Annotated in this window: 43 protein-coding genes and 5 pseudogenes (1 of these 48 running past the window's edge); 29 read left to right on the plus strand and 19 right to left on the minus strand. The window is 60.0% G+C overall.

Annotated elements, in window-relative coordinates; translation table 11 throughout:
- Positions 1–58: 58 nt before the first annotated feature.
- From ACV229_RS36815 to ACV229_RS36835, 5 genes and pseudogenes are all read left to right on the plus strand, one after another.
- Positions 59–1,015, plus strand: a complete 957-nt coding sequence (locus ACV229_RS36815) for a 2-hydroxyacid dehydrogenase (RefSeq protein WP_448087975.1) — start codon at positions 59–61, stop codon at positions 1,013–1,015.
- Positions 1,016–1,139: 124 nt separating this feature from the next.
- Positions 1,140–2,508, plus strand: a pseudogene (locus ACV229_RS36820) (aldehyde dehydrogenase family protein).
- 593 nt (positions 2,509–3,101) lie between these two features.
- Positions 3,102–4,622 carry an amino acid ABC transporter permease/ATP-binding protein gene (locus tag ACV229_RS36825; RefSeq protein WP_448087976.1) on the plus strand — a complete coding sequence of 507 codons (1,521 nt, stop codon included), beginning with the start codon at positions 3,102–3,104 and terminating at the stop codon, positions 4,620–4,622.
- 48 nt (positions 4,623–4,670) lie between these two features.
- Entirely contained in the window at positions 4,671–5,537 is an 867-nt protein-coding gene (locus ACV229_RS36830) for an urea carboxylase-associated family protein (RefSeq protein WP_448087977.1), read from the plus strand.
- Positions 5,538–5,742: 205 nt separating this feature from the next.
- Positions 5,743–6,579, plus strand: coding sequence for a transporter substrate-binding domain-containing protein (locus ACV229_RS36835; RefSeq protein WP_448087978.1), 837 nt, complete (start codon positions 5,743–5,745; stop codon positions 6,577–6,579).
- 373 nt (positions 6,580–6,952) lie between these two features.
- On the opposite strand, the pseudogene ACV229_RS36840 reads toward ACV229_RS36835, so the two are convergent.
- The 4 genes and pseudogenes from ACV229_RS36840 to ACV229_RS36855 all read right to left on the minus strand — a co-directional run.
- Positions 6,953–7,054: pseudogene (locus tag ACV229_RS36840) on the minus strand (IS5/IS1182 family transposase); the annotation flags it as partial.
- A 5-nt stretch (positions 7,055–7,059) separates the two neighbouring features.
- Positions 7,060–8,136 (minus strand): porin, encoded by a 1,077-nt coding sequence (locus tag ACV229_RS36845; protein ID WP_448087979.1) that lies wholly within the window; start codon positions 8,134–8,136, stop codon positions 7,060–7,062.
- A 113-nt stretch (positions 8,137–8,249) separates the two neighbouring features.
- Positions 8,250–9,221, minus strand: coding sequence for a sulfonate ABC transporter substrate-binding protein (locus tag ACV229_RS36850; protein ID WP_448088015.1), 972 nt, complete (start codon positions 9,219–9,221; stop codon positions 8,250–8,252).
- 62 nt (positions 9,222–9,283) lie between these two features.
- Positions 9,284–10,606 carry an LLM class flavin-dependent oxidoreductase gene (locus ACV229_RS36855; protein ID WP_448087980.1) on the minus strand — a complete coding sequence of 441 codons (1,323 nt, stop codon included), beginning with the start codon at positions 10,604–10,606 and terminating at the stop codon, positions 9,284–9,286.
- A 143-nt stretch (positions 10,607–10,749) separates the two neighbouring features.
- Here ACV229_RS36855 and ACV229_RS36860 point away from each other — a divergent pair, with 143 nt between their 5' ends.
- Positions 10,750–11,802: a LacI family DNA-binding transcriptional regulator gene (locus tag ACV229_RS36860; protein ID WP_448087981.1), complete on the plus strand. Its 1,053-nt coding sequence runs from the start codon at positions 10,750–10,752 to the stop codon at positions 11,800–11,802.
- Positions 11,803–11,846: 44 nt separating this feature from the next.
- On the opposite strand, the pseudogene ACV229_RS36865 reads toward ACV229_RS36860, so the two are convergent.
- Positions 11,847–12,032 (minus strand): annotated as a pseudogene (locus ACV229_RS36865) (peptidase dimerization domain-containing protein); the annotation flags it as partial.
- Between the two features lie 23 nt (positions 12,033–12,055).
- Positions 12,056–12,289 (minus strand): hypothetical protein, encoded by a 234-nt coding sequence (locus ACV229_RS36870; protein WP_448087982.1) that lies wholly within the window; start codon positions 12,287–12,289, stop codon positions 12,056–12,058.
- A 325-nt stretch (positions 12,290–12,614) separates the two neighbouring features.
- On the opposite strand from ACV229_RS36870, the gene ACV229_RS36875 reads away from it, so the two are divergent.
- Positions 12,615–13,217: a hypothetical protein gene (locus ACV229_RS36875; protein ID WP_448087983.1), complete on the plus strand. Its 603-nt coding sequence runs from the start codon at positions 12,615–12,617 to the stop codon at positions 13,215–13,217.
- A 68-nt stretch (positions 13,218–13,285) separates the two neighbouring features.
- Here ACV229_RS36875 and ACV229_RS36880 read toward each other — a convergent pair whose 3' ends face one another.
- The 7 genes from ACV229_RS36880 to ACV229_RS36910 form a co-directional block, all read right to left on the minus strand.
- Positions 13,286–14,476 (minus strand): porin, encoded by a 1,191-nt coding sequence (locus tag ACV229_RS36880; protein WP_448087984.1) that lies wholly within the window; start codon positions 14,474–14,476, stop codon positions 13,286–13,288.
- A 228-nt stretch (positions 14,477–14,704) separates the two neighbouring features.
- Positions 14,705–16,132: an MFS transporter gene (locus tag ACV229_RS36885; RefSeq protein WP_448087985.1), complete on the minus strand. Its 1,428-nt coding sequence runs from the start codon at positions 16,130–16,132 to the stop codon at positions 14,705–14,707.
- Between the two features lie 239 nt (positions 16,133–16,371).
- Positions 16,372–17,295, minus strand: coding sequence for a LysR substrate-binding domain-containing protein (locus ACV229_RS36890; RefSeq protein ID WP_448087986.1), 924 nt, complete (start codon positions 17,293–17,295; stop codon positions 16,372–16,374).
- Positions 17,296–17,446: 151 nt separating this feature from the next.
- Positions 17,447–18,721 (minus strand): hypothetical protein, encoded by a 1,275-nt coding sequence (locus ACV229_RS36895; RefSeq protein WP_448087987.1) that lies wholly within the window; start codon positions 18,719–18,721, stop codon positions 17,447–17,449.
- Positions 18,714–20,852 carry a hydantoinase/oxoprolinase family protein gene (locus ACV229_RS36900; protein ID WP_448087988.1) on the minus strand — a complete coding sequence of 713 codons (2,139 nt, stop codon included), beginning with the start codon at positions 20,850–20,852 and terminating at the stop codon, positions 18,714–18,716. The genes ACV229_RS36895 and ACV229_RS36900 overlap by 8 nt, the downstream gene beginning before the upstream one ends.
- Positions 20,849–22,450, minus strand: coding sequence for a hydantoinase B/oxoprolinase family protein (locus tag ACV229_RS36905; protein ID WP_448087989.1), 1,602 nt, complete (start codon positions 22,448–22,450; stop codon positions 20,849–20,851). Before ACV229_RS36905 ends, ACV229_RS36900 begins: the two co-directional genes overlap by 4 nt.
- Before the next feature lie 272 nt (positions 22,451–22,722).
- Positions 22,723–24,366: an MFS transporter gene (locus ACV229_RS36910; RefSeq protein WP_448087990.1), complete on the minus strand. Its 1,644-nt coding sequence runs from the start codon at positions 24,364–24,366 to the stop codon at positions 22,723–22,725.
- Here ACV229_RS36910 and ACV229_RS36915 point away from each other — a divergent pair.
- Positions 24,280–24,811 (plus strand): annotated as a pseudogene (locus ACV229_RS36915) (response regulator); the annotation flags it as partial. The gene ACV229_RS36910 and the pseudogene ACV229_RS36915 overlap by 87 nt on opposite strands.
- 28 nt (positions 24,812–24,839) lie before the next feature.
- Here ACV229_RS36915 and ACV229_RS36920 read toward each other — a convergent pair.
- Both ACV229_RS36920 and ACV229_RS36925 read right to left on the minus strand, forming a co-directional pair.
- On the minus strand, positions 24,840–26,567 hold the full coding sequence (locus ACV229_RS36920) for a methyl-accepting chemotaxis protein (protein WP_448087991.1): 1,728 nt from the start codon (positions 26,565–26,567) through the stop codon (positions 24,840–24,842).
- Between the two features lie 298 nt (positions 26,568–26,865).
- Positions 26,866–27,234: pseudogene (locus ACV229_RS36925) on the minus strand (IS3-like element ISAcsp5 family transposase); the annotation flags it as partial.
- Positions 27,235–27,819: 585 nt separating this feature from the next.
- On the opposite strand from ACV229_RS36925, the gene ACV229_RS36930 reads away from it, so the two are divergent.
- The 8 genes from ACV229_RS36930 (at position 27,820) to ACV229_RS36965 (ending at position 37,036) form a co-directional block, all read left to right on the plus strand.
- Complete coding sequence (locus ACV229_RS36930; RefSeq protein ID WP_448087992.1) at positions 27,820–29,472, plus strand: methyl-accepting chemotaxis protein; 1,653 nt, start codon at positions 27,820–27,822, stop codon at positions 29,470–29,472.
- Positions 29,472–29,783, plus strand: a complete 312-nt coding sequence (locus ACV229_RS36935; protein WP_448087993.1) for a hypothetical protein — start codon at positions 29,472–29,474, stop codon at positions 29,781–29,783. Before ACV229_RS36930 ends, ACV229_RS36935 begins: the two co-directional genes overlap by 1 nt.
- A gap of 196 nt (positions 29,784–29,979) precedes the next feature.
- Positions 29,980–33,051, plus strand: coding sequence for an EAL domain-containing protein (locus ACV229_RS36940; protein WP_448087994.1), 3,072 nt, complete (start codon positions 29,980–29,982; stop codon positions 33,049–33,051).
- 102 nt (positions 33,052–33,153) lie between these two features.
- Positions 33,154–33,582 (plus strand): cation:dicarboxylate symporter family transporter, encoded by a 429-nt coding sequence (locus ACV229_RS36945; RefSeq protein ID WP_448088016.1) that lies wholly within the window; start codon positions 33,154–33,156, stop codon positions 33,580–33,582.
- Between the two features lie 668 nt (positions 33,583–34,250).
- On the plus strand, positions 34,251–35,900 hold the full coding sequence (locus tag ACV229_RS36950) for a methyl-accepting chemotaxis protein (RefSeq protein ID WP_448087995.1): 1,650 nt from the start codon (positions 34,251–34,253) through the stop codon (positions 35,898–35,900).
- Positions 35,900–36,211, plus strand: a complete 312-nt coding sequence (locus tag ACV229_RS36955) for a hypothetical protein (protein ID WP_448087996.1) — start codon at positions 35,900–35,902, stop codon at positions 36,209–36,211. The genes ACV229_RS36950 and ACV229_RS36955 overlap by 1 nt, the downstream gene beginning before the upstream one ends.
- A 108-nt stretch (positions 36,212–36,319) precedes the next feature.
- A complete protein-coding gene (locus ACV229_RS36960; RefSeq protein WP_448087997.1) occupies positions 36,320–36,520 on the plus strand; it encodes a hypothetical protein in 201 nt (66 codons plus the stop codon).
- Positions 36,521–36,847: 327 nt separating this feature from the next.
- On the plus strand, positions 36,848–37,036 hold the full coding sequence (locus tag ACV229_RS36965; protein WP_448087998.1) for a 4-oxalocrotonate tautomerase: 189 nt from the start codon (positions 36,848–36,850) through the stop codon (positions 37,034–37,036).
- A gap of 23 nt (positions 37,037–37,059) precedes the next feature.
- Here ACV229_RS36965 and ACV229_RS36970 read toward each other — a convergent pair whose 3' ends face one another.
- The 3 genes from ACV229_RS36970 to ACV229_RS36980 all read right to left on the minus strand — a co-directional run bounded on the left by ACV229_RS36970 (position 37,060) and on the right by ACV229_RS36980 (position 40,147).
- Positions 37,060–37,734 carry a GntR family transcriptional regulator gene (locus ACV229_RS36970; protein ID WP_448087999.1) on the minus strand — a complete coding sequence of 225 codons (675 nt, stop codon included), beginning with the start codon at positions 37,732–37,734 and terminating at the stop codon, positions 37,060–37,062.
- A 247-nt stretch (positions 37,735–37,981) separates the two neighbouring features.
- On the minus strand, positions 37,982–39,295 hold the full coding sequence (locus ACV229_RS36975; RefSeq protein WP_448088000.1) for an NAD(P)/FAD-dependent oxidoreductase: 1,314 nt from the start codon (positions 39,293–39,295) through the stop codon (positions 37,982–37,984).
- A gap of 3 nt (positions 39,296–39,298) precedes the next feature.
- Positions 39,299–40,147 (minus strand): VOC family protein, encoded by an 849-nt coding sequence (locus ACV229_RS36980; RefSeq protein ID WP_448088001.1) that lies wholly within the window; start codon positions 40,145–40,147, stop codon positions 39,299–39,301.
- 333 nt (positions 40,148–40,480) lie between these two features.
- On the opposite strand from ACV229_RS36980, the gene ACV229_RS36985 reads away from it, so the two are divergent.
- The 5 genes from ACV229_RS36985 (at position 40,481) to ACV229_RS37005 (ending at position 45,928) form a co-directional block, all read left to right on the plus strand.
- Positions 40,481–41,629, plus strand: a complete 1,149-nt coding sequence (locus ACV229_RS36985) for an NAD(P)/FAD-dependent oxidoreductase (protein WP_448088002.1) — start codon at positions 40,481–40,483, stop codon at positions 41,627–41,629.
- 592 nt (positions 41,630–42,221) lie between these two features.
- Positions 42,222–42,977 carry a glutamine ABC transporter substrate-binding protein GlnH gene (gene glnH, locus ACV229_RS36990; protein WP_448088003.1) on the plus strand — a complete coding sequence of 252 codons (756 nt, stop codon included), beginning with the start codon at positions 42,222–42,224 and terminating at the stop codon, positions 42,975–42,977.
- Positions 42,978–43,043: 66 nt separating this feature from the next.
- The gene (gene glnP, locus ACV229_RS36995; RefSeq protein ID WP_448088004.1) at positions 43,044–43,700 is read left to right on the plus strand and encodes a glutamine ABC transporter permease GlnP; all 657 of its coding nucleotides are present in this window, start codon (positions 43,044–43,046) and stop codon (positions 43,698–43,700) included.
- Complete coding sequence (gene glnQ, locus ACV229_RS37000) at positions 43,697–44,425, plus strand: glutamine ABC transporter ATP-binding protein GlnQ (RefSeq protein ID WP_448088005.1); 729 nt, start codon at positions 43,697–43,699, stop codon at positions 44,423–44,425. Before glnP ends, glnQ begins: the two co-directional genes overlap by 4 nt.
- Before the next feature lie 102 nt (positions 44,426–44,527).
- On the plus strand, positions 44,528–45,928 hold the full coding sequence (locus tag ACV229_RS37005) for an amidase (RefSeq protein ID WP_448088006.1): 1,401 nt from the start codon (positions 44,528–44,530) through the stop codon (positions 45,926–45,928).
- Positions 45,929–45,969: 41 nt separating this feature from the next.
- On the opposite strand, the gene ACV229_RS37010 is transcribed toward ACV229_RS37005, so the two are convergent.
- The gene (locus tag ACV229_RS37010) at positions 45,970–46,950 is read right to left on the minus strand and encodes a LysR substrate-binding domain-containing protein (RefSeq protein ID WP_448088007.1); all 981 of its coding nucleotides are present in this window, start codon (positions 46,948–46,950) and stop codon (positions 45,970–45,972) included.
- Between the two features lie 151 nt (positions 46,951–47,101).
- On the opposite strand from ACV229_RS37010, the gene ACV229_RS37015 reads away from it, so the two are divergent.
- The 8 genes from ACV229_RS37015 to ACV229_RS37050 all read left to right on the plus strand — a co-directional run.
- A complete protein-coding gene (locus tag ACV229_RS37015; RefSeq protein WP_448088008.1) occupies positions 47,102–48,250 on the plus strand; it encodes a porin in 1,149 nt (382 codons plus the stop codon).
- 36 nt (positions 48,251–48,286) lie between these two features.
- Positions 48,287–49,495 (plus strand): M20 aminoacylase family protein, encoded by a 1,209-nt coding sequence (locus tag ACV229_RS37020; RefSeq protein WP_448088009.1) that lies wholly within the window; start codon positions 48,287–48,289, stop codon positions 49,493–49,495.
- A gap of 2 nt (positions 49,496–49,497) precedes the next feature.
- Positions 49,498–50,814 (plus strand): MFS transporter, encoded by a 1,317-nt coding sequence (locus ACV229_RS37025; protein ID WP_448088017.1) that lies wholly within the window; start codon positions 49,498–49,500, stop codon positions 50,812–50,814.
- A 292-nt stretch (positions 50,815–51,106) separates the two neighbouring features.
- A complete protein-coding gene (locus ACV229_RS37030; protein WP_448088010.1) occupies positions 51,107–52,636 on the plus strand; it encodes an NADH-quinone oxidoreductase subunit M in 1,530 nt (509 codons plus the stop codon).
- A gap of 221 nt (positions 52,637–52,857) precedes the next feature.
- Positions 52,858–53,820 carry an alpha/beta hydrolase gene (locus tag ACV229_RS37035; protein WP_448088011.1) on the plus strand — a complete coding sequence of 321 codons (963 nt, stop codon included), beginning with the start codon at positions 52,858–52,860 and terminating at the stop codon, positions 53,818–53,820.
- A 62-nt stretch (positions 53,821–53,882) separates the two neighbouring features.
- Positions 53,883–55,346, plus strand: coding sequence for a benzaldehyde dehydrogenase (locus ACV229_RS37040; RefSeq protein ID WP_448088012.1), 1,464 nt, complete (start codon positions 53,883–53,885; stop codon positions 55,344–55,346).
- Between the two features lie 13 nt (positions 55,347–55,359).
- Positions 55,360–56,487 carry an NAD(P)-dependent alcohol dehydrogenase gene (locus ACV229_RS37045; RefSeq protein ID WP_448088013.1) on the plus strand — a complete coding sequence of 376 codons (1,128 nt, stop codon included), beginning with the start codon at positions 55,360–55,362 and terminating at the stop codon, positions 56,485–56,487.
- A 126-nt stretch (positions 56,488–56,613) separates the two neighbouring features.
- Positions 56,614–57,671 carry the 5' portion of a helix-turn-helix domain-containing protein gene (locus ACV229_RS37050; protein ID WP_448088014.1) on the plus strand. Its footprint extends 34 nt past the window's final position, so the window shows 1,058 of its 1,092 coding nt (coding positions 1–1,058); it begins with the start codon at positions 56,614–56,616; the stop codon falls past the right edge of the window.

Consider the following 57,671-nt stretch of genomic DNA (forward strand, 5'->3'; position numbering starts at 1 on the left):
GCCTGCGTGCCGATCAGATTGCTGCCGGAGACGGTCAACGTTGACGCGATCGAATAGCATGGAAAAGCCACTTCTTCTTGTGCTCGTGTTTCTCTCCGAAGAACACCGTGTGCTGGTTGCCGAGCACTTCGATATGATCTATGCGCCCAACGCGGGGCTGGGTACAGACCGTAGCAACGGCGAAGCCCAGATCCGGGAACGCGGCGCCGATATCCGCGTAGTGCTGACCAATGGCACGAACGGCTTGCTGGCGGAAGAGATCGACCGTTTGCCGAAACTCGAAATCATCTGTACAGTCGGCGTCGGCTTCGAGAACGTCGCATTAGAGCGAGCGCGGGAACGAGGTATCCGCGTCGCGAATGCTGCGGGAACGAATGACGATTGCGTGGCGGATCATGCAATGACCATCCTGCTCGCTGCCGTCAGACGACTGATATTCCTGAATGACGGTGTGCGGCGTGGGGTCTGGCGTGACGACATCCCGCGCCCGCCTCAGGTGTCTGGGCGTCGGATGGGTATCGTCGGTCTGGGAGCGATCGGCCGCAAGATTGCGCAACGGGCGGTCGGCTTCAACTTGGAGATTGGCTATTACAGCCGGACTCGCCGTGACGAGCTTGGTTTTCGCTATTTCGACGACATTCGCAGCCTTGCCGGTTGGTGTGATTTCTTGATGATCGCGGCACCCGGTGGCAAGGAAACGTATCACCTGGTCAACGCGGAAGTGCTGGACGCACTGGGGCCTCAAGGGGTGCTCGTCAATATCGCGCGAGGCACGCTGGTCGACACTAACGCGGTGGCGCAAGCATTGCGCACCGGGAAGATTTCTGCTGCCGCTCTCGATGTCTATGAGGGAGAGCCGACGCCTCCGGCTGCGCTGCTCGATTTTGGCAATGCAATCCTCACACCTCACATCGGTGGCCTTTCCCCGGAAGCGATCGACGCGTCCGTTCGACGGTTCATAGCCAATGCCGAGCGACACTTCGCTGGCGAACCGTTGATATCTCCCGTTCTCTGAACTGGCTATCCGGCCGGCACGCTCCGGCTGCCCCACCGAGCCCAGCTGAAGCGCGGGGAGTCATTTGGCTCCCCGCGCTTCGCCTTGTTCGGCCGTGCTGTCGAGACACGTTTTCATTCTTGATATGAAAAATCTCTCGCTCACTTCCCACATCGCCCCATTCCACGTGCGGATTATCCCTCGATTCATTGCAGCGACGAGCGATGCACGTGGCGCTCAACGACTCGCTTCTCAGGGGCAGCCCAAAGGACATGCTGGGGTATGTCACGCCGGCCGAGCACTTAGTGCATTGCTATACCCCACATTCTGCTCTCGCGCAGAAGGCAAGACGAAATCTGACGCAGCGGCGGAAGTTCGACGGGCAGGCAACATCTTCAAGTTCTTCGTGGGTGAATGCCTGTGCTTGTCCGGAGAGGTGATTCCATGGGGCCGCACGGGAGCCAACCTCGACATCACCCAGGAGCTGGTCGGCGTCGTCACGCTGATCACACCCTGGTATTTCCCGCGCGCGATTCCGGCGTGGAAGATTGCGACCGCATTAGCACGCGGGAATTGCGTGCTGTTCAAACCGGCCGATCTCGCGCCGGGCAGTGCGTGGGCACTCACCGAGATTCTGCATCGCGCTAAGGTGCCGACCGGTGTATTCAACCTCGCCATGGGTCGCGAGAGCGCGATCGGCGACGCACTGGTCATTGATCCACGCGTGTCAGCCGTGAGCTTTACCGGTTCGGGGGACGTGGGACACCGGATTGCAGTGCGCGGCGTATGGTAAGAAGGTTCAGCTTGAGATGGGCGGTAAGAACCCACCGGTTGTTCTTGACGATACGGCTCTCGATCAGGCGGTTGAGCTCGTCACGCAAAGCGCGTTCTTTTCGACCGGTCAACGATGCACCGCGTCGAGCTGACTGATTGTGACGGATCGTATTCAGACCGGTTCGTCGCTATGCTACGTGAACGCGTCAACTCACTGCGCGTCGGCGATGCGCTATTTCCGGATACAGACATTGGTCCGGCTGTCAGCGATGCGCAGTACGCACAAGACCTTGACTTCATTGGGCTCGCGCACTGGGAAGGCGCCATTCTCGAGGCAGGCGGCGGTCCGATCGAATGCCACAGTGGCCGTGGCAAGCACGCGTACTTCATCCAGCCGACACTGTTTAGCGGAGCCACGGCGGAGATGCGCACTCATCGTAAAGATCTTCGGCCGGGTTGCCACCGTGGAGCATGTCGCCGACTATGAAGCCGCGCTCGAAGCAGCGAAGCGGACGCAGTTCAGGCTCGCCGCCGGTATCGCGACCACGAGCGTCAAATATGCGTCGCATTTCCGGTGTCAGGCTCAGGCGGCGATGGCCATGGTGAATCTGCCGACGGCGAGCCTCGACTATCACGTGCCGTTCGGCGGGCGCAAGGCAAGCAGCTACGGCGCGCGAGAGCACGGGCGCCACGCGCACGAGTTCTACACAACTGCGGAGACCGCATACGTATTGCCATGACGCATCGTGATTTCATGAGGTTGCGCATGAAATCGCGATATCGGAGATATGAGCACACAGCGACGGCTAAGCACACAAACAGATCGCCTGATAGGAGGCAACACCATGAGTCATGGCGTCGCCGCAGACCGGCGCGGCAGTGCCCGCCATGTCCGCCATACAGAAGCTGTCTGGCTTTTGATTGATGGCGTCATCAATTCGGTTGTCCGAATTTTCGCGGCCACCTCTGTTCGAGCGTGGTGGACACATGATTCGGGCAGCTTGAGGACGTCCGAGTGATGAAGATCGTTCCCAGCCACGTTACGAATCAGAAAATAAATCGATCGCCACGATAAGAAAATTTATATTTTACGCTGATCCTTATACGCTATCGTGTTCTCAATTGGAGTGACGAAAAATATGATGAAACGTCAGAGATGCTGAGCTGCGTGACTTGAAGGGCTCGTTGTGGTCGGGCTGAAGAAATGCTTAACCTGAAAATGGGCGAAACAAACAAGTCGTTAGTATGTAAATATATTGATTTTCTTATGAAAATACTGGAAAGGTAAACGGCTGCCTGAATTGCCGGTGGGTCAGTGGGGGTTCTTTGGAATATGAATTTCGATTGGAAATACACCCTTGAGTTGCTGGTAAATGTCGATTTTTGGCGCGCCTGCTGGACCGTCGTGGAGCTTAGCGTTAGTGCTTGGACGCTGAGTGTGATCCTTGGGTTTCTGCTGGCGCTCGGGAAGCAGTCAAGAAATATGATGATGAATGTGTCATCATCAGCCTACATTTGGTTATTCAGAAGTCTTCCATTGTTGGTTTTGCTTGTATTCATTTACAACCTTCCTCAGGCGTGGCCGGCGTCGGGTTTGGTTTTGTCATCGCCATTTTGGGCGGGATTAATTGCATTGGTGCTTAATGAGGCGGCATATATCGCCGAAATTCATCGTGGTGGTTTGCTTGCGGTGGCCCGTGGTCAGTTGGAAGCAGGGAAGGCTCTAGGTATCCGGTACGCGGGTGTGCAGCGACTGATTGTAATCCCTCAGGCATTGAGAGTAGCACTGCCGACTCTCGCAAACGAATTTGTTACGATCGTTAAGCTCACGTCATTGGTTTCAGTTATCTCGCTATCGGAGATTCTATTGGTCGGGCAGCGACTCTATACACAGAATTTCCTTGTTTTGGAAACCATGCTTGCCGTCGCATTCTATTACGTCTTTGTTGTGACTTTAGCGGGTTTTCCCCTTCGCTGGCTAGAGCGGCGCCTCGACGTTACGCGTCGTAAAACAATTTCTGTTGAGCACCCTGTGGACATGAAAACAATGTCCGTAGTGTCTTCCGCTGAGCCTGTAAGGGGTGAGTTCGCAGTCGAAGCCATGGCGTTGAAAAAAAGCTATGGAACGCTCGAAGTGCTAAAAGGAGTGGACATTAAAGTCAAGTGGGGAGAGATTGTTGCAATCATAGGTCCATCTGGGTCCGGGAAGACAACTCTAATCCGGACGTTGAATGGACTGGAGAGTTTGACCCACGGTGCAGTCAAGATTGGCGGTGAGTTATTGCAGCGCGGTTTAGAAGATTTTGGGCCGCGAATCTCCGATCGGCAGTATTTCGAGCGAGTGGTCCATGTCGGTATGGTTTTTCAGAATTTCAACCTCTTTCCGCACCGGACGGTTTTAGACAATGTGATGCTGGCGCCTCTCTATCACGGTCGAGGCGATATTCAAGCCAATCGCTCGGCGTCGCTAGCATTGCTCGACAAAGTTGGTTTGATGGAACACGCCGGAAAGTATCCTCATCAGCTCTCCGGGGGGCAACAGCAGCGCGTCGCTATTGCTAGAGCACTAGCACTGCGGCCAACCGTGATGTTGTTTGATGAGCCGACGTCAGCATTGGATCCAGAACTGGTCGCAGACGTCTTGGACGTAATCGCTACTCTCGCTAATGAGGGAATGACAATGATCATTGTAACTCATGAAATGGAGTTCGCATTTCGAATTTCAGACCGCCTGATATTCATGGAGGACGGACGCATTGTGGCCAATGACGCGCCAGCAGCGCTACGCGAAGCCCGACATCCTAGGATTGAACGCTTCCTCGGAAACCTTTACTTTGCCCCTCAAGCTCTTTAACGTTCACTTTTCTATGTAATTCTCGATCAATCAGAATAGGAGATAAACGTGAGTATTCGACTAAGTGGCCAGTCAATCGAGCCTGTCGACTCTAATAAAAAAAAGTCGGTACCAAAGCAAACAGTGTATGAAAATGGCCAGATTCAGCGGGCAGACATGAGCTTCTACAATCACGTCCGCTCAAACGCAAAGAAGGAGCGGGAGCTGATCGTACCTGCCCGAGACGGTTTGGCGTGGGATGTTCCGGCAGGCCATCTCTTTCGGATTGTTTGTGTTGAGGGTTCACAGGTTGGAGATTTGAATCTCTGGAACGCCGATAATCTTGAAGAGAAGTTTTATAGCGGGAAAACGCGGGCGATTCATGCAACGCATGTGACAACCGGTGATCGCTTGTGGTCGTCCATGCCGTTCTTGCGGCCTATGGCTACCGTTACTCATGATACTTTAAATTGGTACGGTTATGACGAAGATGGCTGCGCACCTCATGATGTGATCGGAACGCGCTGCGATCCATATATCCATAAATTGCTGGATGGAATTGAATTTCACAAAAGTTGCCATTCAAACTTAGTCCGCGGCCTGGCGAAATACAAGGAATTTGAGGTGGTTGAGGCGGAAAAGTATATTCATGATGTGCTGAATGTGTTCATGTGCTCTGGCTTTGATAAAGTCACGCATGAGTATATTAATAAGGCAAGTCCGGTTCGCGCAGGAGATTTCATCGAATTTTTTGCAGAAATAAACCTGTTGGCTTGCCTATCTGCATGTCCGGCGGGAGACTGTGGCCTTCGAGACGAGCGCGTGCCGCGTCCGACGTACCCATTGAAGATTGAGATCTTCAAGCCCGATTCTGAATCGCTCGCCGATTGGACATCGCCGAAAGTTTCGGATTACAGTAGATCACACGGGATGTAATAAATTGCGACGAGGAAAATTCAGGTGTCGCCTGCAACAGGTTGGTTTGAGTCGGGTGATTGCTGGGAGTGATCGATGATTTTAAAGCGGGTTTGAAGTGGAGTGTGGCGTGATTAAATGGAGGATCTCATGGAAATCGAGGTTTGAAATTTAACTAACAAGACCCTGTGTCCGTATTTTTTGATTTAATGCTAGGAGGTATGACGTGAGGCGAAAATCATTTCTTTGTCTTGTTGGCCTGACTATCGCATCACTGCTCATCGTTTCGGCTGGAGCCGCAACACTCAACAAGGGCAAGCTAAAGATCGGATCGGATTTGACGGAAGCCCCGTACGACTATATGGAGGCCAACGTCGCTGCGGGTTTCGATCCGGAGTTGATGCGCGTTCTAGCCGTGGAAATGAAACTCGAACCTGAGTTTGTAGATACTCGCTTCGCGGACTTGATTACTGGTGTCAATGCACAGCGTTTCGATGTAATCGCCTCAGCGCTCTATGTCACTCCAGAGCGGGCCAAACAATTGGATTTCATTCCATACTTTACCACAGGTGCTGTAATGTTGGTGCGTAGCGATAGTGATTGGAAGCCGACTAAGCCCGAGCAGCTATGTGGGAAGCGGGTCGCGTCTGATAAAGGTGCTTCGTGGATTCCGCGTTTAGCGCAAGTATCGAAAGAGATTTGTGCACCGTCGGGGAGAAGTCCAATTGATGTACGAGAATTTCCCACCTCTCCGGAGGCATCACAAGCGGTATTGGCCCGGTCTGCGGAAGTTCAGATTGAGGACGCGGCTATCTCGAAATTTACCGCAGAGAGATCGAAAGGCCGGCTAGTGCTCACGTCGAGCGAGCCGCTGTATCCAGTGGTTGTCGGTTTGGGAATTCGCAAGGGTAATACGGAGTTGGTGAAGGCCATGGAGCAAGCGTTCGCTACAATCAAAGGTGACGGGCGTTATGCTAAGTTGCTTGCGACGTATAATCTGACCGAGCCGACTGCCGCACAAGTTTCGGCAGCTCTTGGTAATGGTAAAACTGCGCCAAAATAGGCTCGCCCAATCCGCGAAAATTTGGCGATTCGGCTCAGGGATAAGATATCGAGAGGTGTCGGTAGCGAGGTCGGCCTGCTCCTGGCACCCCGAGCCTGTTCATTCAATAATTGGACGCGCAGGACGCGCTTCAACAGCGAAGCTTCGTGATGGGGGAAATGGGGGCGCTTTCCGAGACTGCAAAGAATCTCGGCGTTCCCCCTGCGGCAATTAGTGCTAGCATTCGGGCTCTGGACGATGAAAGCAAATTCGCGCTGGTCAAGCAGACCGGCGGTCCGTCAGGCTCCAATTGGATGATCCGACTCTCGTCGTATGTGTGTGAAATCGTTGGACGAGTTCACGCAGGATATCTGTACGCCAGGAGTTAGACCCGCTAACACGAGCCATCGACGAAGCGAGAGCAGATGGTGGCGGGAGCGAGCTTGACCAGCGCAAAGTGAATGTTGAGCCGCCGTTCAAAGCGAATGTGTAGTTCCGCCTTTAGAACGACGTGCGCACCCCCATCGTCAGCGCCCATGGATCGAATCCCGGTGCGACGGTCGCCGCCGCGCTGTTGAGCAGAGCAAACCCTTGCGTCGAATGGCTGTTGTTGAGGATGGTCGTCGCGAAGCCATACAACTGCGTGCGCTTCGACAGGTAGTACACGTAACCCGCGTCGCAGGCTACGGCGCGCGCATTGCCGTTCTCGATGCGACGCGCGATGCCGGCGTTGACGTCGCCTTGGCCGATCCGCACGCGCGCGTTTAGCAGCATCGCCGATGCAAACCATCCCGTGCCGTCGGTGCGCTTCGAATAGACATAGTTTCCGCCCACCACCACGTTGCCGATCTCGGCCGCCGACGTGATGACGTGCGTGATCTGCGACGAAGCATCGGGCGCCGTCGCGTTCGCATAGTACTGGTAGCGATTGAAGCCATACCCGAACAGCACGCCGTGTTTCGCATATTGGACGTTCGCGCCGACGTTGCGCGCGTTCAGCGTCTGCCCCGCGGGATCCTGAGCACCGAACGAATAGCCGACCTCGCTCGACCATCCGCCGAGCGTGTCCGGTGTGCGATAGCGAACTGCATTCCGGTAGAACCCGCCCGTGCCGCTCGCGCCGAGCGTCGTCGTGTGCTCGAGCGACATGATCGCGGCTGGATTCGCAAGCCCGTACGTGCCGACGTCGGACGCGAGAAACACCCAGTAGATTGGCAGGTACAGATAGCCTGCATCGACGCTGCCGAACGGGCCCGACACGCCGACCGACGCGCCGCGATTGAATTCCGTCGCGCCACCGCCCATCCCGGTATACGTGTTGAAGCCGGTCTCGAGCCGAAAGTTCGCGCGGTATCCGCCGCCGAGATCCTCCTTGCCGAGGAAGCCGAAGCGCGACGCCTGCAGGTTGCCGCTCGCCGCGGACGCGGTTGCGCCTGTCGTGCTGTTGAAGTGCCCGACCTGCAGCGCCGAATCGACGATCCCGTAGATCTGCAGCGACGACTGCGCGTGCGACGCGTGGCCGGCGCAGGCGATGACAACGGCGCCGGCTGCGCGCAGGCCCGATCTCATTCGGGGCATGAAGCGCGGGCGCCAGCGCGGCGCGCTGCGGCGGCGGTGACGCAAACCAACGGCGGCGGGACGGAAAGACGGACGATTCATGACGGCGACTCGGCGATATGGACGATAAGGCGTTAGCGGACAAAAGAAACCGGATGGACGATGTCGGCGACGCGAATCGCGCGCGGGATTACGCCGGCGCGGTGGAACGCATCGGCGACGCGCTGCTGCGCATCGAGCACGGCGGCGCCGAGCGGTAGCAGCCCGAACGCCGAGCGCGCGAGATAGCGCTCGACGATCGGCTGCGGCACGCCGATCTCGCGCGCAATCAACTGCGCGGCTTCGCCGCGATGGCTCGCTGTCCTTGCATCGCCGCGGGCCACTTCGGAGAGCACGTCGGACAGCACGTCGGGATGCGATGTCGCGAAATCCGGCGAGCCGAGAAAGAAGCTGTACGGTTGCACGATGCCGGAACCGTAATCGGCGATCGTGCGCACGCCGAGCGTCTGCTGCACCACCGCGAGATACGGATCCCAGATGACCCATGCGTCGACCTTGCCGCCTTCGAACGCGGCGCGCGCATCCGCGGGAGACAGAAACGCCGGCTTGATGTCGGAATAATTCAGGCCTGCCTTCTCCAGCGCCGCGACGATCAGGTAGTTCGAGCTCGACCCGCGCGCGAACGCGACCGTGCGCCCTTTCAGGTCGGCGACCGTCTTCACCGGCGAAGCGTCCGGCACGATGATCGCCTCGCTGTGCGGCCCGGCCGGCTCGGCGGCCAGATAGACGATCCGGCTTCCGGCCGCCTGCGCGAAGACCGGCGGCGGCGACCCTGTGTAGCCGAGATCGATCGAGCCGGCGTTCATCGCCTCGAGCAGCGGCGGCCCGGCCGGAAACTCGATCCACGCGACATCGAAGCCGCGCGCGGCGAGCGGCTTGTCGAGCGTGCGCTGCGCCTTCAGCAGCGTGAGCGGTGTGCCTTTCTGATAGCCGATGCGCAGCGTGTGGCCGGCGCTCGTGCGCGCCGTGCCGGCAAAGGGCGCGGCAAGCGCGGCGACGGCGGCGGCGCGGGCGGCGGAGAGAAACGAACGGCGCGTGACGGGCATGGTCGGATTTCCTTGTCTAAATGGATCGGCAAAACTGGTTCGGCGAAGCGAACGGCGCGCCTTCACGCGCGAACCGGGCGGCGCAGCCCGAGGTGCTCGCGCAGCGTGCGGCCCGTGTACGCGGTGCGAAACAGCCCGCGCCGCCGCAGTTCGGGCACGACGAGCGAACAGAACGCATCGAGCCCGCCCGGCAGCTCGGCCGGCATCACGTTGAAGCCGTCGGCGGCATCGTGCTCGAACCACGTCTGCATCGCATCCGCGACCGTGGCCGCGCTGCCGACAACCGTGTGATGGCCGCGGCCGGCCGCGATCTTCAGGTACAGCTCGCGAATCGTCAGCTTTCCGTCGTCGGCGAGTGCGTTGAGGAGCGCCTGGCGGCTGCGCTGGCCGCTGTCCGTGAGCGGCAGCTCGGGCAGCGGTCCGTCAAGCGGACAGCCCGACAGGTCAAAGTTGCCGAGCATCCGCGCGAGCAGCGCGACGCCCGCCGCCGGATCGACCAGCGCCTGCAGCGCGTCGAAGCGCTCGCGCGCCTCGCTGTCGGTACGCGCAACGACTACCGACAGCCCCGGCATGATCTTGAGATCGTCCGGCGCGCGGCCGGCCGAGACGGCACGCGCCTTCATGTCGCGATAGAACGCCTGTGCGGTGTCGACACGCGCGTGCGCGGTGAACACGACGTCGGCCGTCTGCGCGGCGAGCGCGCGGCCGGCGTCCGACGAGCCCGCCTGAACGACGACCGGCCAGCCCTGCACCGGGCGCGGCACGTTGAGCGGCCCCGCCACGGAGAAGTGCCGGCCGCGATGATCGAGCACGCGCAGCGTCGACGCGTCGTAGTAAACGCCGCTCGCCTTGTCGCGGACGAAGCTGTCGTCGGCCCAGCTGTCCCACAGGCCCGTGACGACGCGATGGAACTCGCGGGCGCGCGCATAGCGCTCCGCATGTCCGACGTGTTCCGCGCGCCCGAAGTTGTGCGCTTCGGCCGCGTTGTCCGACGTCACGAGATTCCAGCCGGCCCGGCCGCCGCTGATGTGGTCGAGCGACGCGAACTTGCGTGCAATGTGATACGGCTCGTTGTAGGTCGTGGTCGCCGTCGCGACGAGGCCGATGCGCTCCGTGACGGCCGCCAGCGCCGGCAGCAGCGTCAGCGGATCGAGCCGGTCGGACCGCGCGGCGAGCGCCGCGCCGGCGCCCATGTTCGCGGCAACGCTGTCCGCGACGAAGATTGCGTCGAAGCACGCGCGCTCGGCCACGCGCGCGAGCGCCGTGTAGGCGCGGAAATCCGTGCCGGCGTCGGCCTGCACGTCCGGATGCCGCCATGCGGCGACATGGTGCCCGGTCTCCATCAGAAAGGCCCCGAGATGCATGAGGCGGGAAGCTGTCGTCATCCGATATCCTGTCGCGAACCCAGCACGCGCCCCGCAGGCCGCACAGCGATTCGGGCTGGCTGCCATCGGCGGTTAGCGCTACCATTGGCGATCAGTTTCACGTGGCGATATCGCCGCGTCAAATAACGAAATCAGCGGAACATATGTCCGATTCGACTAACCGCGATGCGCGCCAGCGGCGCACGTCCGGGCGTCTCACGTTGCGCGACGTGGCCGAGCACGTCGGCGTGTCGCAGATCAGCGTGTCGCGCTACTTCCAGGATCCGGAGCGGGTGTCCGGGCCGCTGCGCGAGCGGATCGCGCGTGCCGTCGCCGAACTCGGCTACGTGCCGAATCTCGTCGCGGGCGGGCTCGCGTCGGCGCGCAGCCGCGCTATCGGCATGGTGATTCCGAACATTTCCGGGCCGATCTTCGCGAACACGATCCAGAGCTTCAGCGACGCGGTGACCGCGCACGGCTACCAGTTGCTGCTGGCGTCGAGCTATTTCTCCATGGATCTCGAGGAGCACGCGGTGCGCGGTCTGCTCGGCTGGTCGCCCGCGGCGCTCGTGCTGACGTCGCATTTCCATTCGGCCGGCACCGAGGCGCTGATCGCGCAAACGCGGGTGCCCGTGATCGAGACGTGGGACTTCCAGCCGCGGCGCAAGCCGCTGCAGATCGGGTTCGCGCATTGGGAAGCCGGGCGAATCGCGGCGCGTCATCTGATCGAGCGCGGCTACCGGCGCATCGCGTTCGTGCAGAACAGCGTCGCGGGCGACGCGAGCGCGCTCGAGCGGCGCGACGGCTACGCCGACGTGATGCGCGAGCACGGCCGCCGGCCGATCGTGTTTGCACCAGCCGATGCGCAGCCGGCGCACGCGGGGCGAGAAGCGTTGCTCGCGCTCGTGTCTGCGCGCCATCTGGCCGATGCGATTGTCTTCGCGAACGACAATCTCGCGTTCGGCGCGCTGCTCGCGGCGCCGCGAGCAGGCATTCGCGTGCCGGAGCAGTGTGCGATCGTCGGGTTCGGCGACTATCCGATGGCGGAGATGCTGATGCCGAGCCTGACCACCGTGCGGCCGCCCGCGCGCGAGATGGGCGTCGCGGCGGCGGAGCGGATCTTCGAGCTGCTGGGTGACGATCCACCGGCGTTCGCGACGCTGCGCAAGCGGCAGAAGCCGTTGTCATGTGAGTTGATCGAACGCGAGAGCAGCTAGGCTGAAGGAGTCGAATTGCAGGTGCACGCGGACAACCGATCCGGCCGATCGAGCCGCAACCTGACGAGATCCGGCACGACGTTTGTGTTGATGCCACCCTCGATGAGCCCGATCACGAGCGTCGGATGCACGATACCGGGTGTCGTGGAGCGAATCCTGGCCAACTCGGCGCGATACTCGTACAACGCATTCAGCACGGCAGTCGCAGCTTCGAGCGCGTCGCGGCCGGATCGGCTACGCACTCGGCCAGGAATTAGCGAAGGGAGAAAGGCGGCTTCGGGCATCGCCGACCGTCAATGTGGGTTTTCGCGTATTCAACCGCAAACTGGCGGGCGGCTTTCTCCGATGCGAAATAGCCAAGGATGCGGAATGCTTCCTGCTTGCCGCCCTTGCGCGTAACCAGTGCGGTTGCTGCGTAGCCCGGTATCAAAAGCGAGACCAGAGGCATGATGGTCGACTTTTTGTATTCCACAGGATCGGCGTGCATGGCAGTCTCTCCGTTGTTGCCAGCCCAGCAGGCCGGCATATATCGACGACACTACGTTGCGATGATAGACCGGTGGCCGACCGACGCCAACCGGTTCATGCTCGCCGTCTCGCCAACATATCGCTGACGAATCGCTGACCGGTGCAGAAGCTCGTCGACGCCCGTCGCTGCCCGTGATTGCCTATCCGTAAGGTGAGCCCGTGGCCCGGCTCTCGGTGCTCGATGCCAAGGCGAAGGGGCGTGTGACCGAACAGGACTGGCTTCGTGACCACCCAGTCGCGCGGAAGAACTGCGTGAGTCGAGTCGCGGCAATCCCGCGACTTCGATGGTCGCACATTGGCGCGGCGCGACCGAAGCGCGACTGGATCTGTTACTGGATTTTGTAGGTGTGGTCGTGCTGGAAGCCGGCACCTGCTGTGCCTGGTACTTCGCGATACTGAGGCCGGTCCGGCCCGGTCGCGCAACAGTCGTATACGACCCGACTGTGACCGTGCTGCAGCAGGAAGCGGTCGTGGCGATACCGGAAGCGACACCGGCTGGTCGCGTTGAGCAGACCGACAGTCACGCGGCGACCGTCGCCGCGAAGGAGTCGGTCGCGAACGACTCGAGTCCCGATCCTACCATGTCAGAAGACGATCGGTTGATTGCGAAGATCCACGAGGCAGTCGTGGCCGGTTGCCTGACGATGTCGATTTCGACGCCGCGGCAGCCGCGATGTTCAAGGGCATCACAGCACAGTAGGCAAACCCGCATGGCGCACCGGAAACGTCAATGTCGGGCTCGTGAATTTGTCACCGGCCTGCGAGATTCCAACGCGAAGGCTGGCCCGGTCGACATGCTTAACTATCGCGCGCAGAAGTTGCACACACATGCCTTACTATCCGGTGTCTGCGGGTACTGCCGCCGAGTCTCAAGCGACTTCGTGTAATCATCGCGGACACCATTTGGCGCACTAGCTTCCAACTGGTGTCCGCGCCTTGGTGTAGCGTCGGAAGATCAGAACTTGTGCCGAATGCCAGTGGCTACCGTAACCTGAGTGTTTGTTGAAGATACGCCGCCGGCTGTTTGAATCGATGCAACGGCGGCATACTTTCTGCCGACCAGCGTAGACCCATCCCCGACCGCTTTCTGATAGCTCGCGCTCATGTAGATTTCAGTTCGCGTCGACAGGGAATAGTCAAAGCCGAGCGTCACCTGATGCCACTTCGGGCGAAGTTCGTGGGAGCTCACACCGGGCAGTCCCGTCACGCGGCCATCGGTGAAGGTGTAGTCGGCCATAAGGTAGAGGGGCGCTGAAATTTGATAGCGCAGATTCGCGTCATAGTTATTCAGCTTGCGAGCTGCACCGTCGTTGTAGTTCAACTGAACGTGGCTGAAGCCGAGGCCGACCGTCGCCGGACCAGCAACATAGTTGGTGCCGACGGCCGCGATCTGCTGGCGCGCGACACCTCCATCGATACCATAAAAGAACGACGAGCTGTAATCGTCACCGGTCGTTGCAGTAGCGCCCCCGGATGCGCCGCTCGTGTTGGTAGTTGAATTTGGATGATCGAGTTGTTCGAAGCCGCCACCAAACGAGAATGGGCCATGTGTATAGTTCGCGGCGACCGACCACATGCGGTTGTTGGCAAAGCCTTGACCGTTCGGCCCAGACGCTTGATTGCTGAAGCCGTACATCGTATCGACTGCGAATCCACCGATCTGCGCCGATCGGAACTTCACAGAGTTGTTGAATCGCTGAGAGCGATCGAGATTGTCGTTGTCACCGATGTGTGTCGAGGCAGTCCAGAATCCGGATGCGAAGTAATTCCCGATGAGGTCACCAAGCGGATCGTACTGACGGCCGAATGTCACCGTGCCTACTCCGGTCTTGTCGATGCCAACGAACGCTTGACGGCCGAATAGCCTTCCGCCTTGCTGAGACGTGCCGTTCGCGGAGTTAAAGCCGCTTTCCAGCGTGAAGATGGCATTCAGCCCGCCACCAAGATCTTCCTTGCCAAGGATGCCCCACCGGCTGCCACCGAGCTTCCCGTTGCTCTCCTGCCAGGCGCTGCCGCCTTTGATGTTATTTGTATAAGAAATTCCGGTGTCGATAAGGCCGTAAAGCGTGACGGTGCTTTGAGCATGCGCGCAAGTTGTCATCAGAGTCAATGCACAGGTGGAGCTAGCTAAGGCGAGTAGTCTCATTGCTTTGGTCCGGAATAGACGATTGAATATGATGTCGGTGTTTTGAAGGAAAGCGAATGTGGGAAAAGCGAAACCGCTAACACCCAATCTGACTTCATTAAATATGCATACCTAACTAAGCGGTGAAAAAATTAAGACATTTGATTGTCTTGCCCATCTTTGATGCGAGCTTGTTTCGCGGGGCAGTCGGAGAGACGATACCCCGCGAAGAAGAGGAGCTAGGAGAGGTTAGTTTGAAATCTCTTCGAGGCTGCGCTTTCGAGTTTCCACGCCGAGGAAAAGCAGGCCTGCGGCGAACGTGACCAGTACGAAGTCTGCAGCCACCATGATCCCGGCGACTTTGTACAGCCCATAGATCGCGGGGATCGCCGCCTGCACGCCAATCTGAATTGCTCGCGAGACGGAACTGACAAAGCCGACACCACGGGAGCGAAGCTTGGTCGGAAAGATCTCCGAGAGATACAGCCCCTGGCCAACGGTCATCAGGATTTGGGACATCACCATGAACACGAAGCCGGTCGTCAAAAGCATAATCACTGGCTGGTCGTTCGACGTAATATAGACCGTTGAGAGCGCTACGGAGAGAGCTGAAGACCCGATCAACAGCGCCTTGCGGCCGATCTTGTCAACGACGAAAATCAGAGCGATGCTGCTTACCGGCTGGCCAAACGCAACGATCGCATTCCATTTCAGCGCTTGTTGCATCGTGTAGCCCTGGGAAACGAAGAACGTCGGCATCCACATGACGATGCCATACAGGCATACCTGCATCGTCACCATGACGAGCAACCCGACAATGAAGGTTCGCAGATACTTGGGCTTGAAAAGGTCCCACGCTCTCGCCTGCTCGATGGGCTTGCTTTCGGCTTCACGCGCCTCGCAGATCGTTGCTGGCGGAATCAGGGGAGGGACCTTGCCCTTGTAGGCGACCGCTTCAATCTGATCCATCACCGCACGAGCCTCATCGAAGCGGCCCCTGCTCTCCAACCAACGAGGCGACTCGGGCATGTACCGGCGAAAGTACCAGACGATTGCTGCGCCGATAGCCGCGATCATAAACATCCAGCGCCAGCCAAGAGTCGGGATCACCGCCGCTCCGATGATGCTAGCGAAGAACCCCCCGCCGTGCGTCACGAATGACAGGATGGCAAAGAGTCGTCCCCGCTTGCTCGGCGGAACAAATTCAGCCAACGTGCTGTAACCGAGCACGATCTCGGATCCAATGCCGATGCCCATGATGAATCGGAGTGCGATGAGCACGTCCATGTTGGGTGCGAAGAAAGCCGCGAAGCCACCGCCACCGAAGAGAAGAAGATTCAGTTGGTAGCCTTTCTTACGCCCCACGTGATCGCCGAGTATGCCCGCAAGCAAGCCGCCCACCAGCAACCCTGCAAACGTCACACTGAGAAACAGGCTGGTGATGTGGATGTTCGTCCATCCTTCTTTCTGCAGCGCCGCAAGCACACTGCTGGCGAGAAAGTTCTCGTAGGACTCGACAAGTAGACCGGCGCCAATAATGGCCATGACGCGGTAATGGAAAAAACCCACTTCCAGCCGGTCGAGACGCCACGCCGATTCATTTTGGATTGCTGGGTATGAGGGAGTCGAATACTCGCCGGCAGCTGCCGGTATCTGTTGCGCGTTTGTCGATGTCATTGCCTATCCGTGAATGTCTGTGAGGACGCTCAGCACACGTATTTGTCAGAGTCGGATAGACTTTGAAGGGACCAAAAATGCGGCGCCAATGCTATTTTTGGGGTCGCCTATTCGGCAACGGCATAGCGCTGGTACGCAGTTTTTACGTCGAAAACGAGAGTGAGCCGCCAGTTGTTTAGACAAATGCGGATACCGCGGAAAACGCGCGGCTCTACGCCAGTGACGGCTTTTGTTCCGCCTTAGAGGCTGTCTATGGCGGGCAACTCGTGTGGCACATCCCGCATCGCGAGAGCTAGTTCGTGGAGGAAGCGCTCCGCGAGTTCGGACGCAGGCGCATAACGAGAGAAGATGGCATACGTGGAGATGCCGATCTTGGGCTCGAACGGGCGAATACAGAGTTGTCCCGCGAAGGCAGCGGCCATGTACGGATTGACAACGCTCACGCCTAGACCTGCCTTCACCATCGCGCAGATCGTTGATGAGTAAATCGTTTCTACGATAGTCCGCAGGGTTAGTGATCGCGACTGCATGACATCGCGAAGCTTCATCGTCAGCTCGTCATGAGAAGGAAGACTGATGAATGAATGTTCCGCCAATGTCTCGGGCTGTACCGTCTCAAGCTTGGCAAACTCGTGATCGAGGGCACAAACACACACGGCATCCGTTCCGGCGACCTGATGGATAGAAAACTCCTCTCCATCGAAACGGGTGTTGGTGACAGCGATATCGTAACGTCCGAGCCTTAGGCCCTCGGCGATCTCCCGGCTACCGAGCGTCGCTACCGTGTAGGTGACGTTTGGGAATATGGCGGCGAACCGCTTCATTGCCGAAGGCAGAATGCTTTGGCCGAGCGAAGGTGTAGATGCGATGCGGAAGATGCCTGTGCCGGATTCGCGGAGCGAAGCGATCGACTTCTCGATCTGCTCAAACCCCTGGAAGTACCGCTCGACCGTATCAAAAAGGTGTCTTCCTTCGCGGGTGAGCTGGAGCCTGCCCCTGTCGTTGACGAAGAGTTTCAGGCCAGACGCGCTTTGAGCCTGGGTGATCAGGCGGCTGATGGACGGCTGCGTGGTGTTCAGCATCCGTGCAGCGGCTACCGTGGTTCCCGAGACGACCACAGCATAAAACGCTTCAATCTGGTGGAAGGTCAGAGGACGAGGCATGGCAGTGCTCCTGCAAGGCAGCTGTTTTAGTATACCCTGCAGGAATATGCCGACAAAAAAATAGCGTCTTCTGACATACCTCCTTGAGGCGGGAAGGACGATAATCGGTGGGGCCGCTCGTGGGAAATACCGGGAGCGGCCCCATCTTGGCTTATCGACCTGTCAGACGGGACACGTCGATAAGGTACATCGCGCGATCATGCTCGTGGATCGAGTCGACGCAGGCTTGCAATCCGTTCGGACTCCAGCGAGGGTGAAGATCGCAGCGGTTTTCCTTGCTGAGCTTCGGGTCAGCATAGAAGTCACCGAGGTCGTACTTCGTTTCGCTGTCGATGTCGAACAGGAACAACGTGCGCTCATGCGTTTCGCTGTTCGGATACGTGTCACTCAGCATCCAGCGGGGATTCGCACGCGAAAACGTCATATGGCCGTTTTCCGCGAGAATTCCGCGCCCAACGACCTTGACGGAACCGGCGTCAGAGTCCTGATACAGGTGATAGTGGATTTCACCGTCGTGAGGACCCCAGACGATGATCTCACCGTTGTCGCGCCACAGCGGGTGCGAGATCTGGTACTCGGACTTCTCGTAATCGAACGTGCCAACTGAATTCGGATAGAAGTCGTCTGTCAACTGCGGAAGAGGGTGATCCGAGCATTCGAGCAGACGCATGTCCGTGCCGTCCGGGTTGATCGTAATCAAACGGTGCAGGAAACACGTTTCGTCTTCGACGCGTTCGGTCCAGCGATGCAGGAACAGGATGCGCTCGGACGACGGGTTGATCTCGATATGACTGACCCAGTGGATTGCTTTCTCCATCGACGCGCGCGGATGGAAATCACGAAGCTGCCTGTAGCTGACGAGCAGACAGTTATCACCGCTTTCGAGATCCATCCAGCGGATACCGTCACCAGCCGGGCAATTCTCCAACTTGGGAGCGTGCCGATCACAGCTATATCCGATCGTCTCGTGCGTAACGTATAGGCGACGATAGTCGACGGACAACGCCCATTTGGCGTTCGGCGCGACGCTATAGATAGGGAGCGGGAGCTGCCGAGTTGCGCCCGATTCGACATCGCAAATCGCCGAGCCAAAAAACGGATAGGGCGTGTCGGCGTGATCAGTGCGGACGTTGAAGATCGCGCGCCGTTGGTCACCTGCAAGCCACTGAAGCTGCGAGCCCATCTGCCAGTTCCAGGCTGTGGTCTTCCCGAACTCGACGAAGCGATCCCCGTCGTTCAGGTCGAAGTAGCCGACAACGCAGTCGAGATTCGGCTCGAGCAGCTTGTCGCGCCACGGCACCTGATGCCCGAGCAGATAACGGCCAGTGGCGTCCCAGTTCGACTTGTTGTAGTAGCCGAAAAAGTAGCTCTTGCCGTCTACTTTGCCCACTCGGCGGCACGGGAACGGTTCTTTCCGATTATTCACTTGTCACCTCCTGTGCGGTTTCTCGCATTTCATAGCTTTCGCCGTGCAGGGCTAGGTTGATCAGCAGGTTGCCGGCTGCGTCGATCTCAGCGGTCGCGCCCGGGGGAATGGCCAGAGTCGACGATGCGTCTTCTACCAGAGCCGGGCCGACGACGGTCTTGCCCGGCACCAGTGCCTGTCGCGAGATAACCGGCGCCTGCACGAACTTGTTCTGGTTCGCGACCCAGAGATCACGGTGGCTCGTGCTCGGAATCCAGGCTTCCGTGTCGGCTCCGAGCGAGAGGGGACGGTTGACGTTTTCTTCGATGGCAGCGACACGCAGCGTGGTCAGTTCGACTGAGCGAACCGGCGGTACCTGACCGAACACATTGCCGTAAGCCTCGCAGAAGCGATCCAGAATGATTCCAGCCGTGCTGTCGTCGCACTTCGTAGACGGTACTTGGACCACGAGTTCGAAGCCCTGACCGATAAAGCGAATGTCGGCCGCGCGCTGAAGCGTGAACGACGTGCCTTCGGGCAGCGTGTCGCGGATCACGTTCGATGCCTGCTGCTCCAGTTCGGCAAAGCGCCGTTCCAGTACATCGGGCGGCACTTCCGACAGAGGACGATTGAACGAGACAGAGCGGTCGATGCGTGCCGGAGCCATCAGCAAACCAAGCGCCGAGGCGACGCCGGCGAGTGGCGGGCAGATAATCTTATTTACGCCAAGCCGCCGTGCGACATCGCAGCCATGGAGCGGGCCGCCGCCACCGGTGACCAGCAATGCGAACGCCGAAGCGTCGAACCCACGCTCAGCGACGTGAACGCGCGCTGCTGCTGCCATGTTCTCGTTCACCACTGCGACGATGCCGTCCGCGACTTCGATTACCTCGCTGCCAAGCCCTTGAGCGACGTTGGCGACAGCAGTCTCTGCGAGTTCCCGCTTGAGGGTCATCGTGCGGCCGGCAAACGTCGTCGGGTCAAGATGGCCAACGAGCAGATTGCCGTCGGTCACAGTGGGTTCGTTCCCGCCGCGACCGAAGCATGCCGGGCCGGGTTTCGAGCTGGCGCTGCGAGGGCCGACCTTGAGCAGACCGAGCGAATCCAGGTGGGCGATGCTGCCGCCACCCGCGCCGATCTCGATCAGCTCAACGGTCGAGATGTTGATCGGCATACCGCTACCATTCGCGAACCGCTTCTGGCGGGCGGCTTCGAAGGTGTGAGCGACCAGCGGCTGGTTGGCCTCGACGATCGCCAGTTTCGCCGTCGTTCCGCCCATATCGAACGCGAGTACGTCGGCGATGTTCGAGCGCTTGCTGAAGAACGCAGCCGCAATGGCGCCGGCGGCCGGACCCGATTCAAGCAGCTGAACGGGGAATCTGCGTGCCTCGTTCACGTGCGCGAGGCCGCCGTTCGACAGCATCATAAGGAGCGGACAGCCGATGCCATTCTGCTTCAGCCGAGCTTCGAGGCTCTGCAGGTAGCGTTCGGCAATCGGAACGACGTATGCATTTGCGACCGTCGTTGACGTGCGCTCGTACTCGCGGATCTGCGGCGCGACTTCGCTGGAAATCGAGACGTACAGGTCGGGGTACTTCTGCAAAATAAGGTCGCGCGCCCGGCGTTCGTGTTCCGGATTTGCATAGGCATGCAGAAACACGATCGCGATGGACTCGATGCCCTGGCGCACAAGCTCGTCAGCGGAAGACAGGACGCTTGCGTCGTCGATCGGCGTATCGACGGTGCCGTCTGCGAGCACGCGTTCCATCGCTTCGAGGCGGGACGCACGCGGAACCAGAGGCTTCGGGATGTCGATGAAAACGTCGTACAGGTCGTATTTGAATTCGCGGCGCATTTCCAGCGTATCGCGGAAGCCGGCGGTCGTGATGAGGCCGGTCTTCACGCCGCGGCGTTCGATCAGTGCGTTGGTAAAGAGGGTGGTAGCGTGGACCACGCGGGTGATTTGCGATGCGTTCACGCCTTCGCGTTCGAGCAGCACCTCGACGCCGCGCATAGCGCCTTGCGTCGGATCATCGGGCGTCGTCAGTTCCTTGTGACCGAATGCCTTCGCCAGACCGTTGCTGTACAGAACGATGTCCGTGAAGGTGCCGCCGATGTCGATGCCAAGAGAGTAGGCCGCCGTATCTTTCATTGCGCGTACAGACCGTTAACCCGGTCTTCCTCGATAGATTGGTTGGAACGTTGGGACGGGTCGCCGTAGCCGCCGCCCATCGGAGTGCGAAGGGTCACGACGGTGCCACGCTTCACCGTCTGTTGCTGTTTTGCATTGATTCGGTTGCCGTCGATGAGAATTTCGCCTGGTTCGCCCGATTTGCCGCCCGCCATACCGCGGGCCGCAGACTCCTCGCGCGTTCGTTCCGCCATGAACGACATGACCGCCGAGGTGGGGTTAAGACTTTCGAGCACAAGCTCCTGGCCGAGGCCACCCCGATACTTGCCGTTTGGTTCGGTGATCTTGCGGAACTCGCGGCGATGCACCTTCAGGGGCGCAAGGCGTTCGATGATCTCGACCGGTGTTGACGAGATATTGCTGGGCCACGAGAGGACGTTGACTGCGTCCCCGTTTGCACTCGCGCCGTAGCCGCCGTTCAGGAAGAAGAGGTTCGCGAAGCCCTTGCCGTCCGCACGCGTACCGGCCATATTCACGCACCAAAGCGGCGAGCCGACGCCCGAGATCACCTTGTCGGGGACGATGGGAGCCAAAGCCTCCAGGACCATGGCGGGCAGGAAGTGGCCGATCAGCGCACGAGCGCCGCCTGCTGCAGGCGGCGCCGAGTTCAGGATGGACCCATAGGGCGCCACGATTTCGAGCGGCTGGAGAACACCATCGTTGTTCGGCACATCCGTGCACAGAACCGACTTGATACCGTAGGCCGTCAGGGCGTTCGTATACGCCAGGCAGACATTAATCGACTTCTGCACCTGCGGGTCCGTACCATCATAGTCGATGGTGATCGAATCGCCCTTGACGGTAAGCGCCATACGCAGATGGATAGGTGATGCGTCGATGCCGTCGCTTACGGCTTCTGAGCGGTAGACTCCATCAGGTATTGCCGCGATTGCAGAACGCATAGCCGCTTCGGTCCGTGCGCGTAACTGGCTCGACAACTCATCGAGGTCGTCAAGTGAGTGCTCTTCCATCAGCTCGAGCAGATGACGCTCAATCAGGGCGAGCCCTGTGAACTGTGCGTAGAGGTCGCCCATGACCTGGTCGGGCACACGCACGTTCTGACGAAGGATTGCTTCGAGTGTCGCATCCATTTCGCCCGCGCGCAGAACCTTCATCGGGGGAATCTGGAGACCCTCTTCGAACACGGACGTGGCATCTGCCGAACGAACGCGACCGCCGATGTCGGGCGCATGAGCCACCGACCCTGCCCATGCGACGACGCGGCCGTTCGCGAAGATTGGCTTTGCGACGGTGATATCGGGGAGGTGACCGGTACCGAGCCAGATGTCGTTGGTGATCAGGATGTCACCTTCGCTTAGCGTCTCAAGTGGGAAGCGCTCGAGGAAGCAGCGGATGGTACGTGGCGCCGTGCCGATGAAGGACGGGATGCTTTGGGAGGCCTGTGCGATGGACCGGCCTTTTGCGTCGGTGATGACGCAGGCAAAGTCGTTCGATTCGCGGACGATCGATGAAAACGATGTCCGCACCAACGACGCTGCGGCCTCATCGACGACCGAGATGAGGCGACGCCATATAACTTCCAGCTTGATTCCATTCATACTAGTTCACCTGAAAGAGCAAAGTTGGGTTGATTAATGCACCAGTAACCGAGTGAAATAAAATCAGGATACCTAATCAAAATGTATTTTGTCATAGTGCTTTCGATCCAATTGGCCATCGGAAGAGGGCGGCCGTCGTCTACATTGACGCTTGTGAAAGACGTTGGGTAAGGTCAGTTTAAATAGTCGAGCGTATGCTATCCAATGCTTTAATTTGCTTCGGCTATGCGGATTTGCATAGCCTCGCATAGTGTCACCATCAATACGCTCTGTCAGTTCTCGATATGTTCGAGTGAACGACGTCGTGTCTCTGCGCCGAACGTGCATAGGCAGATCGCGAAGATGACCAGGACAATGTCGACGGCGATGAGGATCCCGCTCATCTTGTAGGCGGTATATATCGCGGGCACCGCAATCTGAACCCCGATCTGAAGTCCACGAGATACCGAACTGGTAAGGCCCACGCCGCGCGATCGCAGCTTCGTCGGGAAAATTTCTGAGAGATAGGTTCCTTGGCCAACCGTCATAAGAATCTGGGCAAGCATCATGAACACAAATCCCGTTGCGAGCATCATGAAGACCGGCTGATTGCTCGACATGAGATAGAAGGGAGAGAATGCGACGGCGAGGACTGCTGCCCCAGCAAGGAGCACTTTTCGTCCGACCTTGTCGATGATGATGATCAGAAGGATGCCGCTGATCGGCTGGCCAATCGATACGATGGCGTTCCAGCGCAATGCGTCCTCCATCGTGTGCCCTTGGGAAACAAAAAACGTGGGGAGCCAGGTGACGAGACCATAGAGGCAAACCTGCATGGTCACCATGACGAGCAACCCGATGCAGGTGCTGCGCAGATAGCGGTTCGAGAATAGCTCTCGCGCTTTCACCTTTGCCGGCGGCAAGGTATTTTGTACGCGCAGTGTCTGATCAGCGGGAAGCGGGGGCGGCTTTTCCCCGCTATACGCAATGCGTTCGATCTGATCCAGCACTTCGCGAGCTTCAGCGATTCGACTTTTGCTCTCGAGCCATCGCGGTGACTCGGGCATGTAGCGGCGGAAAAACCAAACAATTCCGGATCCGACGGCCGCGATCATGAACATGTAGCGCCAGCCAAGGTGCGGGATTACCCATGCACCACAAAAGCTAGCGGCGAAGCCTCCGCCGTGGGAGATGAACGACATGATTGCGGACAATCGCCCGCGCGTGTGTGGCGGAACAAACTCTGCGAGCGCGCTGTATCCAAGAACAAGTTCTGCCCCGAGGCCGATCCCCATAACAAATCGCAGTGCGATCAGAGCGTTCATGTTCGGTGCGAAAAACGCTGCGAACGCAGCTCCACCAAAGATCAGAAGGTTGATCTGGTAGCCTTTTTTGCGGCCGAAGTGATCTCCAAGAAGGCCGGCCATCCATCCGCCTGCGAGCAAGCCCGCAAAAGTCACGCTGACGAAAACGCTGGTGAGGTGAAAGTTGCTCCATCCGGACTTTTGCAATGCGGCTAGGACACTCCCGGCGAGGAAGGTCTCGGACGATTCGACAAACAACCCCGCCGCGATGATCGCCATGATGCGGAAGTGGAAAGCACCGACAGGGAGTCGGTCGAGTCGGATCGCCGATTCGTTATACGTAGTGGCGATCCGACTGTCCGATTCGTGTGCGTCGAGTTGCAGGGTCGTAGTAGCAGTTGTCATGTCGATTGCGGTCCTGACAATGCAGATTCCCGCCTCCAAGTGCATGTTTCGAGTTAACTTTGAGTCAGTCGAAATATTCACACAAATGCTTATTTTGGGGTTGTGTATGCGATTTTGGTATAGATGGTTATTTTCGGGCTGACTGCGGCCCTTTTTCTGCTCCTGCTCGACACGGCCATGCCTGGCATCAGCGGAATCGCGTTGCTTCACCGCGTGCGCGGTGCGCATCCCGCGTTGCCGATCCTCATCCTGAGCGTGCACGACGAGGCACAGATCGTTTCCCGAGCACTTCGTGCCGGCGCGAACGGCTATGCCACCAAGGACAGCGATCCAGAAATCCTTCTCGACGCGATCCGCAGGCTGGCGGCCGGCGGCCGCTACATCGATCCCAAACTGGTCGACACAATCGTTTTCGACGCGTCGTCCGCCGATGAAGCCGGCCTCGAAATATTGTCCGACCACGAGTTTCAGGTCTTTCAAATGCTTGCCGCCGGCCAGAGCATCAATAGACATCGCCAACACGTGGACGCGCAGCGCAAAGACGAACAGTACGTACAAGAAACGTCTGATGCAGAAGCTCAAGATCGTCAACAGCGCGGAATTGATCCACTATGCGATCTCGCACAACCTCGTGAACAGCGGCAACCTTGCAGAGGAAAAGCAACAAGCCTGACCTTTGTCGATGACTTGTGCCAGCGACGCTAAATCGTCTGCCAATCTTCTGTCCCATCGGTGGAAACGAGTGCCGGCGCAAGCTGGAGGGCTGCAGGCGACGATGCCGCTTTGCCACGTAGCAGTGTTCGACAGACGGCTGGTGTGCGGTTCGCCGCACGCTGCAGGACTTGGCCCGACCGCGATCCGTCCACGCGGAAGAAGGCTACCGCTTCGGTTAACTGTTGCCCCTGCGTCTCTAGCGACGCCGAGGCGGCAGCCGCTTCTTCGACCAGCGCGGCGTTCTGCTGCGTGACTTCGTCCATCTGCGTAACGGCAACGTTGACCTGCTCGATGCCGCGGCTCTGCTCGCGCGAGGCGGCGGCGATCTCGCCGATGATGTCGGTCACGCGGGCCACGGCGTGTGTGACCTCGGTCATGGTCGTGCCTGCCTCGCCTGCGAGTGCCGAGCCGTCGCGGATTTTCTGCACCGACGAGGTAATGAGCTCCTTGATTTCCTTCGCCGCGCTCGACGAGCGTTGCGCCAGACTGCGCACCTCGCTCGCGACCACGGCGAAGCCGCGGCCCTGCTCGCCCGCACGTGCAGCCTCGACGGCTGCATTGAGCGCCAGGATGTTGGTCTGAAACGCGATGCCTTCGATGATGCTGGTGATGTCCGCGATCTTTGTCGAGCGCTCGCTGATTTCGGCCATCGTGTCGACCACCTGCCCGACCGCGGTGCTCCCCTTTTGCGCGACTTCCGATGCGTTGGTCGCCAGCGCGCTCGCTTGCTGAGCGTTCTCCGCGTTTTGCTTCACCGTAGACGTAAGCTCGTCCATGCTCGACGCCGTTTCCTGCAGCGACGAGGCCTGTTGCTCGGTGCGCGAGGACAGGTCTTGGTTGCCCGCTGCGATCTGACGCGATCCCGTGGCAATGCTATCGGCAGAGGTGCGAACCTGGCCGATCAGCCGCATGAGGCTCGCCTGCATCTCGCCCATCGAGCGCAGCACGCTGCCCGCAGGCGCCGCTTGCGCGCCCGCCACCGGGCTCAGATCGCCGCTGGCGACACGCCGCGTCACCTCGCTGAGTTCCGCCGGTTCGGCGCCGAGAGCGCGCGTCAGGCTGCGGGTGATCAGTAGCGCGGCGACGACCGCAATCGCAAGCGACGCCACGACGATGCCGAGAAAGAGCGCCCGCTGGCTCGCGTAACGATCAGCCGCATCGCGCACCATATGTTCGCCGCGCTCGCGCGTGTAGTCGCTGTAAGCGTTCGTGGCCTTGACGAGCTGAGCGAGCAACGGCCGACACTGCTCGTTCATCATCGTGATCGCTTCGTCACGCCGGTTGTTCAGGGCGGCATTCACGATCGTCAGCGCGACGGGACCATACTGGCTTTCGATATGGTCGATGTCGGAGACCATGCTGCGGGCCTGCTCGCTCGCATCCGTTGCATTGGCGATCGCCCGCTTGAGTTCGCCAAGCCGCGCCTGTACATCGGCGTGTGCTTGGGTCACCTCGGTTTTTTCCATTTCGACGTCGGCTGGCTTCGTCACCAGCACGAGGTTGCGCGCGGCGATCGCGCGGCGGTCCACGGCGGTACGAACTCGCTCTGCGAGCATCCCGCGCGCGCCGATGCCGGTGACATATGTCACGAACCGCGCATTGCCGTCGGCCAGCGCCTGCAATGCAAACAGCGCAACAGCCAGCACCAATGCGGTCAGCATGCCGAAGGTCATGGTCAGCTTTGCTCGCACCGTCATATGTCGGATGAATTTCATATCTGATGTCCCTGTCACAGAGCCTCATTAAGGATGGTACCGATCATGCTTCAACCGGACTCGCGGACGCTTCTCCAAGTGGGATATCGGCAGCATCGAGTGAGGGGTTAAATCATATTGTTGTTGGCAACCGTATGCGTTAGGGTTCAGGAATACGCATTACCTGTCTGTCGCGGCCCGATGACATCCGACGCAACAACGGAAGGGCGGTTTTTATAGACCGCATACCGTCGATCAACAGGACGTCAGGCGTCGCATAATGGCGCACGCTGGCGCAATGCCGAATCGCTGTCGAGCTTTAAGTGGACGGTCCGAGGCAATCACGCTGCCGATTTGATCGCATGCAGCGTCGCGAGGTATACCTCTCTGACATCTGATCCGCCAGGCTCGAATGGGGCCGTTTCCGGTTGTCCAAGCAGATGTACTTGCCGATGGAGCGCGACCTGCTCGTACGCCTTCAGGTGGACCTCTTCGTACGTGATACGGTGTCACACTCGCTCGACGAACACGTTGTCCCGCCAGCTTCCCTTGCCGTTCATCGACAGCCGGATGTCTCGCCAAGCAAGGCTTGCGTGAACGCATTCGCCGAGAACTGACTGCCCTGATCCGTATTCACGATGTCGGGCTGTCCGTACCGGGCGAACGCTTCTTCAAGCGCATGACCACATCGACAACGTCGACATCAAACCAAAAGTACTGTGCAGAAACTGAACACAGTAAAAGCTCCACAAGGCCGCTGATACAAGGACTTACAACGGATTGGCACACCGTTGTTAGTGCAGGCAGCTTCATCACCCTAAAATTCGCTGAGGCTGCATTGCCGCAACTGACCGCCGTGCAATGCTAGGAGATCGACCACTTGTTCCGGCAAGGCGTCGAAGACACCACGGCACGTGTCGATGAGATTGTGATGCTTGGCGCGTGCAACTCAACGTTGCTCGAACAAACCAATATCCCGTTGGCTACGCTGGGGAAGAAGGGTTTTATGCTGCGATAAATCTGTCTCCATCGGTTTCATGCACTGCGTTCAGTTCTCGATGTGTCGTGCCGTAAGGCGTCCGTCCGCAGCGGTCGTCGGTTTGCCCCACCTTGCGGAAGGTGTGGATTTTGCGTTCTGACTGAGTGATGTGCGGCGGATATGTCCCGCGCGCAAGGTTGGTTGAGAACGAGGCGCAATTGTCGATAACCGCAATGGACATCCTCCACTTGGACGTCCGTATCCACGAATGCCTTTCAGGAAAAGGTCTCGAAAGTGAAACTGTCATTCTCTCAAAAGCTGTGGTTGCCGCTTGCCCCGAGTCTTCTGTGTCTGGTGTGCCTTACGGTCGTTGACGCCTATCGTACGCGTGAAATCCGCCTCGAAGAAAGAAAGGCGGATCTGGGCCACGCGACCGAGCTTGCGCTGGCGGTAGTCAAGACGTTTGCCGATCAGGCTAGGGCGGGAGCCATGACATTGGACGATGCGAAGAAAAAGGCCATGGATGCGGTGCGCAACATGCGCTATGGCGGATCGACCGGTTATTTCACCATCCTGAGTCCTGAAGCGGTCGTCCTGATGCATCCGATCAAGGCCGAGCTACAGGGCAAGAACATGATCGGGCTCAAGGATCCGAACGGCGTGGCCATCTACCAGGATGTGCTCGACCAGATCAAGCGGGATGGCAAGGGGTTCACCCGTTACTCTTTTGCAAAGCCCGGCTCAAGCGACGTGCTGCCGAAGATTTCCTATAACGCGGCTTATCAGCCCTGGGACTGGATTTTCACGACAGGCGTCTATGTCGACGACATCGACGCCGCTTTTCACACCACGCTCTACGGGAGTTTCGGTTTGCTGGTGGTAGTGGCGGCGCTGCTTTCGCTCGTGGTCGGACTGATCAACCGCGGTGTTTTGCGCACGATTGGCGGCGAGCCCGTGCACGTCGCCAAGGTCGTCGGGCAGATTGCCGAAGGCGACCTTCAGCCGCCGATCGATACGAAAACGATTGACGGTAACAGTGTCTTGCACGCAGTCGTGGGGATGCAGCGCCGCCTTGCGGCCACGATCGGTTCGATTCGCACCGGTGCCGAATCGGTGACGGTGGCGTCGCGAGAAATCGCGAGCGGCAATACCGACCTGTCGGCGCGCACGGAAGAGCAGGCCGCATCGCTCGAGGAAACGGCGTCGAGCATGACGCAGTTGACGGAAACCGTGAAGCAGAATGCCGACAACGCGCGGCAGGCCAACGCGCTGGCGACGCGCGCGACCGACGTGGCCGATGCTGGCAACGAGGCGGTGCAGGGGATGGTCCAGACCATCGACCATATCAATAGCAGTTCGAGCAAGATTTCCGAGATCACGGGCACGATCGAGGGCATCGCATTCCAGACGAACATTCTGGCGCTGAACGCAGCCGTCGAGGCTGCCCGTGCGGGCGAACAGGGGCGTGGCTTCGCGGTGGTGGCGAGCGAGGTGCGCAGCCTCGCGCAGCGCTCGGCTGCGGCCGCGAAGGAGATCGAGGAGTTGATCAGTTCGTCGGTGCAGATGATCCAGGACGGCGCGAAACAGGCGAGTGAAGTCGGCGCGACGATGGGCGAGGTGAAGCGGGCGATCAAGCAGGTGTCGGACATCGTCGGCGAGATCGCGGCGGCCTCGGAAGAGCAGAGCCGCGGCATCGAGCAGGTCAACCAGGCCGTCAATCAGATGGACGAGGTCACACAGCAGAATGCGGCACTCGTGGAGCAGGCCGCAGCAGCAGCGCAATCCCTCGAGGAGCAGGCCAGGAATCTAGGCGATGCCATGTCAGTGTTCAAGCTCGCTGACGCGGGGCAGCCGGTCTCGCGCGCAATTGTCACGCAGAGCCGGATACGCGCTGCCCCCGCCGTGACAGCACCCAGTCCGGCTGGCGAAACTTGGGAGACCTTCTGATGGACGCGCAGAAAACTGGCGATACCGGGCCTGTCATGGATGAGTGGGCGAGCGACCTGGAAGTCAACGTTGAAGTGGTCTCGCGCATTGGAGCCCGGATGGTGGTGCTGTGCAAGTTCGTTGATGCCGTATTGCCTCAACTGAACGCTGCTCAATGTCGGGAGATTGAGCTGCTATTCCGGCATGGTGTTGAAGACGCTATGTCGTATGCGGACGATATCCCGCTGTTGGGGACGTATCAGCGGACGCTGCTTGAGCAGACAAACATCCTGCTGATCGCGCTTGGACACAAAGGTGCCAATAGGCATTGAATCTGTTGCTGTGGACGTCCTGCCCTTCGCTGTGGCCCACCATCCCGGGAAGGGGCGGATGAGCGCGCCGCGCGACGACCATGGGCTTTTCCTCGCGTTCGTCAGGGGGCGGCCACAGCCTTGAGGCATCTATACAGCGCCGATTGAGGCGGCAAGCGTATCCGCAGTCATCATCGCTTTTACACGGGGCTTTTTGTTGACATTCGACATTGCGCTTTGGACGGCACGGTTCTCGGATATCGCGAGGGAAATGGATAGCCTGGCGGCGCGTGAGCACTGCGGTGCAATGCGCCTGCACGCTCTTTCGCAACGGCTGCGAGACCTGAGTGCTGCAGCTGCGGCGGATATCGGCACAGAGATTTCGAGGCGTGACGAAATACGCGAAGCGCTGGCCGACCGTGAGAGGCAGTTTCGTTCGTTCGCGGAAGACCTTCCCGAACACATCGTGCGATGGGACTGCGCCGGCAACTACCTGTACGTCAATCCGACCCATGAGCGGACCTTGGGCAAACCGGCGACGGATCTGATCGGGTCGCGTATTCCAGAGTCGCACGCCCAGGTGGTCGCGGGGATCGCCCACATCGTGAGCACTGGCGAGGCGTTGCCGTTCGTGCGCCAGGAACTGTTCGACGATAACCGTGTGCGGCACGTCCATGAGGGCAGCATGATCCCGGAGAGAAATGTGGACGGTACGATCGTCAGCATCCTTGGGATCGGTCGCGATATCACTGGCCAGCTGATGACGGAGGAAGCGCTCATCGCAAGCGAACGCCATTTTCGAACACTCGCCGAGAATCTGCCGAATCTTCTTGTCCGTCACACTCCGGATGCGCGGTTCGCTTACCTGAATCGTGCGTTGGAAACGTTGCTGGGTTACCGAACGAGCGAGGTGGCCGATAGATTGCCGCGAGAGGTGTTTCCCGATGGACGCTTCGACGCGTACGAAGACGCCATTCGCGAAGTGGTTCGAACCGGAAGTGAACGCAGGCTGGAGTTGTCCGTGGTGACGGTGGACGGACAGCAACAGTTGCATCATGTTCACTTGGTGGCTGAGCGCGACGAAGCCGGCGCAGTGGCTTCGGTGCTGGTCATCGGCTATGACGTTACCAAAGAGCGGCGTGCCGAGGCGGAGCAGCAAGCCCAGTACGCGAGGATTCTCGAGCTCAACAAACGGCTCGAGGAAAAAACGCGCGCTATAAGTGACGCACGCACACGGCTGCGCGTCTTACTGCAGGCCCTTCCCGACATGATATGGATGAAGGACACCGAGGGCGTGTACCTCGATTGCAACCATGCGTTCGAGCGAGCAATCGGAAGGCGGAGGCAGGAAATCGTCGGGAAGGCCGATCACGACCTGTTCGATGCGGAACTCGTCGAATCGGTTCGTGAGAACGATATCGCCGCAATTGAAGCGGGTAGCGTTCGCGTGTACGAGGAATGGCATACCTATCCGGACACCGGTGAGAGGGGGCTGATCGAGAAGCGCAAGGTTCCCGTGTACGACGCCGCCGGCACCTTGATGGGCGTGCTGGGCGTCGCGCGCGATGTCATGGAGCACAGACGAGTCGAGAAGATGCTCGCGAGCCGTGAACGGGAGTTCCGAACCCTGGTCGAGCACTCTCCCGATACGGTGGTTCGCTATGGTCGGGATCTTCGGCGCCTGTATGCCAATCCGACTTTCAAGGCACTGGTCGTCGGCGGCGACGACGCGTTGATCGACAATAAACCATCGGAAAGCCCGGGAGGCCCAGACACGATTCTCTACGAGCAAAAGCTGGTCGAGGTGTTCGAAAGCGGAAACGAGCTGGAATTCGAATTGACGTGGACCGGCAAAGACGCAGTGTCTCGATGCACGCTGATCCGGCTGGCGCCGGAGTATGGCGCCGACGGTGTGGTGGAAACCGTGCTGGCAGTAGGGCGCGACATCACGGAGCTGTGCGCGTCACGCGAGAAGATCCAGCGGCTTGCCTATTCCGATCCGCTCACTTCGTTGCCGAATCGCGCCTCGTTCAACGAACTTCTGCGGCAGACGTTCGGGTCCGGCTCCGGGCATCGCCCGGCGGGTGCGGTGATGATGATCGACCTGGATCGGTTCAAGGGCGTGAACGACACCTTGGGCCATGCGGTAGGCGACGAGCTGTTGCGTGAGGCTGCCGAACGCCTGAGCCGATGCATTCGCTCAGGCGATACGGTGGCGCGTCTTGGTGGCGACGAGTTCGCCGTTCTGCTGCCGGAAATTCAAAACCGCTGGGTCCTGGAAGATATTGCAGGGAGGATCATAGGCAGGTTCGACGATGGTTTCATGCTCAACGACAAAGAGGTGTTCGTCTCCTGCAGCGTCGGCATTGCGCTGTATCCGTTCGACAGCGCCGAAGCGGACGACCTGATGAAATACGCCGACTCGGCGATGTATTTGGCCAAGCGCTGCGGCCGTCGCAGCTTCCGCTTCTACTCGGAAGCGCTGACGCACGATGCCGCCACGCGCCTCGCGCTGGAGTCGGGACTCCGGCACGCCGTCGAGCGTGGAGAACTCGAATTGCACTACCAGGCCAAGGTGTCGCTCGCGGATAACCGGGTGATCGGTTCGGAGGCGTTGCTGAGGTGGCGCCGGCCCGACGTTGGCGTCGTTGCGCCGAACGAATTCATAGCAGTTGCCGAGGAAACGGGCTTGATCGTGGATCTCGGCAACTGGGTGCTGCGCGAAGCCTGCCGTGCAGCAGTTGAATGGAACGTCGATGGAACCACCAGGCACACTGTGGCAGTCAACCTGTCGGCCCGCGAGTTTCAATCCCGAGATCTCGCCCGCACGGTCGAGCAAATCCTCGCCGAGACTGGCTGCCGGCCAGAATGGCTGGAGATCGAAATCACGGAAAGCCTGCTGCTGGAAACGGATGAAACCGTACTGAGCACGCTATTGGCCTTTGGGTCGATGGGGCTGTCAATCGCGATCGACGATTTCGGCACGGGATATTCGTCGCTGGGCTATCTGGCGCGGTTTCCCATCGACACGCTGAAGATCGACAGATCATTCGTCCATAAGGCGGTGATCGATCGACGCCATGCGGAGTTGGTCAAGGCGATCTTGTCCATTGCAAGGTGCTTGGGGCAGGAGGTTGTTGCGGAAGGCGTCGAGACGGCTGAACAGGCGGCCTTTCTTCGGGCGAACGGATGCCGGTTCGCACAGGGGTTCCTCTACGGCAGGCCGCTGCCGAAGTCCAGTATCGGCGACCCGCTGCGCATGAGTTCCCTCGGGGGCAGCCGTGGATAAATCCACACATCGGGGAATAGTACGTCAGCTCGGAAACGAGGACCCGACGACGCTTCGGCACCGCGTCGTCTGAAGCTGTCATGCCAAGTTTGCTTCGCAAGCATTGAGAATGCTGGTTGCCAGAAGCAGGTGGTGGGCTTCGTGCTGCCTGCCGGTCTGTCTTTCAATCTGGACGGTTCGTCGATCTACTTCGTCATGGCGGTTGTATTCGTTGCACCGGCCTGCAACGTGCCTGTGACATTCGGGCAAGAATTGTCCCTAATCCTGATCTTCATGCTCACATCGAAAGGGATTGCCAGTGTTGCAGGTGCAGGCTTCGTCGCACTCGCCTGCACGCTGTCGATGTACCACGAAGTGCCGCTGGCGGGCATCGTTCTTCTTCTTGGTGTGGATCGATTCATGGATTCAATGCGGACCGTCACCAATCTCACTGGAAATGCACTTGTTACGTTGGTGATCGCCAAATGGGAGAGCGCCCGCGATGACGAGGGGATGCGGCGTGCTTTTGAAGGGGAAAGCGAGAGGAACTGATAAACGAGGCTGAATCAATATTGGGAGCTGTTCAGGGTCGAGAGTTAGTCGTCGACGAGTGTTGTTCAAAAACTGGACACATCCAAAGCGTACCAAACCCGCAGATACAAGGGCTTGCAATGGATTGGCCCTTCGTTGTTAGCGCTGACAGTTCCATCACGCTAGAATGCTCTGGCGAAACACCGGCGGCATCGCATAAAGACAGCACCGTTTGCCCCTTCTCGCCTGGCTCCAGAGGTGCGCGAGATCCTCGCGGCAACGGTTGCCCATGACGCGCGCCCACTGGAGTCGCTGCCATTTCCGCAGATGCGCCATGCTTACCGGCAAATCGGCGCGATGCTGGGTGACGAGCCGCTACCGGTACGAGAAGTCCGCGAAATGCATGCGGACGGCCCGGCAGGGTCTATTCCACTTCGGCTATACCTGCCGGAGAACGTCGGTGCAGCACCGCATGCTTTAACTGTCTACCTCTACAGGGGCTGCTGGTCGGTGGGCGATCTTCTTCGCGGGTCTGGTTTCATGTGGTGTTCAATCGGCCATTGCGCTATCAGCGTTCGGACCGGGTGCCTAGGTCCGGGTCAGCCTTGCCCCGCACGGTATCGATGATATTGGTCCACCATAATTGGTGGTACATAGCTTTTCAGTATTCAGGTCATGGGGAAAGGAGCGTGCCGAGTTTCACACGGAGCATCAAGTTCCAGATCGTCCTTGCGTTCGGTGTTTGCGTCGCACTGATGGTTACGCTCGGCGGATTCGGCGTGTATGGCCTGTCGAAAATGAATGCGAACATGAGCGACGCCTATACCGGCAACACCGTTCCGATAAACGACCTGTCAGATATGCGAGCAGCCCAGTTCACTATGCGTCTTGCGTTGCGGCGTATTCAGGTACTGCACGATCCAGGTCGGACGAAGGCCAGCATCGAAGAGATTCGCGCGGCGGAGGAGCGCGCCAGCAAGGCATGGACCGACTACTATCCGGCTGGGATCTCGAGCGACAAGGAGCGCGAAATCGCAGATGGGATCAAGAATGTCTTGCCGCAGTTCATGTCGCGCACAGATGCAGCGGTAGCGGCTGTCGGTGCAGGAAACTATGACACCGCAGGCTCGCTCATTGAAGATCTGGCCCCGAGCGCGACTTCCCTGAGCAAACTGCTCGATGACGATGCGGCGTTGAACCTCGTTCAGGCGAAACAGTTCGCCGACGACAGCGAATCGACTTTCAGGACGATTCTCTGGATTGCGATTGCGCTGATTTGCGCCGGCGCTGTGGTGGCAACCGGCGTATCGATCTATCTGATGCGCTCGATTACGACACCCCTCGGAAAAGCCGTGGATGTTGCCAACAAGATCGCCAACGGCAAGTTGGCGAACGCGATCGTCACTGACTCACGTGACGAATTCGGCAAACTGCTGGAAGCATTGAAGAAGATGGACGGGCAGCTCAGCAATACCGTGCGCGGCATCAAGGCAAGCACGGAATCGGTGACGGTGGCGTCGCGAGAAATCGCGAGCGGCAATACCGACCTGTCGGCGCGCACGGAAGAGCAGGCCGCATCGCTCGAGGAAACGGCGTCGAGCATGACGCAGTTGACGGAAACCGTGAAGCAGAATGCCGACAACGCGCGGCAGGCCAACGCGCTGGCGACGCGCGCGACCGACGTGGCCGATGCTGGCAACGAGGCGGTGCAGGGGATGGTCCAGACCATCGACCATATCAATAGCAGTTCGAGCAAGATTTCCGAGATCACGGGCACGATCGAGGGCATCGCATTCCAGACGAACATTCTGGCGCTGAACGCAGCCGTCGAGGCTGCCCGTGCGGGCGAACAGGGGCGTGGCTTCGCGGTGGTGGCGAGCGAGGTGCGCAGCCTCGCGCAGCGCTCGGCTGCGGCCGCGAAGGAGATCGAGGAGTTGATCAGTTCGTCGGTGCAGATGATCCAGGACGGCGCGAAACAGGCGAGTGAAGTCGGCGCGACGATGGGCGAGGTGAAGCGGGCGATCAAGCAGGTGTCGGACATCGTCGGCGAGATCGCGGCGGCCTCGGAAGAGCAGAGCCGCGGCATCGAGCAGGTCAACCAGGCCGTCAATCAGATGGACGAGGTCACACAGCAGAATGCGGCACTCGTGGAGCAGGCCGCAGCAGCAGCGCAATCCCTCGAGGAGCAGGCCAGGAATCTAGGCGATGCCATGTCAGTGTTCAAGCTCGCTGACGCGGGGCAGCCGGTCTCGCGCGCAATTGTCACGCAGAGCCGGATACGCGCTGCCCCCGCCGTGACAGCACCCAGTCCGGCTGGCGAAACTTGGGAGACCTTCTGATGGACGCGCAGAAAACTGGCGATACCGGGCCTGTCATGGATGAGTGGGCGAGCGACCTGGAAGTCAACGTTGAAGTGGTCTCGCGCATTGGAGCCCGGATGGTGGTGCTGTGCAAGTTCGTTGATGCCGTATTGCCTCAACTGAACGCTGCTCAATGTCGGGAGATTGAGCGGCTATTCCGGCATGGTGTTGAAGACGCTATGTCGTATGCGGACGATATCCCGCTGTTGGGGACGTATCAGCGGACGCTGCTTGAGCAGACAAACGTCCTGCTGATCGCGCTTGGACACAAAGGTGCCAATAGGCATTGAATCTGTTGTTGTCACGGGCTCGATGGTGGTTCCAGATCAACGATATATACAGTGGCAGGGCGGGCTGAAAGCGGTATCAGCAGTCACCATCGCTATCACAAGGGGGCCTTGTTGACATTCGACGTCGCAAGTTGGACGGAACAGTTCGCGGATATCGCCCAGGAAATGGATAGCATCGTGGCGCATGAGCACTGCGGTGCAATGCGCCTGTACGCTCTTTCGCAACGACTGCGAGACCTGAGTGATACAGCTGCGGTGGATAACGTACTGAAGATCCGCCCGCCTCTGCAGTTCGACATCGAGCATTGAGACCTGCTGCTCGACAACGTCGCGACAATTTTGATAACAGGATGACCTGGCAATTCTGGCCGGATAAGTTAGTGCGGGATACTCTCGCGATCGGCAGCCTGTCGGCGAGTTCCCACGAGCAGCGTCCATCCCTTAACCCGGAGCAGTGTATATGGGCTCGATCAGACAAAATCCGCCGACTGATGCGGCTTCCACGAGCCTGCCGCCCGGCAGCCTCGGTTTTGCCGAAACCATCGGCCAACAGGGGAAGCACGCGGAAAGACCATGCCGGAACGTCTCCGGTCGATTAACCGCGCAGGGTCGTCCTGCGAAAATGAAGGAGTCTTGATGCCAATCGTTCGAGTTGAGCTTTCTCCCGGGAGAACTCAGGAGCAGAAGGCGAAGTATGTCGAGGAAGTCACCCGGCTGACGTCCGAAGTGCTGAATTGCCCCGTTGAGTCGATCGATGTCATGTTCATCGAAATTCCGGGTACCAATTGGGCTCACGCCGGCAAGTTCTACGCGGCGCCGAAGTGAGCCGGCTAGCGCGTGCCGTTTGATCAGCAGACCTTGTAGGCGCTGCAATTCCGGAAATAGCCCTGTACTTCGCGCTGGGTCTGCTCAATATGCTTACGAAGCAGGCGGACCGCTTCCTTGACATTGCCGTGTTCGCAGGCGTCAAGGATCTTGACGTGCTCTGCGTGCGAACGCTCGTGTTGAGCAGCCATCGTGACCTGAACGCGGAGCAGGCGCCCCATGTGTTCTTGAACGGATTGAATGGTGGCGATCAGGCGCGGACGGTTCGCGGGTGCATAGAGCGTGTAGTGAAATTCGGCATTCAGATCGCTCCATTCCTGGTCAGTCATGGCGGAGTGACAGGCCGACAAGAGTTCTCGGGCACGCGCGATGTCGACGCTGGCCATATTGGGCACGGCGAGTTCGAGTGCACGACATTCCAGCGCCAGGCGCATATCGAGCATCTCGATATAGTCCATGACGGTCAGCGTGGCGACGACCGCCCCGACATTGGGCGTAAACTTGACCAGCCCCTCGGACTGCAACCGCATCAACGCTTCACGGACGGGAATCTTGCTGACACCAAGCTGAGCCGCAACGTCGTCCTGCCGGATAGGTGAGCCTTCGGGGAGCTCCCCTTCCAGAATTCGTCGTTTCAGCTCCACGTAGGCGCCTTGCGTCGCAGTAACGGTCCTTTTCACGACCTTAGCTTGTGCCATGTTCAACAGATCCTCGGGCTTGTGCCGCACTAACTGTCCGGCGCCAACCTCCACGATGCGCTGCCGCGCGATGCCAGTGCGGGCCTTTATACGGAAGCTGTTTATTGTATACGCAACTCTGCCCCGGAGCATCGACGGCAGTCCGGCTCGAAACGAAAGCGGCCACCGAGGAATGTGACCGATGTATCCCGGCCGCTTGCGTTTGCAATCGGCGGGGTGATCGCGCTGGCGGGGGCAGCGGACCCCGTCAGCTTAACTTGTCCTGAAGTCGCTTGAATCGCGTCGCCGCGGCGACGCCCAACGCTCTGAACTGGTGTAAGGCAACGCCGCGGATATCGGTAACCGGCACAGGCATGTCGGATACGCTTGCTCCCATGACTCGCTTCGCGAGCTCGATTCCGAGAGATGTCGATACCGCGATGCCCCGTCCATTGCAGCCCAGGGATATATGTACGCCCGGCTGCGGCTCATGGACGTGGGGAAGGTGATCGGTCGTCACGGCGAAGTAGCCACTCCACGCATACTTCCACTCGAGCTTGCCGAGGGGGGCGAACAGCTCCTCCCCCGCGCGATGGAGATAGGGGACAATTGCGGAGTGGTTGAGGCCGGCGGTTGCGCCGGAGCCACCCATAACGAGACGTCCGTCAGGAGAAAGGCGAAAGGAGGTCAGTAACTGCCTGGTATCGGAGGCAACGTTTCCGTTCGGAAGGATCGTCTTGCGCATCGCCTCGGGCAACGGCGCCGTGGCGACTTGGGCGGTTCTCACCGGGACGATCGATTTGCGCAGGTGCGGGACGAGGCCCTCGGCATAGGCGCCTGTCGCGATAATGACGTTCTTTCCCTGGACCGATCCGCCTGGCGTTGACACCGTGAAGTTGCCGAGCGACCCCGAGATCGATCGGACTTTTGTCCGATCGAAAATGCGTACGCCCAATCCGAGTGCCGCAATTGCTAGACCGCGAGCATAACTGAGCGGTTGAATCGATCCGCCGCGGGGATCGAGCCAGCCGATGTGGTACTTGCGCGTGCCGAGCTGATCGACGAGTGCTTGACCCTCGAGCAGGCAAGCATCGATGCCTCGTGCTCGCCATGCCTCGCACCGGCGCAGGACGGCCTGAGCGCCCCATTTGGTATATGCGGGTTGAATCCAGCCGGCGTTGTTGGCCGAGCAGTCAATAGCGTACCGGCGAATCATGTCGAATACCCTGGCCGGCGCCGCGCTGCCGAACTCGATCAGGCGACGCCCGGCTTCACCGGGCCACTGCTTCTCGATGATGTCGGGATCTTGCTTCAGCCCGGCGATGACTTGGCCGTTGTTTCGGCCAGACGCGCCCCAACCCGGTTCCGCTGCGTCCAGAACTACGCATGTCAGGCCTGCCTCGGCAAGATGGATCGCCGCCGAGAGTCCCGTAAATCCCGCCCCGATGATGACCACATCGGCATTGTTGTTGCCGGTCAGCGGAGCCATTGCCGGAGCCGGAACGGCTGCTTCTGCCCACAGCGACTGTGGCATTTGCAGTTGCTCACCAAGCAAGAACTGTTCATGGTTGCTGTCAAACACCGTTTAGACCTCTGCGAAGTCGAGGTACGTGCCGCAAGCATACTCCGGGGTCACGCGAATGCGATCGCGGATGCGGACATAGGGTACGCCATTGACTTGCAGCGTTTCCTGCGTCGCATGAAGGTCCTTTACCTGGATACCGATGCTCGTGAGGTAGGGAAGTTCGACACCCTCCAGCGAGATGCCTTCCTTGTTGGCAATTGACGCAGTGACGATGCGAACAATGCCGCCGTCGGGCAGGTTGACGCAAACTTCGTCGGCCGAGCGGACGACACTTGCTTCCCCAAACAGCGGGGCGAGCTCGCGATCGATTCCTTCGAGCGAGTCTGTGACCGACGTCATTTCGAAGACGTCCAGTGCCGTGTTTGCGTGCACGAGATATTCCGGCTTGCGCAGGCGTTCCGGCGTCAGGTGCTGGCACACCAGCGAGGCCATGAGTGCTGGCGCTTCGACCGGATCGAAGAACATCAGGCGGAACGACACCGGCACGTTGCCGGTTCCGAGTTCGAAGTTTCGCGTCAGCTCGCGCGGCTCGGCTGGATGCAGGCCCGCCGCAACTGCGTGTTTGTACAGATCGCGGTTGTCCAGGTCGGAGCGGAAGGCCATGCCCATTTGCCCTTCGCGCGTCGCGAGAAATTTCTCAAGGCCGTGCGTATACCGGGCGGCGTCCGTTATCCCGCGCAGCTCAAGATAGTTCTTTCTCAACATGATGCACCAGTTGCCAGTGCCCCATTCGATATGGCTGCCGCGCGGCGGTACCGTGAAGCCAAGCTTTTCGTAGAGGTTTCGCGATGCTTCCATGTCGCGTACAGCGATAACGGGATGGTCGAAACCCGCGATTCCGATCGACATAAGAACTCCCTGAGATGAAAGGTGGTGCGTGGGCGCGACGCGCGAATCAGCACACTCCAACGGGATTTGACTTCCGGGAACGGGTTGATTGCGGCATCGCTATTTTTGAAATCGTATACGAAAAGTATTAGATGGTGTACTTTGCGTAGCGTGATGCAACAACGAAGTCTGGGCATGGAGCAATCAGCGGCTCCGGACGACGTTGGTGACGTTGGCTGAGTGCGTCGCTTTGATGCACTGCGCTTTCAATCCGGCGACTCAGCAAGACGCCTTCCGTAAGATTTATTCAGGGCACTGGCAATGACCAATCCGCAAACACAGAAATACGACGTCGTGGTGATCGGCGGCGGCATCGTGGGCTCGAGCGTCGCCTACAACATCCTTGTGCAAGCGCCCCAGGTTCGCGTATGCGTTGTCGAGCCGGATCCGACGTATGAATTCGCGTCGGCGCTTCGTTCATCGGGCGGCTGCCGCGTTCAGTATTCGGGCCCGGAGAACATCGAGATGTCGCTTTACAGTCTCGAGTTCATCAAGAACTTCGAGAGCGTGATGACGGCAAACGGCCGGCCCGCGCCAGTGGACTGGGTACAGGGCGGCTACTTGTTCCTGGTGCCGCCGGAAAAGGTGCCGATGCTCGAAAGCAACGTCGAGATCCAGCGCGAACGCGGCGCTCATGTCGACCTGCTGTCACCGGGCGAGCTGAAGGAGCGCTTCCCGTCGATCAACGTTGAGGATCTCGGTGCCGGCGCCCACACGCCCGGAGACGGCTGGTGCGATCCGAATGGTCTGCTTTGGGGATTTCGTCGCAAGGCGATTGAGCTCGGTGCGGACTATTTGAAAGACAAGGTCGTCGGTGCGGAAGTCACGGTTCGCAGCGCGAAGAGCGTGATCCTCGAAAGTGGGGCGCGGCTCGCTGCCGACGCGTTCGTCAATTGCGGCGGCGCGTGGTCGGGCCTGATCGCGAGCATGTTCGGCATGGCTCTGCCGGTCATGCCGATGCGGCGCTTCGAGCATTACTTCACGTGCGGCAACCCAATCGAGCAACTGCCATATGTGAAGGACCTCAGCCGTCTGGCATTCCGGTCCGAAGGCAACGGTTTTTCGGGTGGGCTCGTGGACGGCAGCGAGCGGCGCGGTTTCAACTTCGACGTCGATCACGACTACTTCGAGAATGTGGTCTGGCCCGCTGTTGCGCACCGGTTTCCGCCATTCGAAGCGGCGAAGTGCCATCGTACCTGGTCGGGGCTCTACGAGCAGAACGAGCTCGACGGCAATCCGGTGATCGGCGCGTGGAATTCGGGCCTCAAGAATCTGTACACGGCGGCAGGTTTTTCCGGTCACGGGATGATGCATTCGCCGGCGGCGGGGCGAGGCATCGCTGAGCTGATCGTGCACGGCGCATTCCAGACGATCGATCTGACGAGGCTCGGATATGAGCGGGTGGAGGCTAATCAGCCGTATCCGGAGGTGGGAATTCTGTAGAAAATACTTTCCCTTCGAAAACGGTGAGCGTCATTCGTGGTATCGCGAGGACCGGTGTGCGCGATTCGATGTCGACGCGCACGCCGAGGACTTTCTGCGATCCGAGAGTTGGTCGAGATGTGCTGCCGCGCCCTGACGTACCGTTCGGCCAGTGGTGGTTTCGCGACTCTGTATATCTGATTTTGTTGATGCGTATACGATTTGTTTTTGACGTACTACGCTTTTTCGAACCAAACGACTTGGCAACAGCTCATGGAGAGTCGGTTTGATGAGTGGAGTCAGACAAGATCAGAAGCCGGGGCGTCAATGGTGTCATCGGCAGCGATGCGGTTTATGTGGCTCGAAGAGATTCATGGGAACTGGCATCCAAGTGGTTGATGGCGATCGGATGGCGGGCGTGAGTGCGCCGCATTTTCATCGAGGTCTACGAGCGCTTTCTTGGCCTGAGGAGCTTGTCTCATGACTTTGATTTGGGGTCGTACGGCTCGAATAGCATTACGCGCTTCGCCTCAACGCGCGATTCTTCTTTGAGTTGCTAAACCGTCGCCGAAGCGGCAGTGAGGTAACTTTCCAATTGATAATCGAGGTCACCATGGTACGTCGAAAGCTCTTAATTTCACTGGTCGCTTCCGCATTGTTCGGAGTATTGAGTAACTATGCGAGCGCGGAAACCACACTCGCCGTGGGAACGGATACCTCGTTCATGCCGTTCGAGTTCAAGCAGGGCGACAAGTACGTCGGCTTCGATCTCGACCTGTGGGCGGAGATCGCGAAGGACCAGGGCTGGAAGTACACGATCCAGCCGATGGATTTCGCGGGCCTGATTCCCGCGCTGCAGACGCAGAACATCGACGTCGCGCTGTCCGGGATGACGATCAAGGAGGAGCGGAAGAAGGCGATCGACTTCTCCGCGCCTTACTACGACAGCGGTCTCGCCGCGATGGTGCAGACCGGCAACACGACGATCAAGTCGATCGACGACCTGAACGGCAAGGTGATCGCCGCGAAGACGGGCACCGCGACGATCGACTGGATCAAGGCGCACCTGAAGCCGAAGGAGATCCGCCAGTTCCCGAACATCGACCAGGCGTACCTGGCGCTCGAGGCCGGCCGCGTCGACGCGGCGATGCACGACACGCCGAACGTGCTGTTCTTCGTCAACAACGAGGGCAAGGGCAAGGTGAAGGTCGCGGGCGAGCCGGTCAGCGGCGACAAGTACGGGATCGGCTTCCCGAAGGGCAGCCCGCTCGTCGCGAAGGTGAACGAGGAGCTCGTGAAGATCAAGGCCGACGGCCGCTACGCGCAGATCTACAAGAAGTGGTTCGGCGCCGAGCCGCCGAAGATGTGAGCGTGACGTTGCAGTGTGGCGCGGCCGGGTTGCCGCGCCGGTCTTGAATCGAACGGGGAGCAGCAAGTGAATTTCGATTGGTCGGCAATCTGGGCAGCGCTGCCGGACCTGATGGACGGGGTCCGGCTGACGGTGTTCATTGCATTTTTCGGGTTATTGGGCGGCTTCGTCGTGGGGATGATCGCGGGCATGTTCCGCGCGTACGGGCCGAAGTTCATGAACGTGCTCGCGCAGGTGTACATCGAGCTGATCCGCGGCACGCCGATCGTCGTGCAGGTGATGTTCCTGTATTTCGCGCTGCCGCTGCTTGCGCACATCCGCATCGACGGCCTGACGGCCGCGATCATCGCGATCACGGTGAATTCGGGCGCGTATCTGGCCGAGGTGGTGCGCGGCGCGCTGCTGTCGATTCCGAAGGGGCTGACGGAGGCGGGGCTCGCGATGGGGCTGTCGATGCCGCGCGTGCTGCTGAAGGTGGTCGGGCCGCTCGCGTTCCGGCGGCTGATTCCGCCGCTCGGCAACCAGTGCATCGTGAGCCTCAAGGACACGTCGCTGTTCATCGTGATCGGCGTCGGCGAGCTGACGCGCAAGGGGCAGGAAATCATCGCAGGCAATTTCCAGGCAGTCGAGATCTGGACCGCGGTGGCAGCGATCTACCTGATACTGACCGGCGCGATGACGCTGACGCTGCGCGTGGTCGAACGGAGGATGAAAATCCTATGAGCATGATCGAATTCCAGAACGTGTCGAAGAGCTTCGGCCACGTGCCGGTGCTGAAGCACATCGACCTGAAGATCGACGCGGGCGAGGTCGTCGTCGTGATCGGCCCGTCGGGCTCGGGCAAGTCGACGATGCTGCGCTGTATCAACGCGCTCGAGAAGATCACGGGCGGCGAGCTGCTCGTCGACGGGCAGAGCGTGCGCGGCAACGCGGCGACGATCCGCAATATCCGGCTCGAGGCCGGGATGGTGTTCCAGCAGTTCAACCTGTTCCCGCAGATGACGGCGCTCGAGAACGTGATGTTCGGGCCGATCCAGGTGCGCGGCGCGTCGCGCGCCGACGCGCGCGACCAGGCGATGGCGCTGCTCGACAAGGTCGGCCTCGAATCGCGCGCGAATCACTACCCGTCCGAGCTGTCGGGCGGCCAGCAGCAGCGCGTCGCGATCGCGCGCGCGCTCGCGATCCGGCCCCGGCTGATGCTGTTCGACGAGCCGACGTCGGCGCTCGATCCGGAACTGCGCCACGAAGTGCTGAAAGTGATGCAGGATCTCGCTAACGAGGGGATGACGATGATCGTCGTCACGCACGAGATCGGCTTCGCGAAGCGGGTCGGCACGCGCCTGCTGTTCATGGATCAGGGCGGCATCGCCGTGGATGGCCATCCGACGGAACTGATAGACCAACCACCGACGGCGCGACTGAAAGACTTTCTCAGGCACGTTGCTTGACGGCGGCCCATAGTCACGGGAAATCCATTCGTCATCAGCTTGGTTTTCAATTCATAAATGGTTTGAGAGATTCGACATTGATCATGCAGGAAGAAGACAGGAATGGAACGTCTCGCATTTTCTAGCCTGATGGAACTGGCCGACGGATTGCGTGCCGGTGCTTATTCTTCGGTCGAACTTACCGAGTATTATCTCGCACGGATCGCTCGCCTGAATGAGCGGGCGCACGCGTATGTCGACGTTTATGGTGAATCTGCACTCAAGCAGGCGCAGTTTGCGGATCTCCAGCGCAGGAGCGGTGCTTCCCTGTCGGATTTGCATGGGTTGCCGATCGCAATCAAGGACCTGTGTGAGATTGCAGGACAAATCACGACCGGCGGGTCACTTGCCTGGCGAAAACGACGGAGTGACATTACCTGTACGGCGGTCGAGCGTCTGGAGGCGGCGGGCATGGTCGTCCTGGGCAAGACGCATATGTCGGAATTTGCATTTGGAAGCTGGGGGACCAATACGGGCATGGGTACTCCACGTAATCCCTGGAGCTGGAGCGGCGTGCATCATGCGCCAGGCGGGTCGAGCAGCGGATCGGGCGTCGCAGTCGCGGCAGGACTCACTCCAGTGGCCATTGCGACAGACACGGGCGGGTCGGCGCGTATACCAGCGTCGTTTAATGGATTGACAGGGCTGAAACCAACGCATGGCCTCATCAGCCTGCATGGAATATTGCCGTTGGCGCCCAGTTTGGATTCCGTGGGAACAATTACCCGTACTGCGGAAGACGCAGCGATATTGATGGATGTCTTGGCTATCCGTCCAAGCGGGCCAAAGGCTGTCAATCGCACCTTGGAGAAAAGAACCCCGGACAGGAGGAATTGGACTGCATCGGGACTCAGGATCGCTGTGCTGTCTCAGGATGAGTATCCTGAGCTCGTCGATGACGAGGTTCAGGCTGTGACCCACAATGCCGCGCGGGCTTTTCGTGAATTGGGAGGGAAGGTTGAGACCGTGTCCATTCCAGTCAATCTACGCGACCTGATGAGGCGCTTCAGTGTCATTTCCACGGCAGAGGCATATGAAGTACATCGGGAATATATCAACGATCCTCACTTGCCAATCGATCCATGGGTCAGAAGCCGGATCGCAGCAGGCGCATCCATTACCGCCGAGGCTTATCAGGCGGAGCAATCCACGCGGAAACTAGCGATCGATTCATTCAATCGTTGGATGGAGGCATATGACGTCCTGCTCACGCCTACGTTGCCATGGGTCACTGTTCCAACAGAAGACATTGACGAAGACAGGCGAGTGAGTCCTTTCACGCGACCGGCCAACTATCTTGCCACGTGCGCAATTTCACTTCCTGCTGGATTTTCCGCGGGTGGTCTGCCTATCGGTGTACAACTTATCGGAAAACCTTGGGGAGAGGATACGCTGCTGCTGGCGGCCAGTGCGTTCCAGCAGGAAACGGATTGGCATACGAGAAAGCCCGCAGACGTTGGATGATCCGACTCTCGTCGAGGCGACCGCGCTGCAGCGTTGTCTGGTCAACCATCCCAGTAGGACTCGATGCCTTCCGTATCTATCATGCTGAACATGCGGCGCATATGCGGGTCGGTGGAAGCCGCCATTTCTCGGGCAACGAGCCTGAAGGTCTCGAGAAACATGAGCGCCGCGCCTTTGATAGGCTCGTAGCGTCGTGTGACAAGGCACGACCCGCTCTCACGCATCGGCGCTTTTAGATTGAGCGCTATGTAGCGGTCGCGCATGTCGGGCGTCTCGATCATTGGCCATGGCACGATCGTAAGCATGTTGGTGGATCGGACGACGGCGAGTGCAGCGTGAACTGATCGTGCGTAGTGGAAGCGGCAGACACCGTCTTGCGACTGGTCTTCGATGAAGGTTCTAATCTCGGGAGCAATACGATCAACCGAGCGGCTGAGCAGCCAGTTGTAGCCGATCAGCTCGTCGAAGGTTCGTGCTTCCGCGGCGGGATGTCCGTGTCGACAGACGGCAGCGAACGAGTAGCGACAGAGCGGCTGAATCTTCAGTGCGTGATCGGTGGGACCGTCTGGCTGCGGGCCGATTGCGAAATCGAGCTGGCCGTTGCGTACCGCGGGATATTCGTTTCCAAGATGCTCCGCAATGTCGAGCTGCACGTCGGGTCGCAGCTTGCCGAATTCGTCGACGATGCGCGGCAACACGCCGTGCAGAAGCCATGGCGTGATTGCAATCTTGATTGTTCCGCCGCGCCGCTGCGTCATATGAGTCACTTCGTCGCTCGCGCGCTGAAGCTGTCCGAAGATGAGGCGTGCGTGTGCGAAAAGCGCGGCGCCGGCATCGGTCAGCACGACACCATCTGCACGCCGTTCCAGCAGCACCGTATCAACCGTCTGTTCCAGTTCCCGGATCGCGTTGCTCACGGCGGTGGGCGAGCGGCCAAGCTGCGATGCGGCTGCCCGCACGCTGCCATGGTCGGCAACAGCGATGAGAGATTCCAATTGGTGCAACTTCAGTCCGGCAGTCATGATGGGATGACGAGATGAGAGCGGCGTCCGTGAGTGCACGCCAGAACGAGAGGCGTATCAGCTGGATCATCCCGGTGATGCGGCGAGGCGTCAACTTCAAATTGACGCGTAAATTTGGCCTTTATATTCCATTCGATTGCGGCTGCCTACCATGAGTCTCGACCTGATTCGGGAGGGATTTGCAGAGATGGCGAGGCGATACAGCTTCAAACGGAGGGGGAAGTATCTTCTGACGGAGTCGTTGGCACGGCTTCTCAGGAATGGAGGATTCAAAAAGGCGATGGCGGCCGCGTCGAGCGCAAGCTTCCTGTCGTTCCATGGTGTGTCGGCCATGGCCTCCAACGTGCTGCTTTATGGTGCAGTCGACAATTACGTGAGCTTCGATTCGGGCGGTAGGGGCAGTTCCTGGCAGATGGGCAGTGGCGCGGGAGCGACTTCGCGGTTCGGACTGACCGGCACTGAGGATCTTGGCTCGGGATGGTCATCCGGCTTCCGGCTCGAGTCGGGATTCAACGTGCAGAACGGCACGTTGCAATCGTCGAATACGCTCTTCAATCGGGAGGCGAACGTCTGGCTTGCCTCGGACCGATATGGAGCGATCAAGCTGGGACGCCAATTTCCGACGATCTTCCCCCTGTCCTCGCAGGTTGATCCGTTTGCGTTGACGAAGTTGTCCCTCTTTGCCAACGGTGGTTATGCCGCGACGGATCTCGGCGGTGGCGCAACGGCAATCGATTCGCGCGTACCCAACGCTGTCAGCTACCTGACGCCAAGTTTTGGAGGGTTTTCCGCGCAGGGCATGTATGGCTTCAGCACGGCCACGACCAGCGGCGTGCCAGCCCATTTTGCCGGTGTGCTGGCGCAATACGAGGGCGACAGACTCTACGCCGGGCTGTCGTACAACGCCGTGCGCAATGATCTTTCCGAGCGTACCGATCACTACGGCGCAGGTGCGGCTTACAAGGTTGCCAACGCAACGCTGTCGGCCGCCTGGAATTTTATCGTGCCGAAGGCCGCTGCCGGTCGCGTCGCGTCGACCTGGTTGCTGGGTGCGACGGTCCCGTTCGGACCGAACGTGGTCAAGATGAGCATACTCGAGAGGCGCGTAGCGGGCCACGACAATCACGCCACAGGCGTGCTGGTCGGCTACGAGTACCTGCTGTCCAAACGCACCAGCCTGTATGGTCGCGCAGCCTGGATCGGCAACGGCGGCGCGTCGGCGCTTACGCTGGACGCCGCCCAGACGAGCCCGGGCCGGGACGTCTTCGTGACGGCGTTGGGTGTCACACACCGCTTCTGATCGCCAACGTGCCACTACCATAACAAAGGAGAAATCATGTCGCTGCCGACACCGCCAGGCGGAATTCCCGTCGACATTCTGGAGCACGACACGCAGATGCGTGCGCTTCGTCACGACATCCATGCGCATCCTGAGCTTGCCTATGAAGAGTTTCGAACCAGCGACCTTGTCGCACAAAAGCTCGCCGACTGGGGATATGAAGTCACGCGTGGCATCGCCGGCACGGGTGTCGTCGGCACGCTCGTGGCCGGCACCGGCCAACGTAGCCTAGGGCTGCGTGCAGACATGGATGCTTTGCCGATCCAGGAAGCGACCGGCAAGCCTTATGCAAGCACCAGCGCAGGCAAGATGCACGCATGCGGTCACGATGGCCATACGGCTACGCTGCTGGCGGCGGCGCGCTACATCGCGAAGACCCGCAATTTCGACGGCCGCTTGCGCCTCATTTTCCAGCCTGCCGAGGAGGGATTAGGTGGCGCACGCAGGATGATCGAGGAGGGATTGTTCGAGCGATTTCCGTGCGATGCCGTGTTTGCATTCCACAACATGCCCGGTTTTCCCGCAGGAAAGTTTGGCTTTCGCGCCGGTCCCGCGTTGGCATCGTCAGACACGGTTGTTATCACAGTGCACGGGAGGGGCGGCCATGGCTCCATGCCGCATGAGACGGTTGACTCCGTGCTTGTGGCGTCACATATCGTTGTGGCGTTGCAAACTATCGTTTCCCGCAATATCGATCCGCGGCGCATGGCTGTCGTGAGCGTCGGAGCCATCCATGGCGGTGACGCACCGAACGTGATTCCCGACAGCGTCGAGATGCGTCTCTCCGTGCGTGCGCATCTGCCCGAGGTTCGCGAGCAGTTGCGCGAGCGCATCAAGGCGCTCGTGGCTGCGCAGGCGCAGGTGTTCGGAGCGCAAATCGAGATCGACTACCGATGGCGCTATCCCGCGCTCGTCAACGACGAAGCCATGACGGCGCTGGCTCGTGACGTCGCCGCACGATGGTTCGGCGAAGAAAGCCTGGTGCCGGATTTCGAGCCACTCACGGGCAGCGAGGACTTTGCCTTCATGCTTGAACACTGCCCGGGCAGCTACTTCATCATCGGCAATGACGAGGAAGAAGGTGGCTGTTCAGTCCACAACCCTCATTACGACTTCAACGATTCAATCTTGCCGGTCGGCGCGGCTTACTGGGCCCGCCTCGTGGAACGTTTTCTTTGCTGTGAAGGGCATGGGGAATCTGCATGAACATGTCAGACGATTTCAATGTTCCTTCGGTCTCTGCGGCGTGCGAGGCTGGTGCACCCGGGCGCACGTCGCACGTAAGAAAGATCGCGGCAGTCACCATCGGCAACGGTCTCGAGTTCTTCGACTTCGCGGTCTACACCTATTTTGCGACAATCCTCGGCAAGCTTTTTTTCCCCTTAGCCTCGCCGATCACACAATTGCTGCTGTCGCTAGCGACGTTCGGTGTGGGCTTCGTCGTACGTCCACTCGGCGGCATCGTGATCGGCAGCTACGCTGACCGTGCCGGCCGCAAGGCAGCCATGTCGCTCACCTTGTGGATGATGGCGGCGGGCTCCGCGGCGTTCGTCGTGGTGCCGACCTACGCGCAGATTGGCCTCGCCGCGCCGCTGCTATTGATTCTCGGACGTCTCGTCCAGGGCTTCGCCGTGGGTGGCGAAGTTGGGGCTTCAACATCGATGCTCCTCGAGTACGCGCGCGCGGACAATCGTGGGTTTTTCGCGAGCTGGCAGTTGTTCAGCCAGGCGTTGAGCACGTTGCTCGGTTCACTGTTGGGCCTGGCCTTGACGCACTCGCTTACCCCGCAGCAGCTGATGTCTTGGGGCTGGCGGTTGCCTTTCCTCGTTGGCATCGCGCTGATTCCGCTCGGCGTTTACATCCGCCGGCACCTCGACGAGACGAACGAGTCAGCAGGATCGGGGCGCGCCCGCCGCAGCCCGGTTGCGGAAGTGTTCCGTGAACAGCGCGGCAAGGTGTTGCTCGGCGTGCTAATTACTGCAGGAGCCACGTCTTCGAACTACATTTCGCTTCATTACCTGACCAACTATGCCGCGGGTGTGCTCAAGATGTCGCTGTCAGCGGGCTTGTGGGCATCTACGATGGCGAGCGTCCTTCAGATGCTGCTGGCTGCTTTAGCGGGAATTGCGAGTGACCGCTGGGGCCGCAAGCCGGTCCTGACGTGGGCGCGCATCGTGCTGCTGCTCGCAATTGCACCAGCCTTCGCGTGGCTGAATGCCGCGCCTGAGCTTGCCCGCCTGCTTGTCGTCGTGACGGTGCTGACGGTGCCCACGGTGTTTATCTCTGTGGCCTCCATCGTCGTGATTACGGAGGCATTTCCCCGTAGCATCCGCGCAACAGGCCTGTCGATCGTGTACGGCCTCGGCGTATCGATCTTCGGTGGCTTCGCGCAGTTCATTGCGACGTGGCTTATTGCTGTGACGGGCTCGAAGCTTGCACCGGCGGTCTATGTGATTGCAGTCAGCATCGTCGCGTTCGTCGCCGTGCTGAAAACGGAAGAGATGGCCGGTAAGCCGATTGATTGATGCTCCTGCAAGAGGGGCTTCCCCTTGAGAAGGACTCGTCCGGCCAAGTCGCTACCCGTTGGTGTGTCGCGTTCGGCTTCCTTAGTCTTTCGTAGTATTCATATCGACAATGTCGACATCAAACCAAAAGTACTGTGCAGAAACTGAACGCAGTCAAAGCGAGACAAGGCCGATGACACAAGGACTTACAACGGATTGGCCCATCGTTGTTAGTGCAGGCAGTTCCATCGCCCTAAAATCCTCCTGACTTGCCCCCCGATCCGGCGCGCGACACTCTCAAGGTTTTACTGACATGCATGATCTCCCTTATCTGAGCCTGGCGATCTGGGTTCCGATCCTGTTCGGCGTGTGCCTGGTGCGTGCCGGTTCCGATCGCCATCCGCGCCGCACGCGGCTGATCGCGCTCGCCGGCGCGCTGGCCGGGCTCGCGACCGTGGTGCCGCTGGTCGCGGGCTTCGATTCGCATTCGGCCGCGATGCAGTTCGTCGAGCATCGCAACTGGCTCGCGGCGTTCGATGCGGGCTGGCGCCTCGGCATCGACGGCGCGTCGCTGTGGCTTGTCGTGCTGACCGCGTTCACGACGCTCGTGATCGTCGTCGCGTCGTGGGAGGCCGTCACCGTGCGCGTCGCGCAATACCAGGCGTCGTTCCTGATCCTGTCGGGGCTGATGGTCGGCGTATTCGCGGCGCAGGACGGCCTGCTGTTCTTCATCTTCTTCGAGGCGACGCTGATTCCGCTGTACCTGCTGATCGGCACGTGGGGCCGCGACAACCGCGTGCACGCGGCGGTGAAGTTCTTCTTCATCTCGTTCGCGGGTTCGCTGCTGCTGCTGATGGCGATGCTGCTGCTGTACGCGAAGTCGCACACGTTCGACATGAACGTCTGGCGCACGCTGCAGCTCGGCTTCACGCCACAGGTGCTGGTGTTCCTCGGCTTCTTCGCGGCGTTCGCGGTCAAGGTGCCGATGTGGCCGGTGCACACGTGGCTGCGCGACGTCTACTCGGACGGCCCGACGGGCGCCGCGCTGATGCTCGGGATGCTGAAGCTCGGCGGCTACGGTTTCCTGCGCTTCGCGCTGCCGATCACGCCGGACGCGAGCCATTTCTTCGCGCCGGCCGTGATCTCGCTGTCGCTGTTCGCGATCGTCTACGCGAGCCTGCTCGCGCTCGCGCAGACCGATCTCGGCAAGCTGCTCGCGTACTCGACCGTCGCGCACATGGGACTCGTCACGCTCGGCTTGTTCCTGTTCAACCGGATCGGCGTCGAAGGCGCGATCGTGCAGCTCGTGTCGTACGGCTTCGTCGCCGGTGCGATGCTGCTCTGCGTGAGCGTGCTCGCCGATCGCACGGAGACCCGCGAGATTGCCGCGTACGGGGGCATCGCGAGCGTGATGCCGCGTTTCGCGACGTTCGCCATGCTGTTCTCGATGGCGAACGTCGGCCTGCCGGGCACGTCGGGTTTCGTCGGCGAGTTCATGGTCATCATGGGTGCGATCCGCTTCAACTTCTGGATCGGCGCGCTGGCCGCGCTGACGCTGATCTTCAGCGCGTCGTACACGCTGTGGATGCTCAAGCGCGTCGTGTTCGGCAAGATCACAAGCCCGCGCATCGCGCAGCTTGCCGACCTGAGCCGCCGCGAGATCGTGATGTTCGCGTCGCTCGCGCTGATCGTGCTGATGGTCGGCATCGATCCGAAGCCGTTCACCGATGCGATCGATCCGACGGTCGCGCGCCTGATCGACGACGCCGATCATTCGAAGGTGCCGGCAGGGGACGGCCTTGCGCCCGCGCAGCCGGCCTACGTGGCGTCCTCGCACGACTGAGCCTGACCGCTGCTGAGCGCGCAAGATGCGCCGCACGCAGCAAGCCGCGTGCGGACGGTTGACCACATCGACATCAAACCAAAAGTACTGTGCAGAAACTGAACACAGTCAAAGTACGACAAGGCCGCTGATACAAGGACTTACATCGGACTGGCACACCGTTGTTAGTGTACGCAGCTCCATCGCCCTAAAATGCTCGACCGAAACACAGGAGACATCGCTTGAAGATAGCACCGTTTGACCCATCGCGCCTGGCTCCAGAGGTGCGCGAGGTTCTTGAGGCAATGGCTACCCATGACGCGCCCCCACTGGAGTCGCTGCCATTTCCGCAGATGCGCCATGCTTACCGGCAAATCGGCGCGATGCTGGGTGGCGAGCCGCTGCCGGTACGAGAAGTCCGCGAAATGCATGCGGACGGCCCGGCAGGGTCTATTCCACTTCGGCTATACCTGCCGGAGAACGTCGGTGCAGCACCGCATGCTTTAACGGTCTACATCCACGGTGGCGGCTGGTCGCTGGGCGGTCTTGACAGCCATGACAAAGTTTGCCGGAGGCTGGCGGTTTCCGCCCGTTGTGCAGTGGTCAGTGTGGATTACCGGCTTGCACCGGAGTACCCGGCGCCCGCTGGCCCTGCGGACGTGTTGGCCGCGATTCGCTGGCTAGCTGCGCATGCCAGCGAATTTGCGCTGGACCCGCAACGTATTGCGGTGGCTGGCGACAGCGCAGGTGGCAGTCTGTCGGCCGTGGCCTGCCAGCAACTGCGCGGCCAGATTGCACTGCGCGCGCAAGTGCTGTTTTACCCCTCCACCGACCTGTCACCCGCCTCTCACGAGTTTCCCTCGCGTCACGAGAACGGTGCGGTGCCGCCGCTGACGCTGACGCTGATGCGTGCGATGTCCGATCCGTTTGTGGCCGGTTTCGACACCACCGACCCACGGGTATCGCCGCTGCGTGCCACGGACCTGTATGACCTGCCGGCGGCGCTGATCTTCACCGGCGCGTGTGACGTGCTGCGCGACGACGGTTGGCTCTACTACGCGGCGCTGCAGGCAGCCGGCGTTCCGGTCGAGTACGTGGAGGTGCCGGGCATGGTGCACGGTTTTATCGAGATGGCGGGTGTATTGCCGGCCGCAGTTCAGGCTATTGAGCGCGCGGGCGTGTTCCTGCGGGACCGCCTCGCCTAGACGCCGACAGTAGCGTTCCGCTACCCCATAAAGCAGCATTTTCAATGAGAAAGTGAGAGACGATGAGCGACGATGTATTCCTGCAAGGCGACTTCTGGCACGACACGCTGTTTACCGGTTGTTGGGAAGCCGTGTGCACAACATCAAATGTGCTTGAACCGGCTACTGGTCAAGTGCTCGGTCGCATCGGCATGGCCGCGCCCGCGCAGATCGCGGCAGCTGCTGCCATCGCCGCTTCGGCCCAGCGAGCCTGGGCCGAAGCACCCTACGAACAGCGCGCCCTAGTGCTGCGCAAGGCCGCGCAATTGGCCGAGGCGCACATGGGCGAGATCGTTGATTGGATCGTGCGCGAAAGCGGGTCAACCCGGCTCAAGGCCGCCTTCGAAGCCAGCGTGAATGTCAAGGCATTGCACGAGGCAGCCTCGCTGCCTTCGCGTAGCCAGGGCGAAGTGCTGCCCTCCACGCCGGGCCGGTTGAGCCTGGCGCGGCGGCGTCCGCTTGGCGTGGTAGGGGTGATTTCGCCATTCAATTTCCCCCTGTACCTGGCGATGCGAGCAATCGCACCGGCGCTGGCGCTGGGTAATGCCGTGGTACTCAAGCCCGATCCGCGCACGGCCGTCTGCGGTGGGTTCGTGATTGCGCGATTGTTTGAGCTGGCCGGATTGCCCGAAGGTGTGCTGCAGGTACTACCGGGCGATGGTCTTGCAGGTGCGGCGCTGACCGCAGATCCGAACATCGCGATGATCCAGTTCACCGGTTCCACAGCGGCCGGACGCAAGGTCGGCGAGGCGGCCAGCAGGCACCTTAAAAAGGTTTCCTTGGAGCTTGGCGGCAAGAACTCGCTGATTGTGCTTGATGATGCCGACCTCGATCTTGCGATCGCCAACACTGCCTGGGGCGTGTACCTGCATCAGGGCCAGATCTGCATGTCCTCCGGCCGTGTGCTGGTGCAGCGGGCGATCTATGACCGCTTTATTGAGAAGCTTACCGCCAAAGCCCGCGCTCTCAAGGTCGGCGATCCGGCCAGGGAAGACGTCTCGATCGGCCCGCTGATCAACGCCGCACAGCGCGACCATGCCGCGGAGGTGGTCGAACGGGCCAAGGCGGCAGGTGCGAAGGTAGAGATTGGCGGTGGCTACACTGACCTGTTCTTCGAGCCTACGGTACTTAGCCACGTCGGCCCGGACAACCCCGCGTTCCGCGAAGAGATCTTCGGGCCGGTCGCGGTGGTCGTGCCTTTCGACAGCGACGAGGATGCCATCCGTCTCGCAAACGATACCGAGTACGGTTTGTCGATGGCGATCCTCTCCAGTAATGTTGGTCGCGCCCTCAGGATCGGCGAACGCCTGCGCACTGGCCTGCTGCACATCAATGATCAGACGGTAAACGACGAGGTGATCAACCCGTTCGGCGGTGTCGGAGCCTCCGGCAATGGAGCCAGCATTGGCGGTCCGGCAAACTGGGAGGAGTTCACCCAGTGGCAATGGCTTACCGTCAAAGGCGAAGCGCCCGCATATCCAATCTGAGGAGGAGATCGTCATGAATTACCCCACCGAGCTTCGCGATGTCACGGTTGCAGTGGTCCGCACGAAGGGCGCTCCGTTTACCATTGAGCCAGCGCGCATCCGCGGACCGCAGGATGATGAGGTGTTGGTGCGCGTTGTCGCAACCGGCCTGTGTCACACCGACCTGATCGTGCGCGACCAGTACTATCCGGTGCCGTTGCCGGCCGTGCTCGGCCATGAAGGTGCCGGCGTGATCGAGACGGTCGGCCCCGACGTGAAGAACCTGAAGGTTGGCGACCATGTTATTCTGACCTACGGTGCCTGCGGTCACTGCAACCCGTGCGCGAGCGGCCACGAAGCCTATTGTAAGGACTTCTACCCGCTCAACTTCGGCGGCTTCGACGCCCATGGCCACACTGCGCTGCAAACCCCCAGTGGCGAGCCGCTGCACGATCATTTCTTCGCCCAGTCTTCGTTCGCCACTTATGCGATCGCGCGCGAAAGCAATGCGATCAAGGTGCCGGCCGATGCACCGCTGGAACTGCTCGGGCCGCTCGGTTGCGGTATTCAGACCGGCGCTGGCGCGGTGATCAATTCGCTGAAAGTGCGTCCCGGTAGCAGTTTCGCCAGCTACGGTGCGGGTGCGGTCGGCCTTAGTGCGGTGATGGCCGCGCGCGTGGCCGGCGCGTCCATTATTGTCGCGATCGACGTGGTTCCCTCGCGCCTGGAGCTCGCCATGGAGTTGGGTGCCACCCACACGGTCAATAGCCGTGAGGTGGACATGATCGATGCGGTACGAACCATCACTGGCGGCGGCGCCAACTTTGCGCTGGAGTCAACGGGCCGACCGGAAGTGCTGTCGGCCGGCATCGAGGCACTCGGCGGGCTTGGTACGATGGGTGTTGTCGGTGCGCCGAAGCTCGGCACCAAAGCCGAGTTTGACGTCAATAACCTGTTGCTCGGCGGACGCAGCATCCGCGGCATCGTCGAGGGCGACAGCGTGCCGCAGGTGTTCATTCCTCAGCTGGTGCAGCTTTACCAGCAGGGCCGTTTCCCGTTCGACAAGCTGATCAAGTTTTACAGCCTGGACCAGATCAACCAGGCCGCCGAAGACAGCACCAAAGGCATCACCCTCAAGCCGGTCCTGAGGATCGCCAGCTGACCTCCTCATGTTACTGACGCGATATGATAGCTTCCGTCGTATCACGTTCCACCATGCAGCCTGTAAGGCCTGCCGTGAAATTCGCGCTTCCGGCGGCCTTCAGCTATCTGGAGAAGTAATGTGCGGATGGATTCCCATTCACTGCAGCACGAACATTTGAGCCGCGCCCGTGCCGCATTTGCCGAAGGGGCGGCACTGCCCGAGCGTCTGCTGCCCGAAGCGGTGGTGCGCTCTTGGGAGCGTTCGCGCAGCACCGGACTCAAGCCTTGGAATGCACCCAGCTATGAAACCCAGTGCCCTGCCGGCAAGGTGCGTGAGCATCCCGACGACCGGCGCCTGGTACGCTGCGTCAGGGCCGAGATCGAACACCTCTGGGCTGCCTTTGGCGGGCGAGACTGGACGGTAATTTGCGTCAATCCACATGGCATGATCGTCCACCAGCGTCATCATCCGGACAGCAGCCAGCAGCTGCTACGCCCGCTCCGGGTGGGCCGCCGTATTCGCGAGACCAACATCGGCACCACCGCGCCAAGTTGCGTCGTGGTCGAGGATCGCCCGGCGGTGGTGCGCGGCAGCCAACACTACTTGAGTGAGTTTGACCGGGTATTCTGCCTGTCAGTACCCCTGCACGGCCTTGCGGGCGAACTGATCGGCGCACTGGACATAACCGGCCTCGGCGAGCGCGACCCAGCGCTGCTGCTGGCGCATTTTCGCCAGGCTGCAGTGGCTGCGGAGAACCATCTGATCTCCGAGCAGCAGAATTGCCACGTGCTGCGCGTGCGATACGACCAGCGCTGGGAGCAATCCTCGATGCAGGGACTGCTCGCAGTCGATGGCGATGGCATCCTGCAAGCGGCGAATCGCTTTGCGCGGCGACTGTTGGATCTGCCTGCGGCAGGAATAACATCTGGACTGCATATTAACGACGTGTTCTCCGGTGCCCGCCCCACTCAGCGGCAGCGATTGCTAAAGCCGGGGGCTGCGCAACGCGTTCCTCTGCATAACGGTACGACTGTGTTCGTTGATCTGGTACGTGCGGCGCGCGGCGCACAGGCATTGTTCGGGCCGGCCGTGGGCCAGCGTGCACTGCGCGAACAGACACTACAGGCCGTGGCCAGGGCACTGCACACCAACGATGGCAACATTTCCGCGACTGCGCGCGAATTGGGTATCTCGCGCACAAC

The organism is Burkholderia sp. MR1-5-21, from assembly GCF_053427715.1.

What these genes read in the sequence shown, in the direction of transcription:
- ACV229_RS36855 (WP_448087980.1), bottom strand. Translation starts at nt 10,606, where the DNA reads ATGACGACAGCTTCCCGCCTCATGCATCTCGGGGCCTTTCTGATGGAG.
- ACV229_RS36920 (WP_448087991.1), bottom strand. Translation starts at nt 26,567, where the DNA reads ATGAAATTCATCCGACATATGACGGTGCGAGCAAAGCTGACCATGACC.
- ACV229_RS36980 (WP_448088001.1), bottom strand. Translation starts at nt 40,147, where the DNA reads ATGTCGATCGGAATCGCGGGTTTCGACCATCCCGTTATCGCTGTACGC.
- ACV229_RS36850 (WP_448088015.1), bottom strand. Translation starts at nt 9,221, where the DNA reads ATGCCCGTCACGCGCCGTTCGTTTCTCTCCGCCGCCCGCGCCGCCGCC.
- ACV229_RS36890 (WP_448087986.1), bottom strand. Translation starts at nt 17,295, where the DNA reads ATGCCTCGTCCTCTGACCTTCCACCAGATTGAAGCGTTTTATGCTGTG.
- ACV229_RS36860 (WP_448087981.1), top strand. Translation starts at nt 10,750, where the DNA reads ATGTCCGATTCGACTAACCGCGATGCGCGCCAGCGGCGCACGTCCGGG.
- ACV229_RS36900 (WP_448087988.1), bottom strand. Translation starts at nt 20,852, where the DNA reads ATGAAAGATACGGCGGCCTACTCTCTTGGCATCGACATCGGCGGCACC.
- ACV229_RS37020 (WP_448088009.1), top strand. Translation starts at nt 48,287, where the DNA reads ATGTCGCTGCCGACACCGCCAGGCGGAATTCCCGTCGACATTCTGGAG.
- ACV229_RS36870 (WP_448087982.1), bottom strand. Translation starts at nt 12,289, where the DNA reads ATGCACGCCGATCCTGTGGAATACAAAAAGTCGACCATCATGCCTCTG.
- ACV229_RS36815 (WP_448087975.1), top strand. Translation starts at nt 59, where the DNA reads ATGGAAAAGCCACTTCTTCTTGTGCTCGTGTTTCTCTCCGAAGAACAC.
- glnH (WP_448088003.1), top strand. Translation starts at nt 42,222, where the DNA reads ATGGTACGTCGAAAGCTCTTAATTTCACTGGTCGCTTCCGCATTGTTC.
- ACV229_RS36955 (WP_448087996.1), top strand. Translation starts at nt 35,900, where the DNA reads ATGGACGCGCAGAAAACTGGCGATACCGGGCCTGTCATGGATGAGTGG.
- ACV229_RS36905 (WP_448087989.1), bottom strand. Translation starts at nt 22,450, where the DNA reads ATGAATGGAATCAAGCTGGAAGTTATATGGCGTCGCCTCATCTCGGTC.
- ACV229_RS36935 (WP_448087993.1), top strand. Translation starts at nt 29,472, where the DNA reads ATGGACGCGCAGAAAACTGGCGATACCGGGCCTGTCATGGATGAGTGG.
- ACV229_RS36845 (WP_448087979.1), bottom strand. Translation starts at nt 8,136, where the DNA reads ATGCCCCGAATGAGATCGGGCCTGCGCGCAGCCGGCGCCGTTGTCATC.
- ACV229_RS37030 (WP_448088010.1), top strand. Translation starts at nt 51,107, where the DNA reads ATGCATGATCTCCCTTATCTGAGCCTGGCGATCTGGGTTCCGATCCTG.
- ACV229_RS36910 (WP_448087990.1), bottom strand. Translation starts at nt 24,366, where the DNA reads ATGCGCACCGCGCACGCGGTGAAGCAACGCGATTCCGCTGATGCCAGG.
- glnQ (WP_448088005.1), top strand. Translation starts at nt 43,697, where the DNA reads ATGAGCATGATCGAATTCCAGAACGTGTCGAAGAGCTTCGGCCACGTG.
- ACV229_RS36825 (WP_448087976.1), top strand. Translation starts at nt 3,102, where the DNA reads ATGAATTTCGATTGGAAATACACCCTTGAGTTGCTGGTAAATGTCGAT.
- ACV229_RS37015 (WP_448088008.1), top strand. Translation starts at nt 47,102, where the DNA reads ATGAGTCTCGACCTGATTCGGGAGGGATTTGCAGAGATGGCGAGGCGA.
- ACV229_RS37005 (WP_448088006.1), top strand. Translation starts at nt 44,528, where the DNA reads ATGGAACGTCTCGCATTTTCTAGCCTGATGGAACTGGCCGACGGATTG.
- ACV229_RS37010 (WP_448088007.1), bottom strand. Translation starts at nt 46,950, where the DNA reads ATGACTGCCGGACTGAAGTTGCACCAATTGGAATCTCTCATCGCTGTT.
- ACV229_RS36885 (WP_448087985.1), bottom strand. Translation starts at nt 16,132, where the DNA reads ATGACATCGACAAACGCGCAACAGATACCGGCAGCTGCCGGCGAGTAT.
- ACV229_RS36965 (WP_448087998.1), top strand. Translation starts at nt 36,848, where the DNA reads ATGCCAATCGTTCGAGTTGAGCTTTCTCCCGGGAGAACTCAGGAGCAG.
- ACV229_RS36880 (WP_448087984.1), bottom strand. Translation starts at nt 14,476, where the DNA reads ATGAGACTACTCGCCTTAGCTAGCTCCACCTGTGCATTGACTCTGATG.
- ACV229_RS37025 (WP_448088017.1), top strand. Translation starts at nt 49,498, where the DNA reads ATGTCAGACGATTTCAATGTTCCTTCGGTCTCTGCGGCGTGCGAGGCT.
- ACV229_RS36875 (WP_448087983.1), top strand. Translation starts at nt 12,615, where the DNA reads ATGGTCGCACATTGGCGCGGCGCGACCGAAGCGCGACTGGATCTGTTA.
- ACV229_RS36970 (WP_448087999.1), bottom strand. Translation starts at nt 37,734, where the DNA reads ATGGCACAAGCTAAGGTCGTGAAAAGGACCGTTACTGCGACGCAAGGC.
- ACV229_RS37040 (WP_448088012.1), top strand. Translation starts at nt 53,883, where the DNA reads ATGAGCGACGATGTATTCCTGCAAGGCGACTTCTGGCACGACACGCTG.
- ACV229_RS37045 (WP_448088013.1), top strand. Translation starts at nt 55,360, where the DNA reads ATGAATTACCCCACCGAGCTTCGCGATGTCACGGTTGCAGTGGTCCGC.